Source organism: Nostoc sp. C057, assembly GCF_013393925.1.
In the GTDB taxonomy this organism is placed as follows: Bacteria; Cyanobacteriota; Cyanobacteriia; order Cyanobacteriales; family Nostocaceae; genus Nostoc; species Nostoc muscorum_A.
In genome coordinates, this window is the sequence record NZ_CP040281.1 from 2843093 (window position 1) to 2900763 (window position 57671).

54 protein-coding genes and 2 pseudogenes (2 of these 56 running past the window's edge) are annotated in these 57671 nt (G+C 42.2%); 28 read left to right on the top strand and 28 right to left on the bottom strand.

Annotated elements, in window-relative coordinates; all coding sequences use genetic code 11:
• Together FD724_RS12405 and FD724_RS12410 are read left to right on the top strand one after the other, a co-directional pair.
• Positions 1-287 carry the end of a Uma2 family endonuclease gene (locus FD724_RS12405; protein WP_179072840.1) on the top strand. 472 nt of this gene lie to the left of the window's left edge, so the window shows 287 of its 759 coding nt (coding positions 473-759); its start codon lies off the left edge, out of view; it ends in the stop codon at positions 285-287.
• Positions 288-407: 120 nt separating this feature from the next.
• Positions 408-668, top strand: a complete 261-nt coding sequence (locus FD724_RS12410) for a MoaD/ThiS family protein (protein WP_012412483.1) — start codon at positions 408-410, stop codon at positions 666-668.
• Between the two features lie 112 nt (positions 669-780).
• On the opposite strand, the gene FD724_RS12415 is transcribed toward FD724_RS12410, so the two are convergent.
• Positions 781-1638, bottom strand: coding sequence for a 1-acyl-sn-glycerol-3-phosphate acyltransferase (locus FD724_RS12415; protein WP_179072841.1), 858 nt, complete (start codon positions 1636-1638; stop codon positions 781-783).
• A 568-nt stretch (positions 1639-2206) separates the two neighbouring features.
• The gene (locus tag FD724_RS12420; protein WP_179072842.1) at positions 2207-2905 is read right to left on the bottom strand and encodes a glutathione binding-like protein; all 699 of its coding nucleotides are present in this window, start codon (positions 2903-2905) and stop codon (positions 2207-2209) included.
• Between the two features lie 512 nt (positions 2906-3417).
• Between FD724_RS12420 and FD724_RS12430 the strand changes: the two genes are divergently transcribed.
• The gene (locus tag FD724_RS12430) at positions 3418-4383 is read left to right on the top strand and encodes a class I SAM-dependent methyltransferase (protein WP_114084300.1); all 966 of its coding nucleotides are present in this window, start codon (positions 3418-3420) and stop codon (positions 4381-4383) included.
• A 90-nt stretch (positions 4384-4473) separates the two neighbouring features.
• Here FD724_RS12430 and FD724_RS12435 read toward each other — a convergent pair whose 3' ends face one another.
• From FD724_RS12435 to trxA, 7 genes are all read right to left on the bottom strand, one after another.
• Complete coding sequence (locus FD724_RS12435) at positions 4474-5241, bottom strand: class I SAM-dependent methyltransferase (protein WP_179072844.1); 768 nt, start codon at positions 5239-5241, stop codon at positions 4474-4476.
• A 34-nt stretch (positions 5242-5275) separates the two neighbouring features.
• Positions 5276-5965, bottom strand: coding sequence for an SDR family NAD(P)-dependent oxidoreductase (locus FD724_RS12440; protein ID WP_179072845.1), 690 nt, complete (start codon positions 5963-5965; stop codon positions 5276-5278).
• Positions 5966-6039: 74 nt separating this feature from the next.
• A complete protein-coding gene (locus tag FD724_RS12445) occupies positions 6040-7572 on the bottom strand; it encodes an MFS transporter (RefSeq protein WP_256874541.1) in 1533 nt (510 codons plus the stop codon).
• 90 nt (positions 7573-7662) lie between these two features.
• Positions 7663-8328: a nitroreductase family protein gene (locus tag FD724_RS12450; protein WP_179072846.1), complete on the bottom strand. Its 666-nt coding sequence runs from the start codon at positions 8326-8328 to the stop codon at positions 7663-7665.
• 317 nt (positions 8329-8645) lie between these two features.
• Positions 8646-9758, bottom strand: a complete 1113-nt coding sequence (locus FD724_RS12455) for an alkene reductase (RefSeq protein WP_179072847.1) — start codon at positions 9756-9758, stop codon at positions 8646-8648.
• 261 nt (positions 9759-10019) lie between these two features.
• The gene (locus tag FD724_RS12460; protein WP_179072848.1) at positions 10020-10814 is read right to left on the bottom strand and encodes an SDR family NAD(P)-dependent oxidoreductase; all 795 of its coding nucleotides are present in this window, start codon (positions 10812-10814) and stop codon (positions 10020-10022) included.
• Between the two features lie 164 nt (positions 10815-10978).
• Entirely contained in the window at positions 10979-11302 is a 324-nt protein-coding gene (gene trxA, locus FD724_RS12465) for a thioredoxin (protein WP_012412473.1), read from the bottom strand.
• 80 nt (positions 11303-11382) lie between these two features.
• Between trxA and FD724_RS12470 the strand changes: the two genes are divergently transcribed.
• The 3 genes from FD724_RS12470 to FD724_RS12480 all read left to right on the top strand — a co-directional run bounded on the left by FD724_RS12470 (position 11383) and on the right by FD724_RS12480 (position 12669).
• Positions 11383-11733: a helix-turn-helix transcriptional regulator gene (locus tag FD724_RS12470; protein ID WP_114084307.1), complete on the top strand. Its 351-nt coding sequence runs from the start codon at positions 11383-11385 to the stop codon at positions 11731-11733.
• A 140-nt stretch (positions 11734-11873) separates the two neighbouring features.
• Positions 11874-12254: a hypothetical protein gene (locus tag FD724_RS12475; protein ID WP_179072849.1), complete on the top strand. Its 381-nt coding sequence runs from the start codon at positions 11874-11876 to the stop codon at positions 12252-12254.
• 1 nt (position 12255) lies between these two features.
• Complete coding sequence (locus FD724_RS12480; protein WP_179072850.1) at positions 12256-12669, top strand: HNH endonuclease; 414 nt, start codon at positions 12256-12258, stop codon at positions 12667-12669.
• Between the two features lie 62 nt (positions 12670-12731).
• On the opposite strand, the gene FD724_RS12485 is transcribed toward FD724_RS12480, so the two are convergent.
• Positions 12732-13943: a glycosyltransferase gene (locus tag FD724_RS12485; RefSeq protein WP_179072851.1), complete on the bottom strand. Its 1212-nt coding sequence runs from the start codon at positions 13941-13943 to the stop codon at positions 12732-12734.
• A 120-nt stretch (positions 13944-14063) separates the two neighbouring features.
• On the opposite strand from FD724_RS12485, the gene shc reads away from it, so the two are divergent.
• Positions 14064-15974: a squalene--hopene cyclase gene (shc, locus tag FD724_RS12490; RefSeq protein ID WP_179072852.1), complete on the top strand. Its 1911-nt coding sequence runs from the start codon at positions 14064-14066 to the stop codon at positions 15972-15974.
• A 479-nt stretch (positions 15975-16453) separates the two neighbouring features.
• Here the strand turns inward: shc and FD724_RS12495 are convergent, their stop codons facing one another.
• From FD724_RS12495 to FD724_RS40805, 7 genes and pseudogenes are all read right to left on the bottom strand, one after another.
• Positions 16454-17089 (bottom strand): ZIP family metal transporter, encoded by a 636-nt coding sequence (locus tag FD724_RS12495; protein WP_218651520.1) that lies wholly within the window; start codon positions 17087-17089, stop codon positions 16454-16456.
• The gene (locus FD724_RS40325) at positions 17046-17234 is read right to left on the bottom strand and encodes a hypothetical protein (RefSeq protein ID WP_199346288.1); all 189 of its coding nucleotides are present in this window, start codon (positions 17232-17234) and stop codon (positions 17046-17048) included. The genes FD724_RS12495 and FD724_RS40325 overlap by 44 nt, the downstream gene beginning before the upstream one ends.
• Before the next feature lie 101 nt (positions 17235-17335).
• A pseudogene (locus FD724_RS42045) lies at positions 17336-18644 on the bottom strand (NF041680 family putative transposase).
• 593 nt (positions 18645-19237) lie between these two features.
• Complete coding sequence (locus tag FD724_RS12505) at positions 19238-19687, bottom strand: orange carotenoid protein N-terminal domain-containing protein (protein WP_179072853.1); 450 nt, start codon at positions 19685-19687, stop codon at positions 19238-19240.
• A 901-nt stretch (positions 19688-20588) separates the two neighbouring features.
• The gene (locus tag FD724_RS12510) at positions 20589-21080 is read right to left on the bottom strand and encodes an orange carotenoid protein N-terminal domain-containing protein (protein WP_179072854.1); all 492 of its coding nucleotides are present in this window, start codon (positions 21078-21080) and stop codon (positions 20589-20591) included.
• Between the two features lie 771 nt (positions 21081-21851).
• A complete protein-coding gene (locus FD724_RS12515) occupies positions 21852-22250 on the bottom strand; it encodes a DUF6335 family protein (protein ID WP_179072855.1) in 399 nt (132 codons plus the stop codon).
• Positions 22251-22365: 115 nt separating this feature from the next.
• Positions 22366-22488 (bottom strand): hypothetical protein, encoded by a 123-nt coding sequence (locus FD724_RS40805; protein ID WP_256874544.1) that lies wholly within the window; start codon positions 22486-22488, stop codon positions 22366-22368.
• Positions 22489-22611: 123 nt separating this feature from the next.
• On the opposite strand from FD724_RS40805, the gene FD724_RS12520 reads away from it, so the two are divergent.
• The 7 genes and pseudogenes from FD724_RS12520 to FD724_RS12550 form a co-directional block, all read left to right on the top strand.
• Positions 22612-23013: a DUF2267 domain-containing protein gene (locus FD724_RS12520; protein WP_163927510.1), complete on the top strand. Its 402-nt coding sequence runs from the start codon at positions 22612-22614 to the stop codon at positions 23011-23013.
• Between the two features lie 105 nt (positions 23014-23118).
• Positions 23119-24216 (top strand): DJ-1/PfpI/YhbO family deglycase/protease, encoded by a 1098-nt coding sequence (locus tag FD724_RS12525; RefSeq protein ID WP_179072856.1) that lies wholly within the window; start codon positions 23119-23121, stop codon positions 24214-24216.
• A 107-nt stretch (positions 24217-24323) separates the two neighbouring features.
• Positions 24324-25022: an SRPBCC family protein gene (locus FD724_RS12530; RefSeq protein WP_179072857.1), complete on the top strand. Its 699-nt coding sequence runs from the start codon at positions 24324-24326 to the stop codon at positions 25020-25022.
• A gap of 336 nt (positions 25023-25358) precedes the next feature.
• Entirely contained in the window at positions 25359-25790 is a 432-nt protein-coding gene (locus FD724_RS12535; RefSeq protein ID WP_256874545.1) for a hypothetical protein, read from the top strand.
• A gap of 162 nt (positions 25791-25952) precedes the next feature.
• A complete protein-coding gene (locus FD724_RS12540) occupies positions 25953-27122 on the top strand; it encodes a zinc-dependent alcohol dehydrogenase (RefSeq protein WP_179072858.1) in 1170 nt (389 codons plus the stop codon).
• A 175-nt stretch (positions 27123-27297) separates the two neighbouring features.
• Positions 27298-27639: a cupin domain-containing protein gene (locus FD724_RS12545; RefSeq protein ID WP_114084321.1), complete on the top strand. Its 342-nt coding sequence runs from the start codon at positions 27298-27300 to the stop codon at positions 27637-27639.
• A gap of 411 nt (positions 27640-28050) precedes the next feature.
• A pseudogene (locus FD724_RS12550) lies at positions 28051-28161 on the top strand (hypothetical protein); the annotation flags it as partial.
• Between the two features lie 279 nt (positions 28162-28440).
• On the opposite strand, the gene FD724_RS12555 reads toward FD724_RS12550, so the two are convergent.
• Complete coding sequence (locus FD724_RS12555; protein ID WP_179072859.1) at positions 28441-29676, bottom strand: methionine gamma-lyase family protein; 1236 nt, start codon at positions 29674-29676, stop codon at positions 28441-28443.
• A 90-nt stretch (positions 29677-29766) separates the two neighbouring features.
• On the opposite strand from FD724_RS12555, the gene FD724_RS12560 reads away from it, so the two are divergent.
• The 6 genes from FD724_RS12560 (at position 29767) to FD724_RS12585 (ending at position 36402) form a co-directional block, all read left to right on the top strand.
• A complete protein-coding gene (locus tag FD724_RS12560) occupies positions 29767-30588 on the top strand; it encodes an acyl-CoA desaturase (protein WP_114084324.1) in 822 nt (273 codons plus the stop codon).
• Between the two features lie 342 nt (positions 30589-30930).
• A complete protein-coding gene (locus FD724_RS12565) occupies positions 30931-31983 on the top strand; it encodes a fatty acid desaturase (protein ID WP_179072860.1) in 1053 nt (350 codons plus the stop codon).
• A gap of 197 nt (positions 31984-32180) precedes the next feature.
• The gene (locus FD724_RS12570) at positions 32181-33260 is read left to right on the top strand and encodes a fatty acid desaturase (protein ID WP_179072861.1); all 1080 of its coding nucleotides are present in this window, start codon (positions 32181-32183) and stop codon (positions 33258-33260) included.
• A 561-nt stretch (positions 33261-33821) separates the two neighbouring features.
• Complete coding sequence (locus FD724_RS12575; protein ID WP_114084327.1) at positions 33822-34517, top strand: NYN domain-containing protein; 696 nt, start codon at positions 33822-33824, stop codon at positions 34515-34517.
• An 80-nt stretch (positions 34518-34597) separates the two neighbouring features.
• Positions 34598-35308 carry a response regulator gene (locus FD724_RS12580; RefSeq protein WP_179072862.1) on the top strand — a complete coding sequence of 237 codons (711 nt, stop codon included), beginning with the start codon at positions 34598-34600 and terminating at the stop codon, positions 35306-35308.
• Positions 35309-35313: 5 nt separating this feature from the next.
• Positions 35314-36402, top strand: a complete 1089-nt coding sequence (locus tag FD724_RS12585) for a cell wall metabolism sensor histidine kinase WalK (RefSeq protein WP_114084329.1) — start codon at positions 35314-35316, stop codon at positions 36400-36402.
• Positions 36403-36701: 299 nt separating this feature from the next.
• Here FD724_RS12585 and FD724_RS12590 read toward each other — a convergent pair whose 3' ends face one another.
• A complete protein-coding gene (locus FD724_RS12590) occupies positions 36702-37367 on the bottom strand; it encodes an O-methyltransferase (protein WP_179072863.1) in 666 nt (221 codons plus the stop codon).
• Between the two features lie 1035 nt (positions 37368-38402).
• Here FD724_RS12590 and FD724_RS12595 point away from each other — a divergent pair.
• Positions 38403-38597, top strand: a complete 195-nt coding sequence (locus FD724_RS12595; RefSeq protein ID WP_114084331.1) for a hypothetical protein — start codon at positions 38403-38405, stop codon at positions 38595-38597.
• A 20-nt stretch (positions 38598-38617) separates the two neighbouring features.
• On the opposite strand, the gene FD724_RS12600 is transcribed toward FD724_RS12595, so the two are convergent.
• The 3 genes from FD724_RS12600 to FD724_RS12610 all read right to left on the bottom strand — a co-directional run bounded on the left by FD724_RS12600 (position 38618) and on the right by FD724_RS12610 (position 42482).
• Positions 38618-39316 (bottom strand): LapA family protein, encoded by a 699-nt coding sequence (locus FD724_RS12600; RefSeq protein WP_179075495.1) that lies wholly within the window; start codon positions 39314-39316, stop codon positions 38618-38620.
• 173 nt (positions 39317-39489) lie between these two features.
• Positions 39490-40110, bottom strand: a complete 621-nt coding sequence (locus FD724_RS12605; protein WP_114084333.1) for a flavin prenyltransferase UbiX — start codon at positions 40108-40110, stop codon at positions 39490-39492.
• 17 nt (positions 40111-40127) lie between these two features.
• The gene (locus tag FD724_RS12610) at positions 40128-42482 is read right to left on the bottom strand and encodes a ribonuclease R family protein (RefSeq protein WP_114084334.1); all 2355 of its coding nucleotides are present in this window, start codon (positions 42480-42482) and stop codon (positions 40128-40130) included.
• A 920-nt stretch (positions 42483-43402) separates the two neighbouring features.
• Between FD724_RS12610 and FD724_RS12615 the strand changes: the two genes are divergently transcribed.
• Positions 43403-44287 carry a hypothetical protein gene (locus FD724_RS12615; protein ID WP_179072864.1) on the top strand — a complete coding sequence of 295 codons (885 nt, stop codon included), beginning with the start codon at positions 43403-43405 and terminating at the stop codon, positions 44285-44287.
• 217 nt (positions 44288-44504) lie between these two features.
• Here the strand turns inward: FD724_RS12615 and clpP are convergent, their stop codons facing one another.
• Positions 44505-45116: an ATP-dependent Clp endopeptidase proteolytic subunit ClpP gene (gene clpP / locus FD724_RS12620; protein ID WP_099099266.1), complete on the bottom strand. Its 612-nt coding sequence runs from the start codon at positions 45114-45116 to the stop codon at positions 44505-44507.
• Positions 45117-45594: 478 nt separating this feature from the next.
• Between clpP and FD724_RS12625 the strand changes: the two genes are divergently transcribed.
• From FD724_RS12625 to FD724_RS12635, 3 genes are all read left to right on the top strand, one after another.
• Positions 45595-45750: a hypothetical protein gene (locus FD724_RS12625; protein WP_179072865.1), complete on the top strand. Its 156-nt coding sequence runs from the start codon at positions 45595-45597 to the stop codon at positions 45748-45750.
• 171 nt (positions 45751-45921) lie between these two features.
• The gene (locus FD724_RS12630) at positions 45922-47979 is read left to right on the top strand and encodes a thioredoxin domain-containing protein (protein ID WP_179072866.1); all 2058 of its coding nucleotides are present in this window, start codon (positions 45922-45924) and stop codon (positions 47977-47979) included.
• Entirely contained in the window at positions 47976-48572 is a 597-nt protein-coding gene (locus FD724_RS12635; protein ID WP_179072867.1) for a molybdenum cofactor guanylyltransferase, read from the top strand. Before FD724_RS12630 ends, FD724_RS12635 begins: the two co-directional genes overlap by 4 nt.
• 123 nt (positions 48573-48695) lie before the next feature.
• Here the strand turns inward: FD724_RS12635 and FD724_RS12640 are convergent, their stop codons facing one another.
• Complete coding sequence (locus tag FD724_RS12640; protein ID WP_179072868.1) at positions 48696-50195, bottom strand: family 10 glycosylhydrolase; 1500 nt, start codon at positions 50193-50195, stop codon at positions 48696-48698.
• 448 nt (positions 50196-50643) lie between these two features.
• On the opposite strand from FD724_RS12640, the gene FD724_RS12645 reads away from it, so the two are divergent.
• A complete protein-coding gene (locus tag FD724_RS12645) occupies positions 50644-51579 on the top strand; it encodes an ABC transporter substrate-binding protein (RefSeq protein ID WP_179072869.1) in 936 nt (311 codons plus the stop codon).
• Positions 51580-51823: 244 nt separating this feature from the next.
• On the opposite strand, the gene FD724_RS12650 is transcribed toward FD724_RS12645, so the two are convergent.
• The 4 genes from FD724_RS12650 to FD724_RS12665 all read right to left on the bottom strand — a co-directional run bounded on the left by FD724_RS12650 (position 51824) and on the right by FD724_RS12665 (position 55807).
• Positions 51824-52792, bottom strand: a complete 969-nt coding sequence (locus tag FD724_RS12650) for an FTR1 family protein (protein ID WP_179072870.1) — start codon at positions 52790-52792, stop codon at positions 51824-51826.
• A gap of 164 nt (positions 52793-52956) precedes the next feature.
• Positions 52957-53391, bottom strand: a complete 435-nt coding sequence (locus tag FD724_RS12655) for a bacterioferritin (RefSeq protein ID WP_012412436.1) — start codon at positions 53389-53391, stop codon at positions 52957-52959.
• A gap of 187 nt (positions 53392-53578) precedes the next feature.
• Positions 53579-54616, bottom strand: a complete 1038-nt coding sequence (locus tag FD724_RS12660) for a helix-hairpin-helix domain-containing protein (protein ID WP_179072871.1) — start codon at positions 54614-54616, stop codon at positions 53579-53581.
• A 165-nt stretch (positions 54617-54781) separates the two neighbouring features.
• Positions 54782-55807, bottom strand: coding sequence for a multicopper oxidase domain-containing protein (locus FD724_RS12665; protein ID WP_179072872.1), 1026 nt, complete (start codon positions 55805-55807; stop codon positions 54782-54784).
• A gap of 712 nt (positions 55808-56519) precedes the next feature.
• Here FD724_RS12665 and FD724_RS12670 point away from each other — a divergent pair.
• Positions 56520-56711, top strand: a complete 192-nt coding sequence (locus FD724_RS12670) for a CbtB domain-containing protein (protein ID WP_179072873.1) — start codon at positions 56520-56522, stop codon at positions 56709-56711.
• A gap of 501 nt (positions 56712-57212) precedes the next feature.
• Positions 57213-57671, top strand: partial view of a hypothetical protein gene (locus tag FD724_RS12675; RefSeq protein WP_179072874.1) — the start only. 720 nt of this gene lie beyond the right edge of the window; 459 of the gene's 1179 nt are visible here — the first part of the coding sequence; it begins with the start codon at positions 57213-57215; its stop codon lies beyond the right edge, outside the window.

Sequence of the window (57671 nt, forward strand, 5' to 3'; positions counted from 1 at the left end):
AAGTTTACCACCTAATCGATAATACTTATGAACTAATGCAACCCAATGAACAAGGACATTACCCAATTGTTCCTATGGGTGTAGAGTTAGGAATCTGGCAAGGATTTTATCAGAATGCAGAGTTACCTTGGTTGCGCTGGTGGGATGCACAAGGAAATTTACTGCTAACAGGTGAAGAACGGGCTGTGATTGAGCGACAAAAGCGGGAGAGAATTGTAGAGAAATTGCGTACTCTCTCTGCTGAACAACTCAACGCTTTAGGAATTGACCTAGAAATGTTGGATTAGGAAACATAAATTATCTACCAATAATACAACTTTGCTAGTTATTAATATATAATTAAGCCCAAGAGTTCAGGGTGCTTGTCAAGCATTAAATTACTTGCTGGTACTGCCAAAGCATATTGTATGTCTAAATCTGCAATCACCGTTACCGTCAAATTGTTCGCTGCTTATCAAGAAGCCTTTAAGGTTTCGGAACTGGTACTGGAATTTCCCAATAGTATGCCAGTTAAAGCAGTATGCGATCGCCTCATAGCCGAACACCCTGAACTTTCCCAATGGCGAGACATCACCCGCTTCGGGATTAATTTAATATTTGTTGAACCAGATACCCTATTACAAGATGGTGATGAAGTCGTATTGATTCCACCAGTTAGCGGCGGCTAGGAGAATAGTTAGGAGTTAGGTATTACAGCAGATTGAAAGTAAGTGAGGTGCAAAATGCAGGACTCAAAATCACATATATAAAGTAAGTTCTTATCTCCTGCCCCTTGCCCCCTTACCTACTATTCGACTCAGCAGTTACCTTGACTAAGTTATCTAACTCTTCTTGCATCTGACTAACAACTAATTCATAACATTCATTGACATAGTGGCGATCGCTAGCTGCTTCTCGACCGTAGCGTTCAAATACAATCGGTGGACAAACCCGTGTGTACATGGGCACAGGTAATGGAATGTTGGGCAATGGGCCAATTGCTAATCCCCAAGGCAATCCGAGATAGATCGGAAAAACTTCTGGATCAATTCCAAGCAGCCAAGGCATTCCCCATTCGTGGAGTTGCTGCACAACTTTGTAGAAGTCAGCCAGTACAATCAGCGTATCGTGAGCGCCCCAGGAAATTACAGGTACAATCGGCACATTTTCCCGCAATGCTAACTTGATAAATCCTTGTCGCCCTGCAAAGTAGATTTTGTTACGTAAATAATGCGGTCGAAACACATCTTCGGCTCCACCTGGATAAACCAGCACACTAGCCCCAGAGTGCAACGCAGTGTAGGCCATTTTTGGATGAGCTATGATTGCTCCAGCCTTGGCAGCTATTTGCGCTAGTGGTTGGCTAACCTGCCAAGCTTTGGGATGCATTAAACCATAAACGGGTTTCTGGGCACCAAATCGTTTGAACCAATCATACATCACCATTCCCATATCGGGAGCCGCGAGTCCTCCATTATGCGAACCGACAAATAAGACTTTTTCTTGGGATGGAATATTTTCCCAGCCACTAGTTTGCACTTGAAAATAGTACTTATAGAAAAAGCCTAATAAAGGCATCAGAGATTCTATGAACTTTGGATCTCGCTCATCCAAAGACCAACCGGGTTTTTTCTTTAAGAGATGTTGCTTTTTTGACATCGATACATTTTAACAAGATCGGAACTTCGGGAGACGCGGCAAGTCTTGAATTAAAACTAAATTAATCTGACTTTCAAGTGCTGTATTGCTTTTGCTTGACTAGCCAAACACAGAACAGAGCGATCGCTATACCAACCAGAATAAAACAATAGATGTAGCCGAAGTTATCCACAATCCTACCAAATACTGCTGCGCGATTCCCTGTCTAACAAAAAAGCTATAAAAAGCGAAATGGCTCTACCTGCTGCTTCCGGCGCTAACCTGCCCACGCAATCTTCCTAATTGTTTTAGGGATTTCCAAATAAAAAAACATCTCAAATTTTCTTGTGGGATGGGTGTCCCCACCCGTCCCAGATTTAGGGCGGGCAAGATGCCCACCCCACAAAATAGATAATTTATTTCTTGGAAGTCCCTTATTAAACAGAATTCAGGAGTCAGAATGGGCTAAACCTTAGCTATCCGCTAACAGAATGAATTCTGTATGACTGGCGGATAGCGGATCGGTAGCGAGTATTTTCGAGTCGCGTCTTCATTCTGACTTCTGAATTCTTATTCAAGCCCAAAACGCTCAAGGTTGAATAGTCTTCGCCGACTGGTTAAATAACAAATCTCGTGACTTATCTGGATCAAGTGGTTGAGTTTTCAATGCTTCTGCTTTCTCGTAGGCGCGAATTGTTGCCGGACGAGCTTTAATTGTCTCAAACCAGCGCTTGAGGTGAGGAAAATCATCTAGATTCTGACTTTGGCGTTCATAGGGCACAATCCAGGGATAAGCAGCAATATCGGCGATGGAATAATCCCCAGCCACAAATTCTCTATCTGCTAGTTGCTTATTCAGCACTCCATATAAGCGTCCCGTCTCATTCACGTAGCGGTTAATGGCATATTCAATCTTTTCGGGAGCATAGGCGCTAAAGTGATGATTTTGTCCTGCCATTGGCCCTAGCCCGCTCATTTGCCAGAACAACCATTCTAAAACTTGAGTGCGTTGGCGTAAATCTTGCGGGATTAATTTCCCGGTTTTTTCTGCTAAATATAGCAAGATTGCCCCAGACTCAAATACCGAAATCGGCGCACCTCCATCTACTGGTTCGTGGTCAACGATCGCGGGGATACGATTGTTAGGAGAAATCTTCAAAAATTCGGGCTTAAATTGATCTCCAGCTCCAATATTCACAGGATTTATGGTATATTGCAAGCCGACTTCTTCCAGGAAAATCGTAATTTTATGACCGTTTGGGGTTGTCCAATAATAAAGATCGATCATGGTTATTTGTCCTAAAATTGTGCGATTCTTTTTAAGTGAATGGTGCAGACATCTCTTTTTTTTGATTTGTCGAAACAGAATTCAGGAGTCAGGAGCCAGAATTCAGAATTAATTTTGAACGAAAGAGTGGATAGCGCAGCGTTAGCGAGTCCGCGTTCGCACAGCGTCTCGTAGAGAGCGTCTTCATTCTGACTCCTGTTAGCGGATAGCTAAGGTTTAGCCCATTCTGACTTCTGAATTCTTCTTCAACATAAAATCTGAAAAAAAGAGGACAAAAACGGTGAGAAGTAAAAGGGATTGGGGATTGAGTAAGAAGTGAAAAATTATGTTCGGGGCTTTAACCCTTCCCAAATTTTGGAATATATTCACAGTCCCAGTCCCGATTATCAGAGCGGTGTTCCTCTCTACGAGACGCTGCGTGTAGCAAGATCCCCCGCAGGGGTACGCTATCGGCGTGACCAGTTGAATTGTAACCCCACAACCTAGAATTTCAAATACTTAGAGAGTAACTTATGAGTGAAAAGACAGTCAAAGTGATTGAAGGAAACTTATTGCCAAAAGGAGATTATGTTTCGTCAGGATTTTCCACTATCCAGCCAGATTTATATTTTCCCAATATAATTTTAGGAAATAAATATGATTCTTTTTGGCTTTATTTACGGCGGGATATTACTCATAACTGGTATGTGGATAAACGACGGCAAAAGGTAGGATTTGTGAGCAGAGATGAAGCTCATATTTTATACAATACGGCCTTGAAATTTCGGGGAGAAAAAGCTTTAGAAATAGGTTGCTGGATGGGTTGGTCAGCCTGTCACTTGGCTCTAGGAGGGGTGGAATTAGATGTAATTGATCCGATGCTATCCGAACAATTATTTAATGAAAGCGTTACAGAGTCACTAAAGTCAGCAGGCGTTAAGGAATCTGTGAATCTAATACCAGGATGCAGCCCTGAAAAAGTAGAAGAGATAGCAAATAAATTTCAACGTAAATGGTCATTGATATTTATAGATGGTAATCACGAAGCTCCGGCTCCGCTCAATGATGCAATTATTTGCGAACAATTTGCAGAAGCAGATGCTTTAATTTTATTTCATGATTTAGCTTCTCCTGATGTAGGACAAGGCTTGGATTACTTCAGAGACAAAGGATGGAACACAATGGTGTATCAAACCATGCAAATTATGGGAGTTGCATGGCGGGGAAATGTTGAGCCTGTAATACATCAGCCAGATCCTAATATTAACTGGCCCTTACCTCCACATTTACAAGGTTATTTTGTCAGTGGTTCAGTTAAAACTGCGACTGAAGATAAATTTGCAGAAATTCTCAGAGCAGTTCGGCCATTTACTTTATTGAGTGAAGCAAAGTTATTCTCGCTTTATAGTCAGGCAAAACAACTATATTGTTATCTTTTCTGGCTGCCAAAAATGTTACTACAAGCGATCGCTAGAATCAAACCTATCAAGGGCAACTAGTTTTGTATTATAAGCCATGACTGGCGACTGGCTATCTGTCGCTAGTCATGGCTTTCTCTGAATGAAACATAGAGCTTCAATTATATTTTTTCATAGCGGTGATTTAGCGATCGCTGCCCAAACTCTATGGTGAACCTGAAGGATTGGTGTAGGAAATTTTGCTTCGAGTAATGTTGCCAATTCTTGGTCAAATATTTCGACTTTTTCTGGTGTCAAGCTGGCTCCCACGCCAGCACTCGCCCGAATTCTTCCCCGCCAAGCGACCTGTGTATAAGACACAAATACATCGTAAGAAAATGTGCGGATTTCTCGGAATCCAACTTCGCCAATATCCTGTAACCACAGGGGATGCAAGCCATTACCACCGGCCAGATTCCACGCGGGATTATGAGCTTTGATCAGTTGTTCTGTGGCTTCGACGACATTGCCTTTTAAAGGTATCCAATCAAAATGAGCGATCGCAATTGAGCCATTTTTTCTCAATATCCGAGTAACTTCCTGGACAGCACGGGGACGATCAAACCAATGCCAACATTGTCCAGCAGTGATTACATCAGCACTTGCATCTGGTAACTCGGTATTTTCGGCAGTTGCGACTCGATAATCTACTTTGATTTGGGTTGATTCGCTTAACTGTCTCGCTTGTTCTAAAAGTGATGCTGATGGATCTATGCCAATTACATAAGCACCTCTATCAGCAAAACCCCGCGCTAGTGTTCCTGTTCCTGTACCAAGGTCAACAATATTCTGTCCTGGTAAACCTATACCATATTCAGACAGTTTGTTGAATAATGAACTGGGAAAGCCAGCGCGGTGTTTTGCGTAATCAACAGCAGTTGCACCAAAATCAATTTTCATACCTGCAAAACCATTTTTGTAACAATTGTCTAGGTTAGAAGTTCTCTACCCAAGGACGTAGTTCTACTTCATAAGTCCAAGCACTGCGGGGCTGGCGTAGAATACTGAGATAAGTTTGAGCGATCGCATCTGGGTCAAGAGTACTATCAGGATTATCTACTGGATCTTGGCGAACTGCTGAACGAATTGCCCCATCAATCACGAAATGCGCCACATGAATATTCTTTGGTGCTAATTCTCTAGCAATACTCTGAGCCAAACCGCGCAGTGCAAATTTACCCATTGCAAAGGGAGCAGACTGAGCATAACCCTTAACACTCGCTGAGGCTCCAGTAAAAAATATAGCACCGCCGCCAAGCTGCAAAAACCTTTTGGTAGCAGCTTGGGCCACAAGAAAGCCACCATAAGCAGTTACATCTAAGGTTTTTGCCACCTCAACAGGGTCTAAATCAATAAGAGGCCCCCGCACCCGAAAACTGGGATTGTAAATAACAACATTCGGGGAACCAATTTTATTATCAATATCAATAAATAATTGTTCTACTTCATTTGGCTTTGAGACATCAGCAGCAAAACTAACCGCGTCAATTTCACTACTTAATTGAGTGAGTTTTTCAATTTGACGAGCCGCTAAAGCTACGGTGAATCCTTCTTTGGCAAATAGGTGGGCTAAAGATGCACTCAGTCTACTACCTGCGCCGACAATTAAAGCTGTTGTTGCCATATTTTAAACCTGTAGTGCTTATTCTGCCTAGCTTAGAGCTTTTCTTAATGCCATTCGATTAAAACATTTATAGATTAAGAATTGAGCGTGACTGAAGATAGTTGTGAATCGCCTTTAGTGGGAGTTTGACCAATTTGCAGTACACCAACTGCGGCAATCAGACAGAGAATACCTGATAAGATAAATGCTTGTAAATAGCTACCCGTCGAAGTTCTTAACACTCCGGCTCCGAATGCTGCTGTGGCTGCACCAAGCTGATGTCCTGCGACAATCCAACCGAACATCACGCCGACATTTTCTTTACCAAAAGTATTGGCAACAAGACGGACTGTCGGTGGTACGGTAGCAATCCAATCAAGTCCATAGAAGACGGCGAAAATGGAAAGTCCATAGAAGGAAAAGTTGAAACTGAAGGGTAAGAAAATCAAAGACAAACCCCGCAGTCCGTAGTACCAGCACAATAAGTAGCGATTGTTCCATCTGTCGGATAGCCAACCGGACATAGTAGTTCCAAAAAAATCAAATAGCCCCATGATTGCCAAAAGACCCGCAGCCTTGACTTCAGGGATACCGTGGTCAATACAAGCAGGAATTAGATGAGTTCCAATTAACCCATTTGTGCTAGCACCACAGATAAAAAAGCTCCCAAATAACAGCCAGAAATCGCGTTTACGCATTCCCAGCCAGAGGGCGTTGAGGGTAGAGGCGATGGAATTTGCTCTAGGCTGCGATGTTTCTACAGTTTCGCTGTTGTCGCCAAAGGGTCGCAACCCGACATCTGCCGGACGATCGCGCATAAAGGCTGCGATCGCTGGAATAATTAAAAGTGCTGCACCAGTCAGAGCTAAAGCCGCAGTTCGCCATCCAAAGCGATCGGCTACTGAGGCCAGCATGGGCAAAAACACCAGTTGTCCTGTGGCTGTACTGGCGGTTAAGATGCCGAGAACTAAACCCCGCTTCTCAGAAAACCAGCGATTGACAACAATAGCTCCCAAAACCAGGGCGATAACTCCGCTACCAGAACCGACAACTACACCCCACAGCAAAACTAGCTGCCAAGATGCTGACATCAAAGTAGTTAAACCGACACCAAGAGCAATGACAGCAAGTGAGAACACCATCATCCGGCGAATGCCGATTCGCTCCATAACTGTGGCGGCAAAAGGGCCAATCAACCCGTAAAGTACTAAGTTAATTGAAATTGCCAAAGATATAGTTGCTCTACTCCAGCCAAACTCCTGTTCGAGAGGCACTATAAAAACTCCGGGAGCAGAACGAATTCCGGCTGCAACGAGTAAGGCGAGGAATGTTAAACCTGCAACGATCCAGCCATAGTGGAACGAACGACGCGCGAGGAAGGAGGCTAGGGACATGAGTAGTGGGTGGGGAGTGGGGAGCAGGTTCAAAAACTTATTCACGAGTATAAAAGACTCGTCGGCGAGTATCAAAGACTCATTCACGAGTATAAAAGGCTCGTCGGCGAGTATCAAAGACTCATTCACGAGTATCAAAGGCTCGTCGGCGAGTATCAAAGACTTATTCGCGAGTATAAAAGGCTCGTCGGCGAGTATCAAAGACTCATTCACGAGTATCAAAGACTTATTCACAAGTATAAAAGACTCGTCGGCGAGTATCAAAGACTCATTCCCAATCCCCAATTCCCAATCCCCAATTCCCAATTCCCAATTTAGAGAAGGCTACCCTGCATAAGGATTCCCGATTCTATCCACAGAGACGTTAGAGGAGAATGGTAAACGACCTGGATTTAAGCGTGGTTCGGCTGCATAGCCGACAGGAACAACAACAGCGATCGCTAAATCTGGATTATCCCCAGCACCAATCACTTCCTTTACCTGATCCTCAACCCAACCGTTCATAAAACAAGTTGATAATCCCAAACTTTCTGCTGCTAACACCAAGTGAGTAGCGGCAATAATGGCATCTTTGATCGCATATTCGCGTCGCTTGTCGCCTAGTCCAGCTTGAAATTGTGGGATGGCGCTTTTAAAGTAGTTTACCGTGCCTTCATTCCATGCCCCAGTTTCAATTGCCCGCTCAAAAATTGGGGTTAAGTCTCTTTCGCCTACGTTAGGATCGGCAGCAAAGACGAAGGTTACAGGTGCTTGGACGATTTGCTGTTGATTCCACGATGCTGCTGATAATGCTGCCTTTTGCGCCTCATCTTGCACAAGAATAATTTGCCAGGACTGGATATTAAAGCTGCTGGGCGCTGCCACGGTCAATTCTACCAGTTGCTTAAGTAGTTCTGGGGCAATGGGGTCTGCTTTAAAAGTTTTGATTGAACGACGTTGAGCGATCGCACTGGGTACATCTAAAGGTATGGTTTGGGTGATGGAACTCATGAGATTCTCCTGATAGTTGAGTTTTAACCGAATAATTCGTAAGTCGTAATTACAATACAAGCGAATTTATTTATTCATGAAACAAAAATAAAAATTATTCCTTGTTTCCGAACAAAAGTCAGAATTACGAATATGACTTACGCAACTGGCACATTATTTTCAGTTCGTAGTGAGGACTTTAGTCCTCTCTTCTCTTCGAGAGGCTACGCCAACGAGACGCTACGCGAACAAAATAAGGGCTAAAGCCCTTACTACAAACTACAAATCCGATTTTATTGTGACACTTGCGTAACTCATAACGAATTACGAATTACGAATTACGCCTTAGCTACTGCCTCATTAGCAGCCGACCAAAATGGATAGTCTGTATATCCTTCTTCACCGCCACCGTAAAAGGTTGCTTGATTTGCTTCATTTAATGGTGCATTTAAAGCCAAGCGTCGGGGTAAATCTGGGTTTGATATAAATAATGTGCCAAAGGCAACTAAATCTGCTGCTTTGTTTGCCAGCACTGCATTTCCTTTTTCACGGGTATAACCACCATTGACGATGAGTGTACCTGTAAAGCGATCGCGGATATGACTGGTGGGTACAATTATCCCGCCATGTCTGATGTCTGCTTCTGTTGCCTCATAAAGATGCAGATATGCCAAGTTAAACTGGTTCAACGCTTGAGTTGCATAACCGAATGTCTCTAGGGGATTGGAGTCACCGATATCGTTAAAAGTCCCACTGGGAGAGAAACGTACCCCAACTCGGTTAGAATCCCACACACTAGTTACCGCCTCTGTCACTTCCAACAGGAATCGGGTGCGGTTCTCAATGGAACCCCCATATTTATCTGTACGTTGATTGGTGCGATCGCGGAGAAATTGATCTATTAAATAACCATTAGCTGAGTGAATTTCTACCCCATCAAACCCAGCCGCTAGAGCATTTGCCGCTCCCTGACGGTACTGTTCTACTATTTGCGGTATTTCTGAAGTTTCTAAAGCACGAGGAATAACATAAGGTTTTGGCCCTTCATAAGTTGATGCCTCACCTTTAGGAGCAATGGCAGAAGGTGCCACAGGTAAAGCTCCATTCGGTTGTAAGTCAGGATGGGAAATTCTGCCTACGTGCCATAGTTGCAGGAAAATTTTTCCTCCCTCCTGATGTACGGCATCAGTTACTAATTTCCATCCTTCTATCTGTTCTGACGAATGAATTCCTGGTGTAGCAGGATAGCCTTGTCCTTCAGGAGTTACCTGTGTTGCTTCAGAAATAATCAGTCCGGCGGAAGCACGTTGAGCGTAGTAAGTAGCATTCAGTTCGTATGGTACATTTCCCTCACTGGCTCGGTTTCGGGTTAAGGGTGCCATCACAATCCGATTAGGGAGTTCCAAATTACCTAATTGGTAAGAAGAGAATAAGTTGATATCACTAGTCATGTTATTTTGCTCCAATTCAAAATTCAAAGTTCAAAATTCAGAACTCCATAGCTCGGAGATAAGGACGGGGCTATGCTATTCTCATTTGGCCCGCCTCACAATAAATTCTCAGTCTAATAGCGAAAGTCTCTAAAGACCACTAAGAAAAGGTTATTGTCGATTTTAAGGTACTCAAAAACTTTAGTTATGGGCGGTTGATTTCTAAAAAGGAAAACAAGAAAAAAGTCTTCCCAATACCCAATTTTGTATACAGTTCATTCACTAAACAATCGACCGAATAACACCACCATCTACCCGCAAAGCTGCACCATTAGTTGCTGAAGCTACGGGACTAGAAAGGTAAACTACGATCGCTGCTACTTCTTCATTAGTTGCAAAGCGTTTGATTAGGGAACTTGGACGCACATTTTGAAAAAATTCAGCCTCAACTTCTGCTGGACTAATACCACGTTCCTGCGCCAGGTTGATAATAAACTCTTCAACTCCTTCTGAGCGGGTTGGTCCGGGGAGGACAGAGTTTACAGTAACTCCAGTCCCGACAGTCATTTCTGCTAGACCTCTGGCAATAGCAAGCTGCGCTGTCTTAGTTGTGCCATAGTGAATCATTTCCACTGGGATCTGAATCGCAGATTCGCTGGAGATAAAGATTATCCGCCCCCAGTTTTGCTCTAGCTGCTTTTGCAGATATTGCCGACTCAAACGGACTCCACTGAGAACGTTAACCTGAAATATGTTTAACCAGTCTTCATCTGTAATATCAAAGAAGGTTTTTGGCTCATAAATACCCACATTGTTAATGAGGATATCAACGTGAGGAACTTTTTGAAAGAGTTCCTCTACCCCTGATGCAGTACTCGTATCAGCAACAACACCAGAAACTTTCGCGTCTGGTGTACTTTGTTGAATTTTAGCGATCGCTTGGGTTACTCTTTCCTCAGATCGACCGTTGACAATCACTGATGCACCTTCTTGAGCTAGCGCTTGGGCTGTCGCCAAACCAATACCTGCGGTTGAGCCACTAACTAGCGCGGATTTACCATGCAATTTCAAGTCCATTTTGCTCTTTCCCCATTAGTTGAGACAGAATTCAGGAGTCAGAAGTCAAGAGTGGGGAGAGACGCGATTAATCGCGTCTGTACAGGAGTCAGTGTATTCTGACTCCTGTCTCCCTTGATTAGAGAAGACTGCAAACTAAATGCGTCTCATAACAGTACCTAGATTTAAAGATGCTGTGCTAAGGTCTTATTCAAGGTGGTTTTTGGAACTGCCCCTACGACAGTATCGACCTGCCGACCTCCCTTAAAAACCATCAGCGTCGGAATGCTGCGAATTCCATAATGGCTGGCGACAGTAGGATTCTGATCTGTGTTCAGCTTCACAAATTTCACCTGTCCTTCGTATTCCGCAGCAACTTCATCGACTACTGGTCCTACCATCCGGCAAGGGCCGCACCACGGGGCCCAAAAGTCTACTAAGACCGGAATCTCACTTTCCAAGACTTCTTGCTTGAATGTGGCTTCTGTGACATTTGTAATGGATGACATAAATTGCCTTCCTAGTTAATTCTATAATTCGATAATATCGAATAATAAAAATATATGCCACTTGATGAGATAATGCAACTATGAGATTTCTTTATCATCCAGATAGAAAAAATATTTCTTTACCGGGAGTACTGTATGCATTGGGCGATCCAGTGCGGCTAGAGATTGTGCGGCTGTTGGCGACAGAGGGGGAACAATGCTGTGCCAAGTTTGATTTTGCGATCGCAAAGTCTACTATGTCCAATCATTTTAAGATTTTGCGTGAGTCTGGGATAGTCTTTACACGTAAAGAAGGGACACATCACATCAACATACTGCGGCGTGAAGATTTAGAGATGCTGTTTCCAGGGTTGCTGGATGCAGTATTGAAAGCGGCTCAACCATTGCCTGTTAGTCCTGCGAGTGATAAACAAACAGCTTCAAGGATTTAGAAATGGGGAATGGGAAATTGGGAATAGGGCGATCGCTAATCCTTACTCCAGCGCAATAGCATTGGATGCAGAGGTTTGATAGCTACAATTATGATATAGTCACATATTCTTAAGAGTGCAAAATAGCAACAAAAGCACCAATGGCAGAATTCACCATTCAAATTCCCGATGAACTAGCTCAACGTTTAGAACCTCTGCAAAATCGCTTACCCGAATTGCTTTGGCGATTACTAGACGTTGTTAATCTACCAACAAATATTCAGGCAACAGGTAATCCTGAAACTACAAATATTCCAGCAGTTTATCAAGAAGTTATTGATTTTTTAATTAAAGGGCCAAAACCAGAAGAAATTATTAATTTTAAAGTTTCATTTCAATCTCAAACACGCTTACAAGAATTACTAGAAAAAAATCGCTCTGCAACACTCAGTCAAATTGAATTAGCAGAATTAGATGTTTACGAGCAGCTAGAGCAAATGATGATTTTATTAAAAGCACGAGCTTATTCTGCAATCAGCTAACATGACTTCTAATTCGATTTCTGTGGAACTCCGTAGGTTAGTTATCCAGAGGGCTTCAGCACGCTGTGAATATTGCCGAATCCATCAAAACTTTTCTATTTATACCCATGAAGTAGACCATATTATTGCCGTCAAACATGGGGGTGAAACTACTGCTGATAATTTGGCACTTTCATGTTTATCTTGTAACCGTCATAAAGGCTCTGATTTCGCTACTATAGACCAGCTTACTGAAGAAATTGTCCCATTGTTTAATCCCCGCCGCCTGGTTTGGGATGAACATTTTTATCTTGAAAATGCCAGGATAGAAGGAAAAACTCAGATTGGTCAAGGGACTGCAAGGTTACTTCAATTTAATCTTCCGAATCGAGTGCTTTCTCGACAAGTGTTGATAAGTCAAGGACAATACCCGTAGATATAAGATCAAGTCCAATTATGCTCCCAAAGCAATAGGGAATTTAGTAAACTTAAGAAATTTTAAGGGCTGGGATAAACTCTTCCTTTCCAAGCGCCGCCACGCCCTTGCCAGTGACGTAGTGCAGAGTCTAGAGTCATCAGCGTATAGAGAAACGCGATCGCAGGCAAGCTCAAAGCGAACCAAGGAGAACATTTATAAAAGCGGATTGTCGGGTAGTAAGCGAAAGTCATCAACAGCCATCCTAATAAACCCGTAAGTGCGATCGCCCAATTGCCCCAAACTGCACCTAGAATTAGACACACAGGTGAAACTAGATAAATCAAAGGCATTCCCACCAAAGTGCCCAAGAGTAGTAATGGCGAATAATTTAGTTGAGTATAGGCAGTACGAACAACCATATCCCAAATTGTCGCTAGCGAGTCATAAGGACGTAGGCTGCGAGTCAAGCGACTCAATCCTAACCAAATACGCCCTTGACTAGGAATTTTGTTTATTCCCCTTGTCTCCTTGTCCCCTTGTTCCCCACTCTTCTTAACAGCTTGAGCTAGGGCGCAATCGTCAATTAAAGCTTGGCGAATCACTTGAATGCCTCCAATTCGCTCTAAAGCTTCACGGGCGATCAGAATAGAACCTCCAGCTGCGGCGGCTGTGGGATTGTTTGGATTATTAACCCAGCGAAAAGGATAGAGTTTTTGGAAGAAAAAGACGAAAGCCGGAATCAAAAGTTTTTCCCAAAAGCTCTCACATCTAAGTCGCACCATTACCGAAACCAAGTCTAAATCTTCTTGAACAGCCTTCGCAACGAGTCGGCGAAGATTACCAGGATCGTGTTCGATATCTGCGTCGGTAAGTAAAAAATAGTCAGGTGCGAATTTACTAGCACTCTTTATACCTTGCTCAACTGCCCAAAGTTTACCCGACCAGCCAGAAGGCAGTGATTCGCCTGAGATAATATGCAATTGCTGGGGTTTACCTACAGCGTGTGCAACCCCTTCGGCAAAATTTGCTGTCCGATCTGTACTGCGATCATCTACCAAAAACACGTTGAAAGAACCAGGATAATCTTGGAGTAAGAGCGATCGCAAGCTAGCTGGGATGAACTCAGCTTCGTTACGCGCTGGAACCACAGCACAAACCGCAGGTAACGATTGTAGTTGAGTTTCTCCCATCTCTAATTGCTGGTCTGTCCGCCAAAATTGTCCCCAAAAACACAGTAATCCTAACCAAATTGTCAATGATAACAGCGTCAATCCTAATACAATTACACCCATGACCTATTGCAAATTCTCAGTGACTCAGACACAATACTATGTCTACCAATAAAGAAAAAGATTTTTCATAGTATTGCCGTATTCATAGCTAGTGTTGAGTGTGAGGTTAGATAGGATTTGATGCAAACACAAGACAGGGTAAAAGTCAATCAAATTGCAGAAGCGATCGCAGCCAGTCAACAATATTTACTTTCGATTCAAAATCCAGCAGGCTACTGGTGGGCAGAGTTAGAATCTAATGTCACCATTACTGCTGAAACCGTCCTTTTGCATAAGATTTGGGGAACAGACGAAACTAGGCCTTTGCACAAAGTTGAAGCATATCTGCGTCAAGAGCAACGACAGCATGGCGGTTGGGAACTTTATTACGGTGATGGCGGAGAACTTAGCACTTCAGTGGAAGCTTACATGGCGCTAAGACTGCTAGGTGTACCAGCAAGCGATCCGGCAATGATTCGGGCGAAAGCTTTTATTCTCCAACGGGGTGGTATCAGCAAAACTCGGATTTTTACCAAGTTGCACTTAGCCTTGATTGGCTGCTACAACTGGCGCGGTATTCCCTCGCTACCGCCTTGGATAATGTTGTTGCCCAAAGCTTTCCCCGTTAATATCTACGAAATGTCTAGCTGGGCACGTTCCAGTACTGTGCCGTTGCTGATTGTATGCGATCGCAAACCTGTTTTTATCACTGACCCAACTATCAACCTAGATGAGCTATACGCTGAAGGTGTTGATCAAGTCCGGTGGGAATTGCCCCAAAGTGGCGATTGGACAGATTTATTCCTCACCCTCGATCAAGGATTCAAGTGGGCAGAAAGCCTGAATTTAGTCCCCTTCCGTGAAGAAGGCATCAAAGCAGCCGAAAAATGGATTTTAGAACGGCAAGAAGCTACAGGCGACTGGGGCGGCATTATTCCGGCGATGTTGAATTCAATGCTAGCTTTGCGGTGTCTGGACTATGACCGCAGTGATCCGATTGTAGAACGAGGTTTGCAAGCAATTGATAACTTTGCCATTGAAACAGAAAATAGTTATAGAGTCCAGCCCTGTGTTTCACCGGTTTGGGATACAGCTTGGGCGATGCGTGCCTTAGTAGAATCTGGCTTTGCACCAGATCATCCCGCCGTGGTAAAGGCTGGCGAATGGTTGTTGCAAAAACAAATTTTAGATTATGGAGATTGGGCTGTAAAAAATCGCCAAGGAAAACCAGGGGCTTGGGCTTTTGAGTTTGATAATCGGTTTTATCCCGATGTAGACGACTCGGCAGTGGTGGTGATGGCTTTACATTTGGCGAAACTCCCCAATGAAAAAATTAAGCAGGCTGCGATCGCACGGGCGGTAAACTGGATTGCATCTATGCAATGTAAACCAGGCGGGTGGGCTGCTTTTGATTTGGACAACGATCAAGATTGGCTTAACTCCATCCCTTATGGCGACTTGAAAGCCATGATCGATCCAAATACCGCAGATGTTACGGCTAGAGTCGTAGAAATGCTTGGTGCTTGTGATTTGTCAATTGATAGTGATAATTTGGAGCGATCGCTAACTTATCTTCTACGCGAACAAGAAAGCGAAGGCTGTTGGTTTGGTCGTTGGGGTGTAAATTATATTTACGGAACCAGTGGCGTTTTGTCAGCCTTGGCGTTAATTGATCCTCAAAGGCATAAACTCAGTATAGAACGAGGAGCAGCTTGGTTAGTGGGGTGTCAAAACCTAGATGGTGGTTGGGGTGAGACTTGCCGCAGCTATGATGACCCCAGTCTCAAAGGAAAAGGAAATAGTACTGCATCTCAAACTGCTTGGGCTTTAATTGGCCTCTTGGCAGCAGGTGAAGCAACTGGTAAATTCGCTCTTGAGGCTATTGAGCAAGGAATTGGCTATTTAGTTGCAACTCAAAAATCTGATGGTACTTGGTTTGAGGCGGACTTTACAGGGACTGGATTCCCTTGCCATTTTTATCTCAAATATCACTTGTATCAACAATACTTTCCTTTAATCGCGTTAGGTCGCTATCAAGCGGTTTTGCGATAGAGGAAGGACGTAGGGGAGGCGAGTAATACTCAAAGCCTCTCTCTGCTTCGGCTACGGTGTACACACAAGTTTTTTAAAGTTGCTGCATAAGGGATTTCTACGAAATAAACCACAGAGACGCAGAGAACACAGAGTGAAGAGAAATAGAGAGAATTTTGCTATCGACTTTGGGATATTTTTTTATTTGGAAGTCCCTAATATGCTAATTTTTACAAGTTGATGTATTGGCATTGCGAGTTGATGCAATAGCATTGCAGATCGATGTATTGACATTGTGAGTTGATGCAATGGTATTGCGAGTTGATGCAATGACATTGGAAGTTTATGTATTGGCATTGCGAGTTGATGCAATGACATTGCCAGTCGATGCAATGACATAGCAGGTTGACGGAAATAAACCACCCATTCTAAATCTCTGAAAATCCCACGCTGATATTCTATTTTTAATTTTGAATTCCGCCTTGCAGTAATAGTCTCTTTTAGAGTTTGCTAAGGACAAAAGCAGCAAGAAATCCAAGTACAGTTATCATTCCAGCAAAATCATGCGCTTGCTCGAAGGCTTCTGGAATCATGGTGTCTGTAAGCATTGCTAAAATAGCACCTGCGGCTACAGCAGTAGTTGCGGCGATAATTTCTGCTGAGAAGTGACTGAACAAAGCATAACCTAGAAGTGCTGCTATACCAGAGATGATGGCAATTCCTCCCCACACACCGAAAATGTAAGTAGTTGAACGTCCTGCTTTTTTCATACCAGCAGCGCTGGAAAGTCCTTCTGGAACATTAGAGAGAAAAACAGCCGCTACTGTTACCCAATTGACAACTCCTCCCTCAATCATGCTGACACCAATTACAATCGATTCTGGAATACCATCGAGTAATGCGCCTATTGCAATCGCTAGTCCACTTCCACCTTGATCTTCTTCAGATGGTTGCTGTTCACCTGAACGCTTGCGGTGTTTAGCACCCTGATAAGCTAAAAACCAATTTGCTACGGTGTAGATGGCTGCACCACTCACAAAACCAATAGCTGTTGAGTCAAAACCACCACGCTTGTAAGCTTCATCCATGAGTTCAAACGATAGTGCTGAAATTAGCACACCTGCACCAAAAGCCATCACTGCGGCGTAGACGCGTCAGCGGCTTGTCGCTAGACATCGCTCGTTGAGGAATTTTGGCATAGTAACCCACTGCGGAACCTAACAGCAGCGCTGAACCGCCAACTAAACCCCAAAAACCCGCTTGTAACCAGAGCGGAAACATCACATATCCTCACCCACTGGAGTTTAGACTAAGCTATGCAAAACGACCCAGCAGGGCTGAGTTAATTAGAGACTTAGCGAAATTATAAATAATCTTTAGTATTAAACCGCAACTGATGGCTCTTTACGTGGTCGTGTTACGATTTTTTTAACAATCGGGCATCGGTTTTTACGGTGACGCTTTTTTCCGGCTTCCCAACCAGGGGACTTTCCGCGAGGTTTGGGTGGAAGGGCTGGAGTACCAATGGCGGCGAAAACTCCACCCATAGCTTGAGCAACTCTTCCAGGGGTCAAATTACCCTGAGATTTCTGCCAAGGTAGAGGATTGTCAGCAACGATATCACGGGCTAACCACAACTCCCAAGTCATAAAAGGCATTAAGTCGCTCCACCGCTCGGATTGTTTAGGAGTGCCTAGCTTGGGAACAGTCCAATGTAGACGTTGTTTTAAAAAGCGATACCAATGGTCAATTGTAAAACGACGCAAATAAAGTCGCCAAACTTCCTCCACAGGTGGCATTTCTTCTCCTACCCAAGCCAACCACAAAGGTCTTAACACTCTCAAGTTACCTTGTGCATTGAGACGTTCAACCCGCAGGAGTAGCATCGGACACGCTGCCGCTTTACGGAAATGTAAATTTTTCCAGAGGCTAACTCTTACCCGTTGTAGTTTCGGATCATCCAATTCTAAAACAGATTCTGCATCACTCCATGTCGCGGGTTCACTAAGTTTGAATTTAGACCCGTGTTTTTTGGGTCGTCCTTTACCCGAATAAGCTTCAGGTTCACCCCCATAAACAAAGATTTGAGCGCAATCTTACCAGAATATCTGCGGGAATACTGGCAGTTTTCAACACAAAAGGCGCACACCCATATTCACTGTCCCAAACTGAAATTGGTCTAACGGCTAAATGTTTACACACCTGTTTAAGTTGCCAAACCGCTTTCTGAATTGGGCTTTCGCCACTTGTGATCCGTTCATGTCTCAAGGGTAGGGCCCAACTACCTGATTTTTCTGGTATCCAGGCAATTGTGCTATATCCTTGACCAATGCTAATCGGTTTATTTTCTGCTATGGATGTGCCACTATGCTCATAAGTCCTCTCTTGCAGCGTTACTGCATCAGGGCGAGGCCAGTTTGTGTGGTCGCCTGCTAACAAGGGTCGTCCCTCTACTGGTATCTGTTTGATGTATAACTGCATCAATTTCTGTCGCTGCGGTCTGCTATCTTGTAGCGCTTCATAAATACTTGACCACTTGCGTCTGAATACGGGTGATAAAGATAAGTCTGCTAATGAATAAACATTGCGAGTCAGTAATATGGCATCTGTTAATTCAAAGGTCGCGTCTTTGGCTCTACCTAAATATTTGTAGGCTACTTGACGAAACTCTTCAAGTCTGGCATTTTTCATGTTGGCAGGTGAGTAATGGTAGTTCTTTTCTCACTTTCTGCCAAAAGGGGGACTGTATTCAATCAGACACCCCTTTTTTTCTTAATCATTCCCCATCTAATCTCTATCTGATAATGATAATCGAATAGGGAGGGGGTGGGAGAGAAACGAGCGTCGCTCGTTTCTCTCCCACCATTTTCATGATTATCATTATTGTATTATTCTCTCTGCAAACATACTACACAATAATTGTTCAAGGTCGCGGATGTTTTGAGGCTGACAAGATAATATTTTTAACCTCTAATTCCATTTGGTTTGCGTTCTCTCATATCGCTTTTAGTCTAAACTCCAGTCACCCAGACATCGAAGAAAAAGACACCATAAGAATTAACTTACAGCTATTTTCAGAGCAATTCATGAATTGCACCTACCACGTGTAGTTTGGCATAAGTTCTAGTAAATAAACCACGTAGTAGGGGCATAGCATTGCTGTGCCCCTCCTTACCTCAAATGTGCTTTAAATACATAAAAACTGCTGTAAAAACAGAAGTTTTCCCAACTTTTAAACCTCAAGGTGAGCCTATGCCCCACCTTTGATTCTTAACTCAAAACTGTTACAGTATTCGCTTGAAGAAAGTCACTAAATCTTCAATGTTTGGTGTGTGAAGTAAATCTACTACTTCTGTAGCTTTTTCAGAAGGTATATAGTCATCTGGGACACCGATGATTGAAGTTCCCAAGTTTTGGGCTAATTGATACCAAAAACCCAATTTATCATCAGCATTCATTGAAGCGTACTCTTCAGTAAGAATTGCTGTTTCTCCTACTTCATCTTTGTTTAGCAACTGACGCAAAGCAAACAACTGTTCCGCCTGTGGCAGGTTTTGAATTTGTGCAACTAAATTTGCAGTGTTTTCATTTGGTACATTATTGAGACAGAGCGATGGAATTTCATCACAAATTTCAGTATAAAGTAAGGCTAAGACAGTCAATCGATCGTCTGCATCCAAACGCTGAAATTTTGATACGCTTTGTTCTAAAAAGTTGACGTTTGTAGAAGTCATAAGCAACCTCAAGGTAATTAACTCAAAATTTTTAAGTGAAAATTATAATTTTGCTTGGAACCAGTTAGACTATGGCTTTACTAATCAACAGAACTAGGGAAGATTATTTAATTTTGGTAAGTCTCTTCTGTCGCTAACAATTTTCGTCAAGCAAATAGCTACAAATTTACGTATGCTTCGCTATTCTTATTACTTAAAATTGTTGGAGTTTTGTTAGCAATATATCTCTTCTATTAGTCGGTGTTGTATCATAGGTTAAGTATTAAATAGCTTTGAAGACTGTTTAGCAATCGACTCTATTTAAACCTTTAAAAGCTGAGACGTATGGCTCTCATGAATTAATATCTTTATGAGCCATAATAGCTAATGGTAAATTAGTTACATTTTTGTGTTTATCATAGATATAATTTGGTATAAGATATGAAAAAACTCATTAAATCTCCGATGTAAAAAATTGAATTGTCCATCTTGATATCTCAATCAGTTTTAAGCATTTAATTTTAGATAAAAAACTATAAAAAGATAGAGCCTAATATAAAAAAAGCATATTTAAACCAACCAAAAGACAGATTAATTCAAATATAATTACTTTTAATATATTGAGTACAAAACAAAGGGCGTTAGGACTGTAGGGTGCAACTGACCTCATGAAATAAATGCTCACAGGGTAAAAGTTTTATTTTTACTCTGTGTTTATTTATCAAGAAAAAAATGAACCCGCCAGTCATCAAAATTTAAATTTATATTAAGCGACTGGCGGATATAAAAAACTTTCAAAAAAGAGGTATAGATAGATGCTTATACAGAACTTTGCAAGTAAATAAACTTGCTATAACAACCATCTTATCCTCATTTAGAGGCTAAATAGATAACCTCAAGCAGCCTAAAAAATTAAAAACTACTAAATTTCAGCACCTGCTTTTGCTTCAGCACCCATTGGCGACACATAATCACGGAAAAGAGTGATCTGTTGCTCAAAGCTTAATCCTTGAATTCTACCAAATAACGCTTTAGATTCTGAGGGTAGTTGATAATCAGACGGTACAGGAATGATAGTACCATTGTCCATACCTTGAGACAATCGATACCAAAAAAGTAACTTAGTGGTATCACCCAAAGAACCATATTCACGAGAAATTTGGGTATCTACTTTATTAATCAAGTCACGCTGAACTTGTAATTGTTGTTCGTGAGATAATTCCTTAACTTGATTAAACAAACCTTCCGCGATTTCTGGAGAAACAGTACTGGCCCCAGGAGCAGCTGGCGTAATTGAACCACCCATTTCTTTGTAAATGAACCAAAACAATGCCAGTTGTTGATCCACATCCAATTTTTGCCAAGCCTGAACATGTTCGCGAATAGTTGGATCGCTAGTTTGTGTGTATGTCATTATGAACTCCAATTGCAATTTATCAGTGCTATTAGTAAAGGTATCAAATGTACATTTAACGTTTTACCCTACTGAAGACATAGGTATTAAAATCAGAAAGAAGAATAATTATAAACAAAACATAAATCGGGGAAAGTATAGTCTCACTTTAGAAAGAAGAATTAAACTTAGATGCAAATGCAATATAAGAAGGAGTCAGAAGACAGAATGGGCTTCGCCCCGCTACGCTAACAGAATTAAGAATACCCCAGCAGTCAAGTCAGGGGTTTCAGCAAGGAAAGAATTTTTTCTTCTCCACGATAGCGACGCGGAAAGCGAGTCTTGCCTACGGCACACTCCACAAACGAGCGTCTTAAAATCGGGGGTTTTAAACCTCGATTCTTCATCCGGTCGCACAGAATCGATTCTGGATTCTGGCTCCTGAATTCTGAATTCTTCTTCGATAAAACTCATATTTGATTTATGAAAACATTCAATCCAACTCAAATAAACTTCTTGCCTATTTCCTCATAAGCAAATAATTATGTCTACGCCACGTTGCACGAACATAAATCAAAGCGGATTGCTATATCAAAAGCTACAATAATGCTTGGGAAAAGCAAAGTAAAAACTTGGCAATTTCAATGCTGCCAAATTGAGAGATTTTCGAGATATATTTCGATAGATAGATGATTAGTTTTGTTGTGACAGTGCTTTTCTAAGCACTGCCCAATTTAGCCACATCAAATTTGTGAATTCACTGTAGAAATACGGCTTCTGCTTTTATTAAGCTTATTCTCCCCGCTCTTGATAATCTTCAGAAGACTTTGGATCTAACTCCCAGCGATCGCCATCACGATCCTCTAAAATATCATTGGTATGCAGAAACTCAGAATCAGCCATTTCTAGGCCTACTGCCGCTTCTAGCTCCTCAGTTACATTTTTATCGGGAGTTGCAGTACTACCACCAACAGCTTCATCCCCAACTGCATCTGCATCTTGCCAATAAGCATCAACATCCCCACCAGTCAGTTCAGGACTAGTTTCTGTGTACTCGTCTCTTTCTGCTTTGATTGAACGTCCACCAATATTGTATCCTGGCAACTCTTTCACACCAGTACCATAGGATTCGGTAATTTCCTGTGGCAAATCATTGGTTTGAATTTCGTCATTATGATTTTTTTTTGCCATGATACTAGCCTTTTTTCTGCATTCTCACAATAACGTTTTCCTGTCACGAAGTTATCTTACTAGAGATGTATAGCTTTAGAAATAAAAGAATCTATCCCCTTAGTACGAAGCTAAACTAGCGATCGCACCATACCATTGGAGTTATGAAATCATGGTCAAGCAACTTGTAGTTGAAGTTTTTAGCTATGAGTGAGAATTTGTCAAACCGAAATAATTCAGTAGCCCAGTTTTCACTCATAACTATTTTTTTATTAATAGGAAGAATAAGAAGTTGCTCCATTTTAATTTTAGACTAATGCTTTTAACTACCTGAATGCTAAATAACAAAACATTCAATAATTTTGGGAAGCGGAGGTAGACAGTGGAATACAACGAGTTCATTACACATGTACAAAGCCTTGCCCAATCAGATTCTCGTGAAGAAGCAGAACGTGCTACCCGTGCCACACTAGAAACTCTAAAAGAACGGATAGCAGGTGATGATGCGGAAGAAATAGCTAAAAATTTGCCTCCACAACTAGGCAATTATTTGCGAGGCAGAGAAGGAGATAGTGTTCAATCCTTTAACTTGCAGGAATTTATCGCTCGTGCAAGCCAAAAAGAAAACATCGAACCAACAACTGCTGCAATTCATGTTCGGGCTGTATTTGCTGTATTGCAAAATGCTATTAGCCCAGAAAAATTTGCTGCACTTCACGCCTATTTCTCTCACGATTATGAAGAACTATTTGCTATTTCATCAACAGGTGAAGTAACTGCATAATAGGCAATCAAAAAAAATCAAGCTCACAATTCAGGATTTTTAACTTTCCTAATTGATGAATATTCTTACTAGTTAAATACTAGAAACAAACAGGTAATATAATCTATGACTGACCATAACAATCATTCCGGGAAGAAAAAAGTTGCTATCCTGATTGAACAGGCAGTAGAGGATGCAGAATTTACAGTTCCTTATAATGGACTAAAACAAGCTGGAATAGAGGTAGTAGTCCTTGGTTCCAGAATGAATGAAAAATATAAGGGTAAACGCGGCAAACTTAGTATTCAAGCTGATGGTACTACAACAGAAGCGATCGCAGCCCAATTCGATGCGGTGATAATTCCTGGTGGGATGGCTCCCGACAGAATGCGGCGCAACCTCAACACAGTACGCTTTGTCCAAGAAGCTATACAACAAGGAAAACTAGTCGCTGCGGTTTGCCACGGGCCACAAGTTTTAATTGAAGGCGATTTCCTCAAAGGTAAACAAGCCACTGGTTTTATTGCTATTGCCAAGGATATGATTAACGCTGGCGCAAAATATCTAGATGAGTCGGTGGTAGTTGACGGGAATTTGATTACATCTCGTGAACCTGGAGACTTGCCAATTTTCACCACAGCTATTTTGAGCCGTTTGGGTTATGGTGGCAAAGATGCGGCATTACCAAATGAGAAAGATACAAGTGCTGAATGGTGGAAGCTAGCTGATGCTTGGGGTGGCTCAACTAAAGGTGATATTACCAGAGGTTTAAATAATGCCCTTGCTGGTGAGCGTTATTCGCTAGAAGCATTTGAGAAATATTTGGAAAAAGAATCAGATAGGGAAGTCAACTCAGTCTTTCAAGAAATAATTGCAAATAAACAGCGCCATATTCAAAAGTTAGAAACCTATATTCATCACTTGGGCGAAAAACGCTCTTTGGGAGCAAATATTGCTAATCAGTATGCCAAGGTAAAAACTGCCTTTACAGGAAGTGATGACATATATCAGTTACGTTCTGCTTTAGGTGATGTGCAAACTGGTATTGGCGATATTGGTAATTTGTCTGCGATGTTCACTGACCCAGTAGCAACTGCTATTTTCAAAGAAATTTATCACGATTTATTGAAATACGAACAGCGATTAGTAGAACTGTATCGGGCGCGGATAGGTAGTCAGATTCAGGCTCCTAAGCCGACTACAGGCGCGGCAGTGTCAATGTAAGTTTTTTGAACTTAGACGGCTATCGCAGAGGCGCAAATAACACAGAGATAGGAACAAGAGGATATTTGCGCCTCTATGGATAATTACTGTGATGGAGATATAAAAAAGTGACTTCAACATCAGGTGATAAATTAAGTACCAGCCAGGCTGAAGCTAGTGAAGTGGAGCGTTGGGCATCTCTGATTGGTGGTGGTGCGATGGTGCTGATGGGTTTAAGACAAGGTTCATTGCGGGGAGCGCTGACGGCTTTAGCAGGTGGTGGTTTGATTTATCAAGGTGCAACTAAACAAAGCACAATCCAGCAAGCACAAGAAGCAATTGGTATCAACCAACCCATCAAAGTTGAAAAGACGGTAACAATTAACAAATCGGCAGAAGAATTGTATCGCTTTTGGCACAACTTTGAGAATCTGCCCACATTTATGAAGCATCTCAAATCTGTCAATGTGTACAACGAAAAACGTTCTCACTGGATAGCCAATGCACCTTTGGGTAACAGCGTGGAATGGGATGCAGATATTCTCGAAGACCGGGAAAATGAGTTTATTTCTTGGGCTTCTGTAGAAGGTGCAGACGTTGATAATTCTGGTTTTGTTCGCTTCAAAAAAGCACCAGGCGATCGCGGCACAGAAGTTAAGGTTGTTTTGGAATATAATCCACCCGGTGGAGCATTGGGAGCTACCGTAGCTAAACTTTTTGGTGAAGAACCAGAACAACAAATTGGTGATGAATTGCGCCGCTTCAAGATGCTAATGGAAACAGGCGAAATCGCCACCACCGAAGGTCAACCTTCTGGACGCAAGTAGTTAGTTGTCATTTGTCATTGATTTTGCCTAAGCGAATCACTAATGATTAAGGACTATGAAAAGTCTGCTGGAATGGTGGTTAATGATGTGGGGCTAGAGACGTGATTAGTACCTACATAATGGGAGGCGAAAGAGTGATCGCTTTCCCTAACGCCTGAAAATGATGGCGAAAAAGTTTGCCAACTAAAAAGTTAATACTGGCAAAGCGTTGAAAGAGATGACTGGTGGTCGTGATCTTAGAATAAACACCCTACGTTCATCATGTTTTTCAACAAAAAAAGGATAACTACATCAAAGTTATTCTTAAAGCTGAATGCTGAATAGTTATTCAGTATTTTGAATTATCCACCTAACATAATGCAATTGAGGTTTTTTATGAGTCGAGTAATTTCAGCGCTAAGAAATATTCGTATTTCCCAAATTTTTGTAGTTTTTTTGGTAGGATTTATGTTTTTATTTGGTCAGGCTTTTAGCTACGTTAATGTAGCACAAGCTGATACTGTTAAAACTCCAGAGGGTATTTATTACAAAGGAACACCCGATGAAGGTGAAATTAGAAATGATACCCAATCAAGAAACGATACCCAAATAAGAAACGCTCAAAATCCGTTAAAAAGCGCTGCTGATAATATCCGGGAAAAGTTAAACTTGGATGAAGAAACTCCTAGAGCCACAAAAGAGTTTTTTGATCCTGCAAAAAACCAAGCCGGAGATAAAGAAGGTTATTACCAAAATCCTGCTAGCAAACAACTAAGAGATAGAAGCTAGATTAGTAACAAATTTTGAGTCTAATTGTTTGACTCATATATTGTCGAATAAGCTTTGATCTATTACCGAGACGCGATGATTATCGCGTCTCCCAATAGGTTAATTCGAGTATTTTATCTTGATATTAACGAGACAGAAATCATCACTAAGGACTAAATAATTATGAAGGCAGTTTGCTGGCATGGAGTAAACGATGTGCGGGTGGAAACAGTTCCCGACCCTAAAATTATTAACCCACGCGATGCCATTATTAAAATTACATCTACGGCAATTTGTGGTTCTGATTTGCATCTTTACAACGGCTACATCCCCACAATGGAAAAGGGCGATATCCTTGGTCATGAATTCATGGGGGAAGTTGTAGAACTTGGAAGTGCAGTTAAAAATGTGAACATAGGCGATCGCGTGGTTGTTCCTTTCACTATCTCCTGCGGTAACTGCTTTTTTTGCAATCGAGATTTATCGTCACTATGCGACAACTCTAACCCCAACGCTTGGATGGTAGAAAAGCAAATGGGGCATTCACCATCAGGTCTATTTGGCTACTCTCATTTATTCGGCGGTTATGCAGGTGGTCAAGCAGAGTATGCACGGGTGCCATTTGCAGACGTGGGTTTGTTTAAAATTCCTGATGGTTTGACGGATGAGCAAGTGCTATTTTTAACAGATATATTCCCTACTGGGTATATGGCTGCTGAAAACTGCAACATTCAACCCGGTGATATTGTCGCTGTTTGGGGTTGTGGCCCAGTCGGACAATTTGCTATTCAAAGCGCATATCTTCTTGGTGCAGAACGTGTGATTGCCATTGACCGCGTTCCCGAACGCCTACAAATGGCTAAAGAATACGGTAAAGCTGAAATCCTTAACTACGAAGAAGTGGATGTTGGCGAAGCACTCAATGAAATGACTGGGGGTCGTGGCCCTGATGCTTGCATTGATGCAGTGGGAATGGAAGCACACGGTACAGATTTCATGGCGTTATACGACCAAGTAAAGCAAGCAGTACGTCTAGAAACAGACCGTCCAACGGCATTACGGCAAGTAATTGTGTCTTGTCGTAAGGGTGGTCATGTATCAATTCCAGGGGTTTATGGTGGCTTTGTAGATAAAGTACCGTTGGGCGCTGCCATGAATAAGGGTCTAACTTTAAAAATGGGACAAACTCATGTCCATAAGTATTTACGACCCTTGCTAGAACACGTTCAAAATGGTGAAATCGATCCAACCTTTGTCATTACCCACCGATTACCTCTAGAACAAGCGCCCCACGGCTACGAAATTTTTAAAGACAAGAAAGATAACTGCATCAAAGTTGTACTCAAACCTTAGTGGGGAATTGGGAATGGGGAATTGGGAGCAGGGGGACAGGGGGACAAGGGGACAAGGGGACAAGAGGGCAAGAGGTGAGAACTTGAAACAAGTCTTTCCCCTTGTCCCCAATTCTCCTTGTCCCCAAGTCCTCTTCCCAATGCCCAAAGTTAAAAATATAAAGAGGCAAAAAATTATGTCTGATACAACCGTTATCAAAGTAGACTCTAGTCATTCGCCTAAAGGTCAACTTGGTCAGAAATATCTTGCATCTGGCAAAAGCATTTCTATGCGCCTGTGGGAGAATGAGCAACCGAACGAACCTAAAGAGCCAACAGCACGGGAATATGAAACTGTTGGTTATGTAATCACTGGCCGTGCAGAATTGCATATTGAAGGGCAAACAATTTTACTAGAGCCTGGAAGTTCTTGGGTTGTACCCAAAGGAGCCAGCCATACTTACAAAATCCTAGAAGCATTTACTGCTGTTGAGGCAACCAGTCCACCCGCTCAAGTTCACGGGCGAGACGAAAACTGATTTGCAGTTATCTGAGGTTTTGCGTTAGCGAAGCTCACCGTTCGCGTAGCGTCTCGTAGAGAAGGTATCGCTAAAAACTTATAGCTGCTTTCGATTGCATAGAATATGGCGCAATACAGTTCAGTTAAGCATCTCTTTCTTCTCTCTGCGTTCTCTGCGCCTTCTCTACGAGACGCTGCGCGTTGGCGGAAGCCTCTCGTAGAGAAGGCGGTTCGTTATTCATACTTTAATTCAGCAACGCCTAGAATATAAAGCCTTCGTAGGGGAACAACACTTTTGTTCCCCTTTTTACTTTGACTCGCTATGTAGCCTAGTACAGCGATACAGTCAACTACTGCCTTTTACTTGTACCTTTCTCGAAACAAGCCAGGGCTTTCTGAAATCCATTCCTAGACAAAACTATAAATAAAAAATTTCAATAACTTGCAAGTATTACCCAAAATCTTACGCGGCGTGAAGGTTGCCGATCTGGTTGTAGTCTTGGGTAGTATCGATATTATCATGGGATCAGTAGAACAGTAGTATAGCAAATGCGTAGGCGTAGCCAGCCGTAGACATCGCCAAAGTAACAAATGGGTTCGCAAAATCAACAAATGCGATCGCCGAATTAACAAATGGGTTCGCAAAAGTAACAAATGCGATCGCAAAAGTAACAAATGCGATCGCAAAAGTAGCAAATGTGTTCGCAAAAGTAACAAATGCGATCGCAAAAGTAGCAAATGTGTTCGCAAAAGTAGCAAATGCGATCGCATTTGACTAATTTCTCAATAAACCTGATGCCCTGCGGAATATATGCTGTAATCAATCACCAGCATTTCCTATTGCATTAATCGCAGCTTCTAGTGCGATCGCTACATGAGTCCAATGAGTTCCCCCCTGGCAATAAACCACATAAGGTTCACGCAAAGGCCCATCAGCCGATAATTCCAAAGTACTCCCTTCAATAAATGTACCCCCAGCCATCACTACCTTGCTTTCATACCCCGGCATTTCATCTGGAATAGGATCTAAGTAAGAACCGATGGGAGAATGCTGTTGTATAGCTTTACAGAAAGCAATTAGCTTTTCGGCAGAACCAAGTTTAATCGCCTGAATCACATCACCACGAGGAGCGAGGGGGGCGGGATTTACTGGATAACCTAGTTTGTCAAATACATAACCAGTCAGATAAGTCCCTTTCATCGCCTCTCCGACCATTTGCGGCGCTAGAAATAAGCCTTGGAATAACAAGCGATTTTGGTCAAAAGTAGCACCGCCATAACTACCGATACCGGGAGCAGTGAGGCGACAGGCGGATGCTTCCACTAAATCAGCGCGACCGGCGACATAACCGCCAGCGCTGACAATTGTGCCACCAGGATTTTTAATCAGTGACCCCGCCATTAAATCAGCACCTACGGCTGTAGGTTCCTTTGTTTCAATAAATTCGCCGTAGCAGTTATCCACAAAGCAAACAGTGTTCGGATTCTGTTGTTTGACTAAGTGGACAATTTTTTCAATATCAGCAATTGATAAACTGGGCCGCCAAGAATAGCCACATGAGCGCTGAATTAACACTAAACGAGTGTTTTCAGTCACATTAGTACTTAAAGCTTGCCAATCTATAGTTCCTTCGGGGGTTAGCTCCAATTGGCGGTAATTTATGCCAAACTCGATAAGAGAGCCTTGACCTTGACCTCGTAAACCAATGACTTCTTCAAGCGTATCGTAGGGAGAACCGACCACTGCTAACATTTCATCTCCAGGACGGAGAACACCAAACAAAGCACAGGCGATCGCATGAGTTCCCGAAACGAACTGCACCCGCACGGCCGCAGCTTCAGCACCCATAACTTCGGCAAAAACTTTATCTAAAGTTTCTCGTCCTAAATCATCGTGACCATAACCACTTACACCAGCAAAGTGGTGTGCGCCCACACGGTGATTACGAAAAGCATCCAGCACTCGTTTTAGATTATGCTTGACCTGAGTGTCAATTCCAGAAAAAATTTCTAATAGTGCCTGTTCTGCTTGCCGCAGCTGTTCTAAGCTGTTCATCAGTTCCTCGTTCAAAAAAAATTAAATTATAGATATGCGGATTTTAAGATCGCACATACTAGGCGGGAAAATTCAAATTCAGGTTATCGCATGACAATTGCTACCTCAACCAAACCTAAAATTAACTGGGTTAATACCCTGTTTTTCATTGGACTGCACATCGGCGCTTTATTTGCTTTTGTTCCTGGTAACTTTAGCTGGACAGCAGTTGGTGTGGGTTTCTTGCTGTACTGGGTGACTGGTGGTTTAGGCGTTACTCTAGGATTTCACCGCCTTGTGACCCACCGCAGTTTTCAAACTCCCAAGTGGCTAGAGTATCTCCTGGTTTTTTTCGGGACACTCTCCTGTCAAGGAGGCCCAATTGAGTGGATCGGGACACATCGAATTCATCATTTAAACTCTGATACTGACACCGATCCCCATGATTCTAATAAAGGCTTCTGGTGGAGCCACATGGGTTGGCTGACTCATTATTGTCCAGCTCACGCTGATGTTCCTCGCTTCACCAAAGATATTGCAGAAGACCCAGTTTATCAGTTTTTAGAAAAATATTTCATTTTGATTCAGGTTGCTCTAGGTGTATTACTTTTGCTCCTAGGTGGCTGGCCTTTCGTTATCTGGGGAATTTTTGTTCGCATTGTCTGGGTTTATCACTGCACTTGGTTGGTGAACAGCGCTACTCATAAGTTTGGCTATCAGAGCTATGATTCTGGTGATAAATCGACTAATTGCTGGTGGGTAGCCGTACTAGTTTTCGGTGAAGGCTGGCATAATAACCATCATGCTTTTCAATACTCAGCTCGTCATGGGCTGGAATGGTGGGAAATCGATTTAACCTGGATGACTGTTCAATTGCTACAGGCGGTTGGTCTGGCTACTAATGTAAAGTTGGCCCCAGCAAAAAGTAGTTAGGAGTAGAGACGCGATTAATCGCGTCTCTACAGGAGTTAGGAATTACGTTCAATGTGAATCAGGCTTGAGAATTTTTATTTTGCCGTCGATTTCTCAAACCCCGATTTTGGGTAGACACAGAAATCCTGATGCCACAAGAAGCATTTCTAATTCACATTCGGTGTGAGTTGAGAATCTAAACTCCTAACTCATCACTCCTAACTACTAACTTTTCAAAAGTCTATTTACGGGTGCGCTTGTGTCTGTTAGGTTGCTATAATCCGAAGCGCTAATGTGAAGAATTTTTGCGGCAAGTTACTTTTTTGTGACTTGGTGTAGGATCTTGTTGTTTTTCAGGTGTTCATGACTACATCAATAATTAACAGCCAAAAATTAAGTGACGAGCCAGGCAATTCCGACTTCCGGCTCAAAGATATTATCAAAACCCTGCCACGCGAATGTTTTCAGCAGAACCGTCGCAAAGCTTGGACACAAGTCATACTCAGTGTCTTAGCAGTTGCCTTGGGTTATTACAGCCTGATCATCACTCCTTGGTTTCTTTTGCCCCTAGCCTGGATTTTTACGGGCACAGCTTTAACAGGTTTTTTTGTAATTGGCCATGACTGTGGTCACAGGTCTTTTGCCAAACGTCGTTGGGTAAATGATTTGGTGGGGCACTTCTTCATGATGCCGTTAATTTACCCTTTTCACAGTTGGCGCGTTAAGCATAATTATCACCATGCCCATACCAACAAGCTGGATGAGGACAATGCTTGGCATCCAATCAGACCAGAAGTGTTTGAAAATTGGGATACAACTAAGCAGTCTGCTTTTAAGCTGTTTATGCGTAAACGCCTCTGGTGGGTAGGTTCCATTGGACATTGGGCTGTTGTGCATTTTGATTGGCGGAACTTCAAAACTAAAGACCAATCCAGCATCAAGCTTTCTGTGGCTGTAGTAGTTGTGTTTGCTGCGATCGCTTTTCCGCTTCTGATCGCTACAACTGGTATCTGGGGATTTGTCAAGTTCTGGCTAGTACCCTGGATGGTTTACCATTTTTGGATGAGTACTTTTACTATTGTTCACCATACTGCCGCAGATGTTCCTTTTGCGACAGCGAATAAGTGGAATGAGGCTCTAGCACAGTTATCTGGCACTATTCATTGCGATTATCCGCGTTGGGTAGAAATCCTGTGCCACGATATCAATGTTCATGTCCCTCATCATATTTCCACCGCTATTCCTTCTTATAATTTGCGGCTAGCTTACAGCAGCATCAAAGAAAATTGGGGGCCTTATCTCCATGATGAGTGTCAGTTTTCTTGGCCTTTAATGAAGCAGATTACAGACGAGTGTCAACTGTACACAACTGACGTTGGTTATAAGACTTTCAACGAACATTATACAGAGCAATAAATAGCCCTGTGATTACACTCACGCTCTTGAACCAACGAGAGCGTTTATCATGCTGTGTTTTAATAAAATCTGGCAATTGTTTACTGAATAAAATTTTAGATAAATTGCCAGAAATTATCCCTCTTGTGTGTTAGCGATCGCTAGTATCGTGGGCATTCTAATCAAAGTTCTAATTTATATCCAATCAAAAGAATCCAGTGCCATCAAACATCATCACGTTCAACAGTCCTCTTGGCTCTGAAAAGTCTGAGGATACGACTAAATTACCTTTCACACTTGGGGATTTAAAAGCTGCAATTCCTGCTGAATGCTTTCAGCCCAATGTGACAAAATCACTTTTTTACTTCTTTCGTGACATCTTGATTATCGGTCTGCTTTATGCAGTTGCTTCTTACCTGGATTCTTGGCTTTTCTTTCCGATTTTCTGGCTAATGCAAGGAACGATGTTTTGGGCTTTGTTTGTAGTCGGTCATGACTGCGGACACCAATCTTTTTCTAAGCATAAATGGCTCAATGATTTGATTGGACATCTTTCTCACACACCAATACTTGTTCCTTATCATGGTTGGCGGATTAGCCACAGAACCCATCACAAAAATACTGGTAATATCGATAACGATGAAAGCTGGTATCCAGTAAGCGAATCACAATATAAGGAGATGCCTTTAGCACAAAAGATAGGCAGATATTATGTTTTTCTATTGGCCTATCCTGTGTATTTGTTTAAGCGTTCTCCTAATAAAGAAGGCTCCCACTTTTTGCCCGGTAGTTCACTCTTCAAGCCCTCGGAAAAATGGGATGTTATTACTAGCACTGTCCTTTTGATTGGGATGATAGGTTTACTGGGTTTCCTCACCTCCCAATGGGGTTGGATGTGGTTGCTGAAATATTACGCTGTCCCCTACCTTGTGTTTATAGTTTGGCTAGATTTGGTGACATTTTTGCACCACACTGAGCCAGAGCTTCCTTGGTATCGTGGAGAAGATTGGACTTTCCTGAAAGGTGCAATTTCTAGTATTGACCGTGATTATGGTTTGGTTAATCATATTCATCACGATATCGGTACTCATGTTGCTCATCATATATTCCTTAACATCCCTCACTACAATTTGTTGAAGGCAACTGAGGCAATCAAACCAGTGATGGGTGAGTATTTCCACAAATCGGAAGAACCAATTTGGAAGTCATTATGGAATTCATGTATCAGCTGTCATTTTGTACCTGATACTGGTAGTCAGGTTTACTACACATCTAATAATAAGTTGGCTAAGGACTAAAACTCAAATTCCCGACTTCTTTAAAGAAGTCGGGAATCTTGTATTTCCATCAGCCTTTTCTGACTATTTAAGCTTGAACATCCCCTCATTTAGATAAAAATTGTCTTTTAAAGATTATCCAAATACCTTAAAAAACCTACCTTTTGAGGTGCAATTGCATATTACATTATTAGTCTGACAGTATTTGAGCGTCCTGAGATTGCGATAACTTTCAACTTCTTGCTGTAAGGTTATTAAAACTCAGAGTTAAAATAAAAATAGATAGATGACGTTTGCGGATTCTTGCGCCTAACCTGGTAGTAAGATTTATTTTCTCCAAACTCTTGCTGTCTTGGTGGGTAAAGATTAACATATCTGTGGACAGAAGCAATATATTATCAAACCAACCCTAACAACACTGAAAAACCTTTGGATGTCTACTTTGAATCTGCTTTAGCACCATTTAACTTTATCTGCATGTAGTGATTCAAGACCATTACCTGCTAGGGTTATAAATTAGCACAGACTATACTATAGACAATTTACACAAAACTTTTACCATCTTTAAAATCAGAGGTATCAATGATTATAACTAATTTTAGCAAACAAAGAAATGAATTTAAGGAACCTAAAGTACTCAAAACTAAACCACATTGGCAAGGGCAAAATTTGAGCGATACTACGGTCAAAAGTAAAGAGCCTAAAATACAAGATACTACATCTGATAGTTCAGTTATCAATAGCTTGAATCGTGGTCGAGTTGCTATTTTTATTGATGGCTTAAACCTATTTCATACAGCTTTACAACTCGGCATCGAAATTGACTACGTTAAATTGCTTTGTCATTTAACCAATGGTTCAAGACTGTTGCGGGCTTTCTTTTATACTGGGGTTGATACCAGCAATGAAAAGCAACAGGGTTTTTTATTGTGGATGCGTCGTAATGGCTATCGTGTAGTAGCTAAAGATATTATGCAACCAGCAGAGAATTTCAAAAAATCAAATCTGAACGTAGAAATTGCTGTAGATATGATAACTTTAGCTCCTTATTATGATACTGCGGTCTTAGTCAGTGGCGATGGAGACTTAGCTTATGCGGTGAACGCTGTCAGCAGAATGGGAGTTCGGGTGGAAGTGGTGAGTCTACAAACTACTACTAGTGAAAGCTTGATTGATGTTGCTGACTGCTTCATTGACCTCGATAGTATTAAAGCACACATTCAAAAAGATTCTAATCTTGGCTATAGCTATCGCACACCGTCAAATTCAAACCTTTAATCCACCCTGGTAGAAGTTTCTCCACTTTGTAACAAGGGGATTTTACCCCTTGTCTGCTCTAAGTTTTGTGATTAATTGAAATGGATATTTTAATAGTTGAAGATGAGCCAGAAATTGCTCATTTAATCCAATTATCTTTAGAAAAAGAAGGATTTTTTTGTCGCATTAGCCGCGATGGGATAAATGCTTTACGAATGTTTCAGGAGCAACCACCTGATTTAATTATTCTAGATTTAATGATTCCTGGTTTGGATGGGTTGGAAGTTTGCGCCAGAATTCGCCAAAAACCGGGTACAAAAGATCCTTACATTTTGATGCTCACAGCTAAGGGTGAGGAAATCGATCGTGTGATTGGTCTATCTACTGGCGCTGATGATTACATGGTTAAACCCTTTAGCCCTAGAGAGTTGGTAGCTAGGGTGCGGGCATTATTGCGGCGTAGCCTTCGCCAAGGGGGAAAAAATCAAGTCAATCGTACCCAACACTTTATCGTTGACGTAGACCAGCGCACTGCCAGTCGCCAGATGAATTCTCAGCAACCGGAAATTTTGGACTTAACTACCCTAGAATTTAACTTACTAACCACTTTTGTTAGTAATCCTGGTCGAGTTTGGAATCGCACTCAACTAATTGATAAACTTTGGGGAGATAACTTTTTCGGCGATGAACGAGTGGTTGATACTCATGTAGCCAGGTTGCGAAAAAAGATTGAGCCTGATTCGGCAAGTCCTACTTTTATTAAAACTGTTGTTGGGGTGGGCTATAAATTTGAAGATCCTCCGGTAGCGTAAATATTATGAAAATGGGGCTGAGAACGCGCCTATTTTTCTCGCACTTAGTAGTAATGATCGTGGGGGTAGCTAGTCTGGTGAGCATTAGCAAAATCTCTTCCCCCCGCTTATTTGTACTACATTTGGAACGATTAGAAAATCAGGGGTTTGACTTAATTGATGTTCGGACTGAATTGGTTACAGGATTTGAACTTGCTTGGCGGCGCAGCACTATTTGGTCAGTTTTAGTCGGTACTACGGCAGCCGGAGGATTGAGTTACTGGGTGTCCAGACGAATTATGCAGCGCTTGACGGAGATGGAACAAATCACCCAGAAATTTGCTGCCGGTCAGATGGATGCAAGACTACCTATGTCTGATATTCCAGAACTGAATGGACTGGGTGCTAGTTTCAACCGAATGGCAGCCAGTTTAGAGGGGGTAGAAGCGCGGCGGCGTGAGGTGATTGGAGACATGACCCATGAACTAAGAACACCGTTAACAGTTGTGCGTGGTTACTTAGAAGAACTGGCTGATGGCGAAATTGAAGCGTCTCCTGAAATTTATCGGCGTTTAGCTAAAGAAACTAGGCGCTTAGAGCGGCTGGTGAACGATTTGCAAGAACTGTCTAAGGCAGAAGCTGGTTATTTGCCAATTAATATACAACGGGTAAATCTGCGTCCGTTATTAGAGTCGTTAGTGGAGAAATTCACCGATCAATTGTTGGAAGATGGGCCAGTTCTGCTCTTACAATGTCCATCTGTGCTACCTCTTGTATTGGCGGATATTGACCGCACAGAACAGGTGTTGGTTAATTTACTTGGTAATGCGGTGCGTTACACTAACGAAGGTTCAATTATCATTCGTGTTGGGACTGAAGCTTCTCTTCTCTGGATTGCGGTTATAGATACAGGTATTGGTATAGCTCCAGAAAATTTGCCTCATGTGTTTGAGCGTTTCTGGCGAGCCGACCAATCGCGCGATCGCCATTCGGGAGGTACTGGTATTGGTTTAACTATTTCCCATCGTTTGATTGAATTACAAGGCGGTCAGATTCAGGTAGAAAGCGAGTTGGGAGTTGGCAGTACGTTTCGGTTTTTTCTGCCTTTGGCTTAAGTTGAGCCAAAACCCTTGACATACAAGGCATTGACACAAGGTAGTCACGGCTGTGTCATACCCAATTGCTAATTTGAAAGAATCTAACCAAAATCTTGTTTTTTTGATGGGTGTCGAGATTTTGGAATTGGGTGGAATATAACGTTAATTTGGCATTTGGGTAGAATTCTATATGTCTACTTTTTTTTTGGCTGCTTTTTTGGTTAGTTTACTAAGTGTTTCGGGTTACGCTGCGATCGCCTACCTGTTCCCTCAAAATCGTTCCCAAGACTGACCACATAACGATTTCTGGCTATTTTCTAGTTTACTATTGCGATCGCAAAGCCGTCGTATCCTTTGCTGCCCACGGTCTGGATTGCCGTAGCGTTGACGCGTGGCTCAGAGGCAAGCAATTCGTTGAAGCGACGCACACCCTGAACGCTAAAATCGCTGCTGGTGGCATCAATTACTGCTCCGTTACGCACGACATTATCGGCAACGATCAGGCTACCGGGACGGGAAAGCTTGAGTGCCCATTTGAAGTAATCGGGATTGTTTGGCTTGTCGGCATCAATGAAGATCAGGTCAAATGGACTGTTACCCTCCGCAGCAATCTGGGGGAGTGTAGAGAGTGCTTGCCCAAGGCGTAGATCAACGATATCGGACAGACCAGCATAGGCAATGTTAGCGCGGGCGACTTCGGCGTGCTTTGGGTTAGCCTCCAGCGTAATCAGGCGGCCGTCCCTGGGTAGTGCCCGTGCCAGCCAGATAGTACTGTAGCCACCCAGCGTGCCAATCTCCAGGATGGTCTGCGCCCGTTGAATTTGTGCTAACAGTAGCAGCAGCTTGCCCTGATTGGGCGAAACGTTGTGTGGTGGCAGTCCAGCCGCAGTGCTGGTCTGGAGAGCCGCATCCAGCGCAGGATCGGGCGGCACAAACAGATCGGTGAAGTAACTATCAACCACAGTCCATTGCTCTTGAATCATAGATTCTCACTTTTTACCCCATCTATAAAATCCTGCACGGTCTTCTCCAAAAGAGAGAGGCTTTGCCAAGGCGGAGCGTCTTTCCCATGAGCAACTGCCAAAGGATATAAATAAAGAAATTTTGGCGCAGTCTCACAAAGAAATAGTATCAATACCCGACTGGAGCAGACCCAATACGGTTCGGATAAGCATTTTTCACTTTCCTTGTGGTCTGGGTAAAGGGTAAAGGGTAAGGATTTATTCAAAACCTTTTCCCTTTCCCCTTTAACCGAACCGTATTGGGAGCAGCCTCTAATCAGCCATTCATTAGCAGAGTATAGGAAAGAGAGGCTCCCTAATAGGAATTTTGATCAATTGCAATCTTTTCCCTACCGCTTCCTGAAAGTAGTAGGGTTTTGTTTCCATCCCTAACAGGCATTTTGATACATTGCAATTAGTAACACTTTTTACTTTAACTTTAATGATTTGAAAACCCGTTTTAATCCCTAAAGGGATTCTACTATGTTAGTTTTTAATCCTTAATTCTTTAAATGTTCTTTTATAACCACTTCTCTTTACTCTAAAGTCTACTTAATTAATGTATTGAAAGTAACTTCGCAATAGATTAACAATTTTTCAGTGAATTTACCATCAAGAATCAACGATAAATTTCTCAAAAATGTAGTAATTTTCCTGATGTAACCTGGTAATTGCCGTATATAGATCGCTTTCCTTAATGAAAAAATTAACATAGCTTGTTTGAAACTTTATCCAAACAATTTCTGTCTATCTAAATAATCCGAATTTTCACTCTGGTGCATAATTTTAAGTATACAGAATACTGTGTTTCTAATAGCACGGTATGGTTAGTCTAAAAATCTAGTTATAACAAGTCCTGCCCAATTAAATGTTTCTGAAAAAGGTGTAAATAATGACTAGTATTCTGCGATCGCCCAAAAAAGCTTTGTAAAGAAAGAAGTTTCGACACAAAAACTACTGCATATTTCACCCCAATAAGCCTGAATGAATAAATATAGGATGAATGAGGCGTCAACTATGAATCGAATTCGTGACGTTGTACAAAAAGCTTTAGCAACTGGCTATTTGACAGTGGAAGCTGAAAATCAACTACGACAACTGTTGACTACTCCGTATGACTTGGAAGATTTAAATGCTTTCATGGCTTTGCAGGAAGCTGCCATGACTGGTAAGGTCAAGCAGGAGTCTAGAGAGAGGTGTGGCATCAAGTAGAGACTTAGCCCTACTATGTCTTACCGACGGGGGCGTTTATCATCATCCTCAAAATCCTCATCATCATCAAAAAATTCCCAATCATCGTCATCCGCTTGATTAGTTGTGGGTGGCTGATAAGGAGGGATGATTACTCGGTAATCGGCATCATAAACGGATTCAGTTTTTCCCACAGCCGTATTTTTAGGCTCACGGTAGCTGTAGGAGTAAACTGAACCAGACTGAGAACTGCTTTTGGCTTCTGATTGACGTTCGTAGATTTTCGAGTCTCTAGCAGGTTGAGCTTGAGGATTAGGTGTAGGCGCTTCCTCGGACTTTTCATCAAAGTTCCAATCATCATCTCTACTGCCATTTGTCTCCCAATCATCAAATTCATCACTAGTAGGCTCTTCTTTTTTACTAGCTGGTGGTGGAGGAGTGGCACGAGATGTAGATTCTTCTCTTGGGGTTGCCTTTGCACGAGGCGAAGTTGTGCTTCGGCGGTCAGGAGTTTGGCGTTGTCCTGCCCCAAAATAATTGGATAAGTTAAACAAGGTAGCAATCAATAAAGATGTGAAAGCACCTGTGGTAGTACTGAACAAAATCCATATCGCTAGTGGTAATGGTTGAGTTCGCACGCCCAAAAATACTAGCGATAGGACAGGCGACCAATTTTGAACTAACAACAGCGTTAGTCCTCCCAGTACCGCCACCAATAGAATTAAGCGAATTACAGCCATAGCAATTTTGTCAATTGTCAATTGTCAGTGGTTAGTTGTCAGTGGTCAGTGGTCAGTTATCAGTCTGATTACTCTTCACTAATTACTGTTCACTGACTACTGACACTATCAGCCATCTCTATCATTACCCTTTTAGGACTATTGTGAAATTTCCGATGAGTCCACTAGGGGCGTTAGCGACGACCTTCCCACCTTTGAATTGGGATGCAGTCAATATCTAGTTGATCTAAAGCACGGGCAACTACAAAATCAACTAAATCCTCGATGGTTTGGGGATTATGGTACCAGGCCGGAATAGCGGGGACAATTCTAACTCCAACTTCAGCTAAAGAGGTTAAGTTACGCAGGTGGATGAGGCTAAAAGGCGTTTCACGAGGGACAATGACCAGTTTTCGTCCTTCTTTGAGTTGGACATCTGCTGCCCGTTCTAGTAAATCAGAACTCAAGCCAACCGCTAGCTTTGCTACTGTACTCATGCTGCATGGAATAATTATCATCCCCAAAGTGGCAAAGGAACCACTGGCAATCCCGGCTCCAACATCACCCCAAGGATGGCAACGGAGTTTACCCGAAAGGGCAACTCCAGCTTGCTCTCGCCAAAATTGTTCTTGTTGAATTGGTTCTGGTGGCATCCGAATTTCCTGTTCTGACTGCCAAACCATGTAAGTAGATTTAGAGGCAACCAATTCAATACTATAATCCGCTTCTAGCAAAAATTTGATCGCGCGAACAGCGTAAATCAGACCAGATGCGCCCGATACGCCTAAAATGATAGGTTTGGTGTTATTTGACACGTGAAGTTTGGTGGATTTTACTCGTCTTCAGAGTAAGGATCTAGGTCATCAGGCTCTATATCATTTGGTAAATACAGGTCTGAAAGCTCCTCATTGGAACCATTACCAGTTAGCCCTTTAGCTAGGCCATCGCTGCCAACAGTTACCAAATCAATTTGTTGACGGTAGTAATCGACACTCTTAACTTGGACGGCGACGCGATCGCCTAATCGATAAGAAGCGCGATTTTTGCGACCAAACAGTGCCTGTTGTCTAGCGCGATATTCATACCAATCGTCTTTGAGAGAACTGACGTGTACCAATCCCTCTACCCTCAAAGGCACACCAGGATTACTGCTGGATTCTACCTCGGCTGCTGGTACTTCAATTTCCACAAAGAAACCGTAGGATTGAACGCCGGTAATCACGCCTTGAAATACCTGGCCGATGCGTTGCTTCATCAGTTGGGCTTTTTGCAGTCCGGCTAAATCAGCTTCAGCTTCTTGGACTTCTTTTTCTCGGTCGTTGATTTGGACAATTACCCTAGTTAAATCGCTTTGGAGTTCTTGTTGCAATTCTGGGGGTAAAACGTTCCAGTTAATTTCCTCGTGGCTGGAGGAGTGGCGCAGGTTAACGCGTTCTCTGACACGGGTATTGCGGCGATCGCGTCCGTTTTCAAGTAGCGCGTAATACACTCTTTGCATCAGCAAATCTGGGAAACGCCGCAAGGGAGCGCTAAAGTGGACATATTGCGGTAGTGCCAGACCAAAGTGAGATCCTTTGGTGGTGCTGTATGCAGAAGGCTTAAGTGTATCTTGCAATAAGTAAGTAAGAACTTGCTCAGAGGGAGATTCGGCAAAAGCTGTCGTTAAATGTTGATAATCTAGGGGTTGGATATCGACTTCTGGATCTAGTGTGAGGTCAACGCCTAAATTGACTGCCAATTTCAGCATTTCCTGGACATCTTCAACATCAGGAGTACCTTGGACTCGCCAGATAGCCGGAACACCAAGAGCATTTAAGTGAGTTGCGAACAGTTGATTAACTAACAGTACCAACTCCGTGAGTAGCGATCGCACTGGTAAATCATTCACCACCACAGCGCCGAGAATCCCCTCGTCATAGTAGGCATTTTGGCTGGGCGGTAGATTCAACTGGAGGCTACCACGATTCAACCGTACCTGTTTCACGCCTGTTTGTAAGGCTTGGAGGTCTTGCAGTATTTGGACGACCTGTGGAGATTGAACTTGAGATTCACCTGTAAGAATTGCTTGAGCTTGTTCTGTAGTCAGTGCAGTCTCTACGTTAATTACACTGGGTTGAATTTCCCACTCCAACACTTCTCCAGATTGGGGATCAATGGTAATTAAAAAAGAGATAGTTAAGCGATCGCTCCCAGGTATTAAAGAACAGCGTTCTGCCACAACCGGGGGCAAAATTGGCAGTACTAATTCTCCCAGATACACTGATTTACCCCGTTTGAGTGCTTCTCTATCTAGGGCTTCATCAGGTTGGACATAGTGAGAAACATCAGTAATATGAACGCCCAAAAGCCAATTTCCGGCTAAGTTTTTTTCTAAACTAAAAGCGTTTTCTATAACTTTGGTGCCACCGTTTACCCCTTCAATGGTGAGAGTAAACAAATTACGCAAATCCAAGCGATTTTTTAGGTCTGCTTTGAGTAGCTTTTTGGGTAACTTGGCGGCTGCTTCGAGAACATGATCGGGAAAAGTCCGGGAAAGGTCGTGTTTGCACGTAACTAAATCTATATCAGCAGCAGCTTCGGCATCGCTACCGAGGATTTGCACCACTCGACCAAGGGGAGGATATTGTGCCAACGGGTAACGCAAAACTTCCACATGAACAAGGTGGTCGATCGCTTCTTCCAACTTTACCTCGTTAGGTTGGATCTTGAGTTCAAACAGCAATCGATCATCTAAAGGCACAGCCCGGAAACCAGTTTCCACCTGCTTAATTCGTGCCAGTAACGTGTGGTTGGAACGTTCTAGAATCAGCTTCACTTCCCCTTCAGGAGAGCGACGGCGGCTGCCTTCTTTGAGAACTCTAACCAAAACGCGATCGCCATTCCAAGCATTACTCAAATGACTTTCGCGGATGTAAATATCTTCGGCTCCTTCCACATCTTGAATAGCAAAGCAAAAGCCCTTACTAGAACAACGGAGTTTTGCCTCGATTATTCCTTCTTCTGAAACACGACGGTATTTGCCCCGTTCTTTGACCAAAATACCGATTTTTTCAAGAACATCTAAAGCAATGTGAAGTTTTTGTAAACTTTTTTCATCTTCACAGCCAAGTTTCTTTTCTAAAACCTTCCGAGCTACCAATTTATCATCGGTGAAATTGGCAAGGAGTGTAGCGATTGAAAATTCCATGCAGTGAACCGACCTTTGGTCAAAACATCATTTTTTGTTTAATCTGGTTCATTCCTGTATACCCTCACGGCTTACAGAAACAAGCTGGAAACGAATTGCCCAGAGGCAAGGCTTCCTAAGTTCTAAGGAAAGGAAACCCAACCCAGTAAGAGTGGGAAACTACTCCGGCAGTTCCGAGCAAAGGAAGCCTACCCACGGACAACTCTGGGCATCTACGAACTTCTCACTGCACGATGCTCTCAGAATTCGCCTGCGTTCAAGTCACTTCACCTAACCAAACTTAAGATTGCACGCCTGATTTTACAATTTAGCCCCGCTAGTGAATTACGCGACGGGTTTTTGAGAAGTTGGGTTTATAGAATCCATACTGCTCAAAAGCGCTATGCAGGGGAGCCACTGCGGTGAGGCAGCCCCCGTCTTAGCGCAGCCAGCCTTAGCGAGGTACGAGCATCTGGGGAACTGCCGAACCCCAAGTGGAGCAAGTGGCGTGGAAACTACAGGTGTTTGATTGTCTAGAGTGAAGGTAATTTTACGCCATTAGAATCTGATTTTTAACTAGGAGGAACTGCCGGTGAACCCAATTTTCCCACATGTAGAATCGGTAACAATTAGGTGAGCAGCTTAATAAGCAGTGAGGGCGAACCTTATCTCCATTATTGTAGATTTAGAGCGCACTTCCAGAAAATAGTTCTAGATATCTAGTTGGGTAATCAGTATAGCATTGCAGGCAAGACTACCCAGATAAGTTAGCACTAGCCAAAAATTTCGTCAAAAAACAGCTACTGCTACAATTGGGACACTAGACAAAGCATTAAAAGGGACTGGGGATTGGGTATTAGGGATGAGGATTAAAATAATTCTTTCCCCTATCCCAGTCTCCAATCCCAAGTCCCCAAAAGATTTAGATTGGTAGTAGTATTATGTTGGCTCAATTCCAGAGCTTGTATCCCAAGGGCAGTCTGATTTCTGAATTAGTGCAAATTTTTCAAGGAAAATATATTGTCCGGGCAAGTGTGCAAGTTGAAGGCGTAACCCGTGCGACGGGTATGGCAGCAGCAGAAACAGTAGAAGCAGCAGAAGACCAGGCCAGAACTAGGGCGTTGATAGTTTTGGGTATTACAAATGCGCCACCACAATCAGTGGAATTTAGCTCAAATTCAATTTCTCCAGCGCAGCTAAATCCCTCCTTGAATACCAAAGGTGGATTGAGTGAATCTACTTATTCTTCTACGAAAGCTGGGGATTTTGTAAGTAGTCAATGGCCAGAGGTTAGCGATAAAGAAATATCTATACCGCCTTCCAAAGTCCGCAACATCAAACCAGAAGTAGTAACAACCAGTAACGAACAGTACGAATACAGTAGTGCTGCGCCTTTACCAAGCGATAACTATAGCCAAGATTTAAGTCAAAACTTTCCTGTGACTAGCAACCGGGAGCTAGAATTCGATCCTCCAGTTGAAAACTTGGAAATAACGTTTAGTAACGAGCCAGAAAATCAAACCTTTCCAGCAATTTCTGCTAATAATGTCACACCATTTACACCTCGGAGTTACAGCCCTCAAGAGGATGTCCCTACCCCGTCAGTGGCAGGAAAGAGAAAGAAGAAAGCTGAACCCGTGGATTTATCTGATGTAATTGCTAAAACAGATGTCGAACTTCAGCGTTTAAACTGGACACCAGAACAGGGACGGGAGCATCTGATTAAAACCTACGGTAAACGCGGGCGTACTTTGCTAACTGAAGAAGAATTACATGGATTCCTTAAATACCTCCAATCGCAGCCTGACCCAATAGCGGGATTTTGATTTGTCATTGGTGATTAGTCATTTGTCATTAGTCAGAAGAATTACACGGATTTCTCAAATACATGCAATCTCAGCCAGACCCAAGCGCAGGATTTTGATTTGCAACTTCTAAATCAAGTTTTGAACTCAAAGAACCCCTCTTCATAACTGAAGAGGGGTTCTTTTTGAGGTTTAAGGGAATTAAAAGTGGTAAATCACCATTTACCAATCGTGACTATTAATTCACAGCAGCAACAGCTGGACGGCTACCAGCAGCGTGACGGTCAATCACTTGGTCAATCAAACCGTAGTCCCTAGCTTCCTCTGGTGACATGAAAAAGTCACGTTCAGTATCTTCAGCAATGCGCTCAATTGGTTGACCTGTATGTTCAGCTAAATAGTCGTTTAGCCGCTTCTTGTGGTACAAAATTTCCCGCGCCTGAATTTCAATATCAGTCGCCTGTCCTTGAGCGCCACCAAGAGGTTGATGAATCATAATCCGAGAATGGGGTAAACTCATCCGCTTACCCTTAGCACCTGCGCTGAGGAGGAAAGCGCCCATACTCGCCGCCAATCCGGTACAAATTGTACAGACATCAGGGCGAATATGTTTCATAGTGTCAAAAATGCCCATACCAGCCGTCACCGAACCACCGGGAGAATTGATGTACATATAAATGTCCTTCTCCGGGTCTTCAGCATCCAAATACAGCAGTTGGGCAACAATCAAGTTAGCAATGTTGTTGTCAACTTGTTGTCCCAAAAAGATGATGCGCTCACGTAACAGCCGTGAGTAGATGTCAAAGGCGCGTTCACCTCGACCCGATTGTTCAATAACGATAGGAATCATGGAAGCGTGTTTGTGGCTACTTTAAATACATTTTATCGGTGACAGCACGAAACTGGGGTTTATCTCTACTGTTCTCACGCAAATAACTTCAACATTTTCCCTTGCTCCCTGCCCTCTGCCCCCTGCTCCCTGCTTCCTTGCCTCTTTTTCAACCTTTAAGGGCACTTTTTAGCCGCAAAAGCTGTCTAAGAGAATATCCCATGTAGGGAAGAACAAATCAAAAAACTCTAATTATCGCCAATTTCATCATCTCGACCTTTGTTAGATAACTTTGGCGATGTAGTCATTAAACCGATAACCGAAATCCAACTTGCTTAGGGACTTGTGTTAAATTTCTGTAACATTTTAAACATTTTTTTAGGATTTCCCTCAGCAATTATCAAGTTATTTTTGTTAGATTCGGTAAATCGATAGTACGAGGTGTATTCAGAATAACCAGTCCTAATTGAAATGCTATCCACTCAGAGAGAGACGTGCCATGCTGGAAAAACTTATACAAGCCGCCATCATCACCTTCTTGCTCCATCTGATAGCAGGACTTAGCCCAAATACTTTAATTCAGTCAAAGACAGCATCACCTGTGCAAGAAACGCCACCAAATATTGTCAGCTTGCTATTGCGATCTTTCCAATAAAAATATTTCACAACTTACACAGGTGTCGGCGATTTCAAAGACATGCACTACTACCTCCTACCCAAGGGGTAAGTCGCTTGTAGGATTATCTTGCATATACATAGCTGTCTAGGTTAACACTCTTGGGAACAAGGTAGACTGAGCAAAGAAGGCAACTATTTGCATTTGATCATGACTAATCGCCTTGCTGAAGCTAAGAGCCTCTATCTCCGCAAACACGCCGAAAACCCCATTGATTGGTGGCCTTGGTGTGACGAAGCGCTTGCAACTGCAAGGGCGCAAAATAAACCGATTTTTCTTTCCATTGGCTACTCTAGTTGCCATTGGTGTACTGTCATGGAAGGCGAAGCTTTTTCTGATATTGCGATCGCTGACTACATGAATGCCAATTATCTTCCCATCAAAGTAGACAGGGAAGAAAGACCTGACCTCGATAGCATCTATATGCAGGCTTTGCAGATGATGAGCGGTCAAGGGGGCTGGCCTTTAAATATTTTTCTTTCCCCAGAAGATTTAGTGCCGTTTTACGCCGGGACTTATTTTCCTGTAGACCCGCGCTATGGTCGTCCGGGATTTTTGCAGGTGTTGCAAGCCCTTCGCCGTTATTACGATACCGAAAAAGCAGAATTACAGCAACGCAAAGCCTTAATTATTGAGTCTCTGCTCACGTCTGCGGTATTGCAGGACGGTACAACAACTGAGCTTGAAGACCGCGAATTACTCCGCCAAGGTTGGGAAACCAGCACAGGTGTAATTACTTCTGGTCAATCTGGTAATAGCTTTCCGATGATTCCCTATACAGAATTAGCATTGCGGGGAACTCGATTTAATTTTGAATCTCGTTATAATGGCAAGCAAGTTTGTACCCAGCGAGGACTAGACTTAGCGCTGGGAGGCATTTATGACCATGTAGGTGGTGGTTTTCATCGCTATACTGTTGACCCGACTTGGACAGTACCGCACTTTGAAAAGATGCTCTACGACAATGGACAGATTGTGGAGTATCTAGGGAATTTATGGAGTGCAGGAGTACAGGAACCAGCGTTTGAGAGAGCAGTTGCTGGTACTGTACAATGGCTAAAGCGAGAAATGACCGCACCGGAAGGTTACTTCTATGCTTCTCAAGATGCCGACAGCTTCACTGAACCTACGGCAGTAGAACCAGAAGAAGGAGCTTTTTATGTTTGGAGTTACAGCGAAGTTCAAGAACTGTTAACGCCTGAAGAATTAACGGAATTACAACAACAATTTACTTTTACCCCTAACGGCAACTTTGAAGGACGTAATGTTTTACAAAGAAGGAATTCTGGGAAACTGAGTGCAACGCTAGAAACCGCACTGAGTAAGCTGTTTATTGTTCGCTATGGCGTTAGTTCTGAGTCGCTAGAAACTTTTCCCCCGGCTTGTAACAACCAGGAAGCAAAAACCACTAACTGGCCAGGTCGCATTCCCTCGGTGACAGATACGAAAATGATTGTCGCCTGGAATAGTTTGATGATTTCTGGGCTAGCTAAGGCTGCTGGCGTTTTCCAACAACCATCATATTTGGAATTAGCAGCACAAGCAGCGAATTTTATCTTGGAAAATCAATTCGTAAATGGGCGTTTTCAGCGACTCAACTATCAAGGAGAACCGACTGTGTTAGCGCAGTCTGAAGACTACGCTTTGTTTATTAAAGCTCTGCTAGATTTACAAGCTTGCAACCCTGAGAATCAGCGATGGTTAGAAAATGCGATCGCTATTCAAGATGAATTCAATGAATTTCTCTGGAGCGTGGAATTAGGTGGTTACAATAACACATCAAGCGATTCTAGTCAAGATTTAATTGTCAGAGAACGTAGTTACGTGGATAATGCGACACCATCAGCAAATGGAATTGCGATCGCTAATCTTGTCCGTCTCGCCCTTCTCACCGATAATCTAGATTATTTAGATTTAGCCGAACTTGGTTTGAAAGCTTTTAAGAGTGTAATGCATCGCTCTCCCCAAGCTTGTCCCAGCTTATTTACAGCTTTGGATTGGTATCGTAATTCTACCTTGATTCGCAGCACCACTGAGCAAATAAACTCGCTGATCCCCAAGTTTCTACCAGCATCTGTGTTTGCCCTAACATCTGATTTACCAGAGGGAAGCGTTGGCTTAGTTTGCCAAGGTTTGAAGTGTCTTGCACCAGCAGAAAATGTCGAGCATTTATTACAGCAAGTAGAGAAAAGTCAGAATAGAGGATGACGACCAGAAGCGAATTAACCACCATTGTATTAGCAGGCGGTAAAAGTTCTCGCATGGGTCAAGATAAAGCCTTGATTCCCATTCAAGGAGTGCCGTTGTTACAGCGAGTTTGTGAGATTGCTAAAAGCTGTACTGAAGCTGTTTATGTAGTCACTCCCTGGCCAGAACGCTATCAAGATTTGCTTTTGCCTGGTTGTCAGTTTATCCGAGAAGTACCTTTGTCTGGAGAATCCCTCGCCCACGGGCCTTTAGTGGGTTTTGCTCAAGGACTAGCCGAAGTAAAGACAGAATGGGTGCTGTTGCTGGCTTGCGATTTGCCGAGATTGCGGGTTGAGGTGTTACAAGAATGGGTAACTAGACTTGATAGCGTGGGGGATAATGCGATCGCAGCTTTAGCTCATCATCCTAAAGGTTGGGAACCTCTGTGTGGTTTTTATCGCCGTCGTTGTTTGCCACAACTTTTAGAGTTTATCAATCAAGGGGGGCGATCGTTTCAGCAATGGCTGCGGCAATATCCTGTGGAAGTTTTGCCTTTATCAGAACCAGAAATGCTGTTTAACTGTAATACACCAGAGGACTTGGCTTTAAGTTAATTAAAGAAGAATACAGAATTCAGAATCAATTAGTGAGAGATTCAGCTATATGTGATTAGTGATTGGGGAGATGATGGGAATTTTCCTGCTGAATTCTGAATTCTGACTCCTGAATTCTGCTATTTAACGAATGCGACAAAATTTGCGATCGTTATCATTTTCAGGATATTGCCAAGAATAGGCAAAATGGCTAACTCCCTTCAGTTGAGGGGAAAATTTGCGAAGTGCCTCCATTTGCACTTCTAAGGATGGACGATTACTAACCGATTCTCCCCATTTGCCGGCTAAAGCTGGAATCACTTTAGTACCAGGTTTTGCCATACTCAAAACCCGTTGCACTTGCGACACAATACAACTGACATTACCGCAATTTCCATAAGACATGGGATGCCATTCTAATGTAGTGGGGAAGCGATCCCAAGGTTGTAAGCGAGAATCATACCCTTGTCCTACAGTTTGGTTGCCATCAGGGAAAAACACTACTCCTGTAGAAACACCTTGCTGCTTTGCTGGGTAACTGGCTATATTGACAAAATCTAGAATTCCTTGCATGGCGTGAGCAACTGCTAGCTGCCACAATTCCCATTGCAAAAGTGGTTGTCTGTCGGTTGCAGACAGAATTGATTTTTGCGCTGCTGGGGGAATGCGTCCTTGCCAGAGAGGTTCCCCTTCCTGGGGATAAAGTTTATCAATTTCCGCGATATCTCCGGCGGTGACATATCCCTTGCTCAAATAGCGTCGAATTAAGTCCAGTCCTTTGTAATTCAGTGCCCGTTTAAATAAAGCTTCTTGAATTGCAGGACTAAATAGCCATAAATCTGAAACTTTGGTGGCGATGGAATCACTTCCTGCTTGTCGGGGATAGCGCACGTAGTCTAATAGCAAGCCATCTGGACGACGACGTAAAACTTCTTTTACTAATTGGTTGTAATCGCTTTTTGCTTGCGAGTTGTAGGGGTCGATAAATACTTGAGAGCCATTATCTACAACATATAGGCTTGTTTGACCTTTGCCATTACGAGCGATCGCACTTTCTCTATCTCGGCGCTGGGCGTAAGTATAGCCGAAATTGTTAGTAAACATCCAGGCGTAGACTTTCAAACCACGTTGCCGACCTTTTTGAATTGCTGTGGCGAGTATATCGATGTTTTCTGTCCCTGGAGTGCGAATTATAGAAGGCCAAGCCGTCGGGTTAGCTTTTGCTGGCAATAATACCTGTCCGTCGTAAAATACTTCCAAATAAACCTGGTTATAGCCACGGTTGACAATCCGATCCATAATCTGGTCGATTATTCCTGGCTGAATGTCACAGGGATACAAGCGTAACCAGACAGCTTGGATTTGTGGCCAAGTGCGAGTGCGGCACTGCTGTAATTCCTGTGCCTGTTTTTTTAGTAAGTTTTGGTAGCGGGTTTGGGCATCTTGATTGCCTTTAAGAGCTGATAAACGTAAGTTTTCTTTTTCTTTCGCCGCCGGCGATGATAACTGACAATATTGGGTTACTTGTGCGCTTGCTGGTTCGGTTCCAAAATTGGGTAGCAACGAACTAGTAGTGAAAAGAACAGCAAATATACGCCGCCAAAATAATGTTGATCTTGCAACGCTTAAAGAATGGTTAGACATATCTACCAGTAGATGGACACAATAATCATCGACCCCAATTTAGATAATTGTAGGTAACGTGTATCGAATTATATAAGTAAGCAGCAAGGGTTTAAAACCTATTTTTTCAAGACTGCCTAAGCCCTATTTGTGTTGCCGCATTTTTTTATAAAGACATAAACGCATATAAGGAAGTATAAAACATCTGAATACAAAGCAAGTTTAGTCTACTATTGGGTAGATTGCGCCTCTACCTTAGTTAGTGAAATTCTGCCAAAGCCAGTAGTTTTTTTGAAACAAGAATAGGTTGACTTTTAGCTCTTGTCATTAGCCACATCTTTTCAATCTCTGGCTTCGTTGATCCAGTTTGCTACTTTATAGCTATATTGCTAAAAGCTACATTAACGATTTTTGAATGTGTTGCTGAGTATGCTTCTTATACAATTCTTACCCTAGAAGGAATTTTAATATGCATCGTCGTTGGCTCTTATCTGCTTTAGCACTTTTGATGAGTATAGTTTTAGCTGCTTACACAACCGCAACCACTCAGCAGTCACAAATAAAAGTCACAAACCCTACTGAGACAATAAACGCAAATTCTCAACAACTACCAACAGGATCGGTAAAAAGAGTTGTTGCTCTTTCTTCTCTTTCTGCGGATATTATCTCTCGACTTAATTCAAGCAAAATTGTCGGAATCACTGGTAGTAAATTATTTAAGAATGACTCAAAATTCAAAGATATTCCCCGTGTTAGTGAAGGACAAAGCCCGCCCAATTTAGAGAAAATAGTAGCACTAAAACCAGATTTAGTTATTGGTGCAGAAGGTTTTTCTAACATCCCAATTCAAAAACTTCAGCAGCTAGGAATTAATACCTTTCTTACTAAGGTGAATAACTGGGAATCTCTAGAAGAACTTACTAAAACCCTTGCTAAAAAAATTGATGCCGATCCTCTGCCTTTGTTAAATCGTTATAAAACTTTCTTGCCAGAAAAGCCAACTCAGGGTTTTTCTACTCTAGCGCTGGTTAGTCGTCAGCCAATTTTAGCACCGAATAAAAATAGTTGGGCCGGGGATTTGCTGGCAAAATTTCAGGCGATAAATATAGCAGCAGATTTACAAGGAAAGAGTCCAATTGGTGGTTATGTGACGCTTTCTGCTGAGAAAGTTTTAGAAGCAAATCCAGAGGTGATAATTTTGGTTAATCCCCCACAAGGGAATTCGGAAGCAGCACTTTTAGATTCACTGAAAAAGGAAGCTTTTTGGCAGCAACTACAAGCAACTAAAAATAACCGAGTTTATGTGTTTGATTATTTTGGTTTGGTCAATCCGGGTAGTATAGATGCAATTGAAAAGGCTTGTCAGCAGCTTAAGCAAGTGTTGTTCGCACCACAGGGCACTTAGTTGAATTAAATATAATTAGTAATCTTAATTTAATTTATGAAAATTGTAAGGCTTCAGAACCCCGACTTATTTAATAACACCCTGTGCAACTTTCTCTCAGACCTAACCCCCAACCCCTTCCCTACAAGGGAAGGGGAGCAAGAATCAAAGCCTCTCTCCCTGTGGGGGAGAGGAATGGAAGTGGGGTTCTAAAGATAAGTTGCACATCGCGTTTAATAAATCGGGGTTCTAGTTGTTTGTGCTTTTAATCTTTTGCAGAACTAATCGGTTTTTGACCAAAGGGGATATTTTTTTTACTTTCGGGAGAAGCACCTCCAAGGCTGCGGAAATACAGTCCTCCAATGGTGAGTAAGAACGTCACATATCCCACTGCTTGTACAAGATAGAGATTGTCTCTGTAACCAAATAAAGATTTGAGAATAATGCCCGGAAACTGTTCGTCAGGCAAGATTGTGGAAGTATTTGAAACCATTGGCCCCAAAATACAGGAGTGGACTTTTGTAAAACGTTCGTAATAGAAACAAAAGCTTTCTGTGGAACGACTGCTAAGGGCAAGGTTAGCCACAGCTTCGTCAAAGTGTTTCAAGCTTGAAACTACCAACCCAGCCACAATCAACACTAAGAAAACGCCCATTACCTGGAAAAACTGGCGGATGTTAATTTTGACACCCCATTTAAATAGCAGCACTCCAATAGCAGTTGCCGCTACCAAACCACCAATAGCACCCAATGCTGGCATTAATCCCTGTTGAAAATTAGCAGCAACGAACAGAACAGTTTCAAAGCCTTCACGGACAACGGCAATTAAAATTAAAGTAAAAACACCCCAGCCAGCATTTGAGTTTTGTGTCAGCGCTTCTGTTACTGCTCCCTCAACTGTAGCTTTCATGAATCTGGCTTGTTTAGTCATCCAGATTAGCATCCAACTGAGCATTGCGATCGCTAATACGCTAAATACACCTTCCAAGGCTGGCTCAACTACCGAGGTGTATTGAGGATTCGCTGCTCCCAATATTTGAATTACCCAACTGAATAGCACACCTATAAAAGCACTGACAACAATGCCAACGCCGATACCAGCATATACCCAAGAGTTGAGTCGGGATTGTTTAGCTTTTTTTAGCAAAGCTAGCACAATACCAACAACTAGGGCAGCTTCTACTCCTTCTCGGAGTGTGATTATAAAAGTAGGTAGAGCAGTACTAAAATCCATCTTTTTTCCTTTGTCTTTTGTCTTTTGTCATTAGTCAGTTGTCCTACCCTGCGGGTTCGCCCTTGGCGTTCTCGAAGAGTAGCCGCTGGCGCGTCTATGTCATTTGAATTTGTTTTTGACTAGTGACCAATGACTAATGACTAATGACTAATGACTAATGACTATTAGCTAAAATCGCGTAGCATCTTTTTCAGTTCGAGATTATGCATCTCTTCTTGTCCAATCATACCGCGAGCGAATTCTTCAAGATAAATACTAGCATTGGTGACAGTTTCGAGCAGATTTTTATACAGATCCAATGCCTTTTTTTCGTGAGATAAGCTTTCTTCCAAGATATCCTTGACTTTATGCTGGTAAGTTTCTTCCATTGGGGCAATTTTCAGGGAGGGATGCCCATCTAAACCGGTGAGAATTTCTCCTACTTGTTCAGCATGAAGTAAAGACTCGCTTGCCTGTGCTTTGAAAAAAGCCACAATTGGAATACGGTTAGGGCCAGTCACCATCAAAGAATAATGTGTATAACGCACTACTCCTGCTAGTTCAAATTCCATGATGGCGTTTAGCAAGTCGATAGTCTTTTTATAGTCAAGTTCTTGCATCAGTTCTTAGTTCAAGTAACGAATGGAGTGTAATTAGGTAGAAGTTAGGAGTGAGGAGTGAGGAGTTGGAAGTCAAGAGTTAGCAAATCGGGATTCTTAACTCAGGATTCTTAATTCATAACCCCTAACTCTTAACGATTTCATCATTTTAAACTCCTTCGCATCAGCTTTCCATTAAAACAAAGTGTTATCGCTGTGCTTGGGTATTGGATTTGTCGACTACTTTTTGAGAGTTTTCCTCAATGGTTTTCACCAGCTTGGTGACATCACTAGGTGTTTTAACTGCTTTTGCTGGTGGGATGGCGGCGGGCCAAACTTTTATTAGTTCAGCGAAACTAGAATCGATCGCTTTGTGCGCTTCGGGATCTGCTTGAGCTACTTGACTAGAAATTCCTTTGTATAAATCATTGGCATAAAAGACAAAACCACGGGAGTCTTGATACTCAATTGGCGCGGTTATTTTGCCATTTGCGATCGCAGCGCCATATTCGGAGTTAGCTGAATCTAGCAGTTCGTTAATTACCTGTAGCACAAATCCTGGTTTTGAGCGTTGAGCTTCTGGCAAAGCTGCGATCGCTCCGTCAACTGCTTGCACTGAAGAAGTAAAATTAGTTTTAACTTTGCTATCCTTCGGACTAGATTTTACTAAATCTTGCAAACTCACTAATGTTGTTTTAAATTCTTTGACTTTGCGCTCATTTAATTGGTCTTCTACATCAACATAAATTTCCTCAACAGGATGTCCAATATGAGGTTCTGCTTGTTTTGGCTGATTCTGATCTAGCAGTTCTCGTGCTACCAAAAGATGCCCTTTCATTAAGCCCAATTTACTCATGTAGTCAACATCTTTTGCCTCACCAGTGAGTGCTACTTCTTGAACACCAACCTGGTCTTTAATTTGGTCAAATTGTTCTTGAGTAATTACTTTTTTAGTAACTAAATCTTCTGGGCTGCCATAAGGACGACCTGCCTGGATTTTGTTAGATAAAGCTGGAACACCTAGTTTGGCTTCAAACTTATCTAATTCTGACAAGATAGCAGTGTTAATGTTAATTTTTTCTTTGCTACCATGACCACTATGACTGTTATTACTGACTGCCTCTGTAGCTGGAGTACTAACAACTGGTGCTGATGGATTTTCTGCGGTTGGTGTACTGCTACAGGAACTCAAGGTAATTATTGCCGCTGTTGCAACAGTTAAGCAGATATAACGAAGTTTTATCATTTTTGCTCCTCACACAAATAAAAAGGTATTAATTGAAACATCTCAAACTATTAGTAGAAGCTAGTTTGTTTGACACGTTGTAGTAGACTTTACTTTGACATATAATGACAGTTTTTATCAACTAGTTGAACTAAAATTTTAATAAATTAATGACAAATTATTTATTTAAGACTTTTTAACAGTATTTTGAGAGTTACTCTCAGTAAGTACTTCAAATTGACCCATGCAACCGTTTTCTGCGATCGCATCCTGATGGGGATGGAACATATACTTACCTGGATAGCGAAAAGCAAATTCCAAGATGTGCCTTTCTGCTACACCCATCGTAATCACATCAGTTTTCTCGCTAGGAGTCATACTCATGCCATAGCGATAGACATCAAAGAAGTTGGCATGGAGATGAAAAGTCACTGCTGGATCGTATTCAATGATGTTGAGGACATACAGCCTAATCAACTGATCTTTGTAAATAGGAATGGGATTATGCATGTAATAGTGCGGCAGACCATTGAAGGCATAATAATCGTTATGGCTATCATCATTCACGTCATACCCACCCATCACTAGTACAATCTCATCAGCCGGGGGACGGGGAGTAGGTGGATCGATGATAAACATCCCGTACAGTCCCTTAGCAATGTGACGGGTGACTGGTTCAATATGGCAGTGGTACAGGTGTACACCATAAGGTTCAGCATCAAATTCATAAATTGTGGCGCTACCATTGCTGATTGGGCGAACACCATCCATTTCCGCCGGATGAACCCCATGAAAATGCAAAGAATGAGAATGTCCCGCGTTATTGAGAAATAGTATCCGAATGCGATCGCCCTGTTTAGCCCGTAGCGTTGGGCCTGGTATGCGACCATTTAAGTCCCAGATGTTGTAAGAGACAGCACTATTGAGCTTTATGATGGAAGTACCAGCAGTTAGCTGAAATTCACGGATAGTCCGCCCATTTTCTTGCTTTACCGTTCCATAATCAAAATCCCTTAACATCTTCATCGGGTTAGTAACATCGTCTGGTGCTTCCATGTTGAATGGTGGCACTTTAACGACTGACTTACTTTGTAGATTTAGCATCTGCCAAAGTCCAGCTGCACCAGTCACTCCAGCACCTGCTAGTCCCAGCTTCAATAATTGACGGCGGCTCCAAGGCTTTCCGTTACCTAGAGCGAAGTTGTTGGGCATGACATTTAGTTACAGTTAGCACCAAAAAAGAATTGCAAAAGATTTGCAATTGCTTTTAAAGCTTAGAGGAATTAATAATTATTGTCAATAATTTTATAGTGCTTAAAAACTGTTATTTAGATTGCTAAATCTAGATCAAGCTAGAATCAGTCTTTAAAAATTCTAGCCAAACTTGCTTTATTTTAACGGTATTATTACGTTCAAATCATGTATAAATTATGTTTGGCAAAAACTAACTGTTTTATACCTATTCCTGATATGCTTATTGCTTCAGCAATACCTATAGTGCAAACAATGAGTATAATAGCATCTTGGATATAGACACAAGCAAGCAAATATCGGTAATTAGTAGTGTATTTAATTGGCTTAGAGATAACATCAATTACATTTCAAGGAATTTTGGATGCTTGGTAACATGAGCATTTTTGATTTTTAATTTTAATCTGTTACCTTCGTGTTATCAGCTTTGAAAATGCCGTCATTCAAATCTATGTGTCATTCTTTTGTTATTTGTATGGATTTTATGTGGAGATTTCTACATCCTGATGAGCCGATGTTCAAAGGATAGTATAGTATTCACTAAAGTCGAGTTACACAATACATTTGATACACACTTGTCAAATACAAAGTTGATCGTATATCTTTTTCCAATCAAGTGGCATCATGCCTTTTGATTGATAAATTACCCAAATTAATTACTAGGAGGTCAAAAATGACTACTTTTTCTCAAATGTCAGTATTGCAGAAAACCGCAGGTATTACCTTATCCAAGCCTGTGCAGGTAACACTTTATATGGTGCTATCTTCTTTAGTTATCTGGACTGTTTTGTTCTCCACCTATCCTGCGGTTCATAACACAGCACACTCAGCGCGTCACCATACATTAGGCGTTGCATGTCACTAAATTATCATAATCCCAAGATTTTTTAGGTGAATGAAAAACTTTGCTAGTTAACATAACAAAGTTACAACGCTAAAATATCGCAGGTTTCGCACCAGTGTTTTTGCTTGGAAATAACTTTTAGGTAATGTAGAGATGCTTTTTTCATCTCCACCTTACATTAACTGTATTTTTGGCGTTGCTGATTAGATATATGAATCTTAGTGTAGAGACGTTGCATTGCAACGTCTCTACAAGGGTTTTGAAATCACGCAAAATCATTTTCATACCTGAATTCAGCAACGCCGTATTTCTGATGATGTCTGAATTTATCAATAATTCTTTTACTTACTAATAAAAATCTGGAGTAATTTTCATCCACTGCTATTAAGATTTACAGCGATTTTCAGGTAAATAGACCATAAGTAGGGGCGCAAGACCTTGCATCCCTACTACGACGGATGTGGTTCATATATGCTGTAAGTTGTAAAAAGTACAAAAGTTTCACATTTACCGTAAGTTTTTATGAAAAAATATCGACTTTTTGGGGTTATCAGTGCTGTTTGCATCACCTTGTCAATTCTTTATTCTTTTGTAGGGAATTCGCAAACCCCTACATCCAGAGTGCTACTCTCTACCAACCCAACTTTAGAACGTATTCTTCCCTTTGAAGCAGAGGCAGAAAAACCACAATCTCCTGTTACCCTGACGTTACAAGCTGTTGATGCTGCGGGTAAACATTTAGAAAATACTAAAATTAGCTTACAAATTCTAACACCACCGCGTAATCCTTGGTTAACAACAGATTTCCCTATTGTTGAGGGAACAAAATTGCTGCAAATGAATGCTACTGCACCTGATGGTAAGTTAGAAATTCAGCAGATGTTACCCATTCGTGGTAACTACCAACTAATGGTAAATGTGTCACCTTTAGTAGCAAATGCTTTTGCTCCATATCAGCAAATCTTAAATCTGAATGTCCAC

Coding starts and splice junctions, on each gene's coding strand:
- FD724_RS12410 (WP_012412483.1), top strand. CDS start 408: ATGTCTAAATCTGCAATCACCGTTACCGTCAAATTGTTCGCTGCTTAT.
- FD724_RS12415 (WP_179072841.1), bottom strand. CDS start 1,638: ATGTCAAAAAAGCAACATCTCTTAAAGAAAAAACCCGGTTGGTCTTTG.
- FD724_RS12420 (WP_179072842.1), bottom strand. CDS start 2,905: ATGATCGATCTTTATTATTGGACAACCCCAAACGGTCATAAAATTACG.
- FD724_RS12430 (WP_114084300.1), top strand. CDS start 3,418: ATGAGTGAAAAGACAGTCAAAGTGATTGAAGGAAACTTATTGCCAAAA.
- FD724_RS12435 (WP_179072844.1), bottom strand. CDS start 5,241: ATGAAAATTGATTTTGGTGCAACTGCTGTTGATTACGCAAAACACCGC.
- FD724_RS12440 (WP_179072845.1), bottom strand. CDS start 5,965: ATGGCAACAACAGCTTTAATTGTCGGCGCAGGTAGTAGACTGAGTGCA.
- FD724_RS12450 (WP_179072846.1), bottom strand. CDS start 8,328: ATGAGTTCCATCACCCAAACCATACCTTTAGATGTACCCAGTGCGATC.
- FD724_RS12455 (WP_179072847.1), bottom strand. CDS start 9,758: ATGACTAGTGATATCAACTTATTCTCTTCTTACCAATTAGGTAATTTG.
- FD724_RS12460 (WP_179072848.1), bottom strand. CDS start 10,814: ATGGACTTGAAATTGCATGGTAAATCCGCGCTAGTTAGTGGCTCAACC.
- trxA (WP_012412473.1), bottom strand. CDS start 11,302: ATGTCATCCATTACAAATGTCACAGAAGCCACATTCAAGCAAGAAGTC.
- FD724_RS12470 (WP_114084307.1), top strand. CDS start 11,383: ATGAGATTTCTTTATCATCCAGATAGAAAAAATATTTCTTTACCGGGA.
- FD724_RS12475 (WP_179072849.1), top strand. CDS start 11,874: ATGGCAGAATTCACCATTCAAATTCCCGATGAACTAGCTCAACGTTTA.
- FD724_RS12480 (WP_179072850.1), top strand. CDS start 12,256: ATGACTTCTAATTCGATTTCTGTGGAACTCCGTAGGTTAGTTATCCAG.
- FD724_RS12485 (WP_179072851.1), bottom strand. CDS start 13,943: ATGGGTGTAATTGTATTAGGATTGACGCTGTTATCATTGACAATTTGG.
- shc (WP_179072852.1), top strand. CDS start 14,064: ATGCAAACACAAGACAGGGTAAAAGTCAATCAAATTGCAGAAGCGATC.
- FD724_RS12495 (WP_218651520.1), bottom strand. CDS start 17,089: ATGGCTTTTGGTGCAGGTGTGCTAATTTCAGCACTATCGTTTGAACTC.
- FD724_RS40325 (WP_199346288.1), bottom strand. CDS start 17,234: ATGTTTCCGCTCTGGTTACAAGCGGGTTTTTGGGGTTTAGTTGGCGGT.
- FD724_RS12505 (WP_179072853.1), bottom strand. CDS start 19,687: ATGACTTCTACAAACGTCAACTTTTTAGAACAAAGCGTATCAAAATTT.
- FD724_RS12510 (WP_179072854.1), bottom strand. CDS start 21,080: ATGACATACACACAAACTAGCGATCCAACTATTCGCGAACATGTTCAG.
- FD724_RS12515 (WP_179072855.1), bottom strand. CDS start 22,250: ATGGCAAAAAAAAATCATAATGACGAAATTCAAACCAATGATTTGCCA.
- FD724_RS40805 (WP_256874544.1), bottom strand. CDS start 22,488: ATGAGTGAAAACTGGGCTACTGAATTATTTCGGTTTGACAAATTCTCA.
- FD724_RS12525 (WP_179072856.1), top strand. CDS start 23,119: ATGACTGACCATAACAATCATTCCGGGAAGAAAAAAGTTGCTATCCTG.
- FD724_RS12540 (WP_179072858.1), top strand. CDS start 25,953: ATGAAGGCAGTTTGCTGGCATGGAGTAAACGATGTGCGGGTGGAAACA.
- FD724_RS12545 (WP_114084321.1), top strand. CDS start 27,298: ATGTCTGATACAACCGTTATCAAAGTAGACTCTAGTCATTCGCCTAAA.
- FD724_RS12555 (WP_179072859.1), bottom strand. CDS start 29,676: ATGAACAGCTTAGAACAGCTGCGGCAAGCAGAACAGGCACTATTAGAA.
- FD724_RS12560 (WP_114084324.1), top strand. CDS start 29,767: ATGACAATTGCTACCTCAACCAAACCTAAAATTAACTGGGTTAATACC.
- FD724_RS12565 (WP_179072860.1), top strand. CDS start 30,931: ATGACTACATCAATAATTAACAGCCAAAAATTAAGTGACGAGCCAGGC.
- FD724_RS12575 (WP_114084327.1), top strand. CDS start 33,822: ATGATTATAACTAATTTTAGCAAACAAAGAAATGAATTTAAGGAACCT.
- FD724_RS12580 (WP_179072862.1), top strand. CDS start 34,598: ATGGATATTTTAATAGTTGAAGATGAGCCAGAAATTGCTCATTTAATC.
- FD724_RS12585 (WP_114084329.1), top strand. CDS start 35,314: ATGAAAATGGGGCTGAGAACGCGCCTATTTTTCTCGCACTTAGTAGTA.
- FD724_RS12590 (WP_179072863.1), bottom strand. CDS start 37,367: ATGATTCAAGAGCAATGGACTGTGGTTGATAGTTACTTCACCGATCTG.
- FD724_RS12595 (WP_114084331.1), top strand. CDS start 38,403: ATGAATCGAATTCGTGACGTTGTACAAAAAGCTTTAGCAACTGGCTAT.
- FD724_RS12600 (WP_179075495.1), bottom strand. CDS start 39,316: ATGGCTGTAATTCGCTTAATTCTATTGGTGGCGGTACTGGGAGGACTA.
- FD724_RS12610 (WP_114084334.1), bottom strand. CDS start 42,482: ATGGAATTTTCAATCGCTACACTCCTTGCCAATTTCACCGATGATAAA.
- FD724_RS12615 (WP_179072864.1), top strand. CDS start 43,403: ATGTTGGCTCAATTCCAGAGCTTGTATCCCAAGGGCAGTCTGATTTCT.
- clpP (WP_099099266.1), bottom strand. CDS start 45,116: ATGATTCCTATCGTTATTGAACAATCGGGTCGAGGTGAACGCGCCTTT.
- FD724_RS12625 (WP_179072865.1), top strand. CDS start 45,595: ATGCTGGAAAAACTTATACAAGCCGCCATCATCACCTTCTTGCTCCAT.
- FD724_RS12630 (WP_179072866.1), top strand. CDS start 45,922: ATGACTAATCGCCTTGCTGAAGCTAAGAGCCTCTATCTCCGCAAACAC.
- FD724_RS12635 (WP_179072867.1), top strand. CDS start 47,976: ATGACGACCAGAAGCGAATTAACCACCATTGTATTAGCAGGCGGTAAA.
- FD724_RS12640 (WP_179072868.1), bottom strand. CDS start 50,195: ATGTCTAACCATTCTTTAAGCGTTGCAAGATCAACATTATTTTGGCGG.
- FD724_RS12645 (WP_179072869.1), top strand. CDS start 50,644: ATGCATCGTCGTTGGCTCTTATCTGCTTTAGCACTTTTGATGAGTATA.
- FD724_RS12650 (WP_179072870.1), bottom strand. CDS start 52,792: ATGGATTTTAGTACTGCTCTACCTACTTTTATAATCACACTCCGAGAA.
- FD724_RS12655 (WP_012412436.1), bottom strand. CDS start 53,391: ATGCAAGAACTTGACTATAAAAAGACTATCGACTTGCTAAACGCCATC.
- FD724_RS12660 (WP_179072871.1), bottom strand. CDS start 54,616: ATGATAAAACTTCGTTATATCTGCTTAACTGTTGCAACAGCGGCAATA.
- FD724_RS12665 (WP_179072872.1), bottom strand. CDS start 55,807: ATGCCCAACAACTTCGCTCTAGGTAACGGAAAGCCTTGGAGCCGCCGT.
- FD724_RS12670 (WP_179072873.1), top strand. CDS start 56,520: ATGACTACTTTTTCTCAAATGTCAGTATTGCAGAAAACCGCAGGTATT.